48 protein-coding genes, 1 tRNA gene and 2 pseudogenes (2 of these 51 cut by a window edge) are annotated in these 57,671 nt (G+C 38.0%); 20 read left to right on the forward strand and 31 right to left on the reverse strand.

Annotated features, from left to right (window positions below):
- On the forward strand, positions 1–2,435 hold the 3' portion of the coding sequence (locus tag ABXZ36_RS00235) for a glycosyltransferase family 117 protein (protein WP_354613440.1). 901 nt of this gene lie to the left of the window's left edge; only the last 2,435 of its 3,336 coding nucleotides appear in the window; its start codon lies beyond the left edge, outside the window; its stop codon occupies positions 2,433–2,435.
- Positions 2,436–2,476: 41 nt separating this feature from the next.
- Here ABXZ36_RS00235 and ABXZ36_RS00240 read toward each other — a convergent pair whose 3' ends face one another.
- The 3 genes from ABXZ36_RS00240 to ABXZ36_RS00250 form a co-directional block, all read right to left on the reverse strand.
- On the reverse strand, positions 2,477–2,773 hold the full coding sequence (locus ABXZ36_RS00240) for a thioredoxin family protein (RefSeq protein ID WP_354613441.1): 297 nt from the start codon (positions 2,771–2,773) through the stop codon (positions 2,477–2,479).
- A gap of 90 nt (positions 2,774–2,863) precedes the next feature.
- Positions 2,864–4,093 (reverse strand): metallophosphoesterase, encoded by a 1,230-nt coding sequence (locus tag ABXZ36_RS00245; protein ID WP_354613442.1) that lies wholly within the window; start codon positions 4,091–4,093, stop codon positions 2,864–2,866.
- Between the two features lie 56 nt (positions 4,094–4,149).
- Positions 4,150–4,872 carry a copper homeostasis protein CutC gene (locus ABXZ36_RS00250; RefSeq protein WP_354613443.1) on the reverse strand — a complete coding sequence of 241 codons (723 nt, stop codon included), beginning with the start codon at positions 4,870–4,872 and terminating at the stop codon, positions 4,150–4,152.
- Between the two features lie 42 nt (positions 4,873–4,914).
- On the opposite strand from ABXZ36_RS00250, the gene ABXZ36_RS00255 reads away from it, so the two are divergent.
- From ABXZ36_RS00255 to ABXZ36_RS00270, 4 genes are all read left to right on the forward strand, one after another.
- Positions 4,915–5,910, forward strand: a complete 996-nt coding sequence (locus tag ABXZ36_RS00255; RefSeq protein ID WP_354613444.1) for an isoaspartyl peptidase/L-asparaginase family protein — start codon at positions 4,915–4,917, stop codon at positions 5,908–5,910.
- Positions 5,911–5,967: 57 nt separating this feature from the next.
- Positions 5,968–8,805: a DNA polymerase I gene (polA, locus tag ABXZ36_RS00260; RefSeq protein ID WP_354613445.1), complete on the forward strand. Its 2,838-nt coding sequence runs from the start codon at positions 5,968–5,970 to the stop codon at positions 8,803–8,805.
- Positions 8,806–9,592: 787 nt separating this feature from the next.
- On the forward strand, positions 9,593–12,724 hold the full coding sequence (locus ABXZ36_RS00265) for a SusC/RagA family TonB-linked outer membrane protein (RefSeq protein ID WP_354613446.1): 3,132 nt from the start codon (positions 9,593–9,595) through the stop codon (positions 12,722–12,724).
- Between the two features lie 30 nt (positions 12,725–12,754).
- Positions 12,755–14,404: a RagB/SusD family nutrient uptake outer membrane protein gene (locus tag ABXZ36_RS00270; RefSeq protein ID WP_354613447.1), complete on the forward strand. Its 1,650-nt coding sequence runs from the start codon at positions 12,755–12,757 to the stop codon at positions 14,402–14,404.
- Positions 14,405–14,549: 145 nt separating this feature from the next.
- Here the strand turns inward: ABXZ36_RS00270 and ABXZ36_RS00275 are convergent, their stop codons facing one another.
- Positions 14,550–15,032: a lipocalin family protein gene (locus ABXZ36_RS00275; RefSeq protein WP_354613448.1), complete on the reverse strand. Its 483-nt coding sequence runs from the start codon at positions 15,030–15,032 to the stop codon at positions 14,550–14,552.
- Positions 15,033–15,101: 69 nt separating this feature from the next.
- Positions 15,102–15,316, reverse strand: a pseudogene (locus ABXZ36_RS00280) (hypothetical protein); the annotation flags it as partial.
- A gap of 432 nt (positions 15,317–15,748) precedes the next feature.
- On the opposite strand from ABXZ36_RS00280, the gene rplM reads away from it, so the two are divergent.
- From rplM to tsf, 4 genes are all read left to right on the forward strand, one after another.
- Entirely contained in the window at positions 15,749–16,204 is a 456-nt protein-coding gene (gene rplM, locus ABXZ36_RS00285; RefSeq protein ID WP_354613450.1) for a 50S ribosomal protein L13, read from the forward strand.
- Positions 16,204–16,590: a 30S ribosomal protein S9 gene (gene rpsI, locus ABXZ36_RS00290; RefSeq protein WP_354613451.1), complete on the forward strand. Its 387-nt coding sequence runs from the start codon at positions 16,204–16,206 to the stop codon at positions 16,588–16,590. Before rplM ends, rpsI begins: the two co-directional genes overlap by 1 nt.
- Positions 16,591–16,863: 273 nt before the next feature.
- Entirely contained in the window at positions 16,864–17,862 is a 999-nt protein-coding gene (gene rpsB / locus ABXZ36_RS00295; RefSeq protein ID WP_354613452.1) for a 30S ribosomal protein S2, read from the forward strand.
- 103 nt (positions 17,863–17,965) lie between these two features.
- On the forward strand, positions 17,966–18,790 hold the full coding sequence (gene tsf / locus ABXZ36_RS00300) for a translation elongation factor Ts (RefSeq protein WP_354613453.1): 825 nt from the start codon (positions 17,966–17,968) through the stop codon (positions 18,788–18,790).
- 273 nt (positions 18,791–19,063) lie between these two features.
- Here tsf and ABXZ36_RS00305 read toward each other — a convergent pair whose 3' ends face one another.
- The gene (locus ABXZ36_RS00305) at positions 19,064–20,926 is read right to left on the reverse strand and encodes a M61 family metallopeptidase (RefSeq protein ID WP_354613454.1); all 1,863 of its coding nucleotides are present in this window, start codon (positions 20,924–20,926) and stop codon (positions 19,064–19,066) included.
- 185 nt (positions 20,927–21,111) lie between these two features.
- Here ABXZ36_RS00305 and pyrH point away from each other — a divergent pair, with 185 nt between their 5' ends.
- From pyrH to ABXZ36_RS00340, 7 genes are all read left to right on the forward strand, one after another.
- Positions 21,112–21,819, forward strand: a complete 708-nt coding sequence (pyrH, locus tag ABXZ36_RS00310) for a UMP kinase (protein ID WP_354613455.1) — start codon at positions 21,112–21,114, stop codon at positions 21,817–21,819.
- 43 nt (positions 21,820–21,862) lie between these two features.
- A complete protein-coding gene (gene frr, locus ABXZ36_RS00315) occupies positions 21,863–22,417 on the forward strand; it encodes a ribosome recycling factor (protein ID WP_354613456.1) in 555 nt (184 codons plus the stop codon).
- Positions 22,418–22,508: 91 nt separating this feature from the next.
- Positions 22,509–25,025: a DUF5686 and carboxypeptidase-like regulatory domain-containing protein gene (locus ABXZ36_RS00320; protein ID WP_354613457.1), complete on the forward strand. Its 2,517-nt coding sequence runs from the start codon at positions 22,509–22,511 to the stop codon at positions 25,023–25,025.
- Between the two features lie 47 nt (positions 25,026–25,072).
- Entirely contained in the window at positions 25,073–27,469 is a 2,397-nt protein-coding gene (locus ABXZ36_RS00325) for an efflux RND transporter permease subunit (RefSeq protein ID WP_354613458.1), read from the forward strand.
- A gap of 96 nt (positions 27,470–27,565) precedes the next feature.
- Positions 27,566–28,999 (forward strand): asparagine--tRNA ligase, encoded by a 1,434-nt coding sequence (gene asnS, locus ABXZ36_RS00330; protein ID WP_354613459.1) that lies wholly within the window; start codon positions 27,566–27,568, stop codon positions 28,997–28,999.
- Positions 29,000–29,041: 42 nt separating this feature from the next.
- On the forward strand, positions 29,042–30,499 hold the full coding sequence (rpoN, locus tag ABXZ36_RS00335; protein WP_354613460.1) for an RNA polymerase factor sigma-54: 1,458 nt from the start codon (positions 29,042–29,044) through the stop codon (positions 30,497–30,499).
- Entirely contained in the window at positions 30,499–31,104 is a 606-nt protein-coding gene (locus tag ABXZ36_RS00340) for a hypothetical protein (RefSeq protein WP_354613461.1), read from the forward strand. The genes rpoN and ABXZ36_RS00340 overlap by 1 nt, the downstream gene beginning before the upstream one ends.
- Here the strand turns inward: ABXZ36_RS00340 and ABXZ36_RS00345 are convergent.
- The 8 genes from ABXZ36_RS00345 to ABXZ36_RS00380 form a co-directional block, all read right to left on the reverse strand.
- Positions 31,099–31,791, reverse strand: coding sequence for a porin family protein (locus tag ABXZ36_RS00345; RefSeq protein ID WP_354613462.1), 693 nt, complete (start codon positions 31,789–31,791; stop codon positions 31,099–31,101). The two genes, ABXZ36_RS00340 and ABXZ36_RS00345, sit on opposite strands and share 6 nt — an antisense overlap.
- A 90-nt stretch (positions 31,792–31,881) precedes the next feature.
- The gene (locus ABXZ36_RS00350) at positions 31,882–32,364 is read right to left on the reverse strand and encodes an ExbD/TolR family protein (RefSeq protein WP_354613463.1); all 483 of its coding nucleotides are present in this window, start codon (positions 32,362–32,364) and stop codon (positions 31,882–31,884) included.
- Between the two features lie 21 nt (positions 32,365–32,385).
- The gene (locus ABXZ36_RS00355) at positions 32,386–33,012 is read right to left on the reverse strand and encodes an ExbD/TolR family protein (protein ID WP_354613464.1); all 627 of its coding nucleotides are present in this window, start codon (positions 33,010–33,012) and stop codon (positions 32,386–32,388) included.
- Positions 33,013–33,024: 12 nt separating this feature from the next.
- Positions 33,025–33,468 (reverse strand): hypothetical protein, encoded by a 444-nt coding sequence (locus ABXZ36_RS00360; protein WP_354613465.1) that lies wholly within the window; start codon positions 33,466–33,468, stop codon positions 33,025–33,027.
- A 26-nt stretch (positions 33,469–33,494) separates the two neighbouring features.
- A complete protein-coding gene (locus ABXZ36_RS00365; RefSeq protein WP_354613466.1) occupies positions 33,495–34,283 on the reverse strand; it encodes a MotA/TolQ/ExbB proton channel family protein in 789 nt (262 codons plus the stop codon).
- Positions 34,284–34,362: 79 nt separating this feature from the next.
- Positions 34,363–34,450 (reverse strand) — tRNA-Ser (locus ABXZ36_RS00370).
- A 66-nt stretch (positions 34,451–34,516) separates the two neighbouring features.
- On the reverse strand, positions 34,517–35,545 hold the full coding sequence (locus ABXZ36_RS00375) for an asparaginase (RefSeq protein WP_354613467.1): 1,029 nt from the start codon (positions 35,543–35,545) through the stop codon (positions 34,517–34,519).
- A 15-nt stretch (positions 35,546–35,560) separates the two neighbouring features.
- The gene (locus ABXZ36_RS00380; RefSeq protein ID WP_354613468.1) at positions 35,561–36,328 is read right to left on the reverse strand and encodes a TatD family hydrolase; all 768 of its coding nucleotides are present in this window, start codon (positions 36,326–36,328) and stop codon (positions 35,561–35,563) included.
- 36 nt (positions 36,329–36,364) lie between these two features.
- Between ABXZ36_RS00380 and ABXZ36_RS00385 the strand changes: the two genes are divergently transcribed.
- Positions 36,365–36,817: a retropepsin-like aspartic protease family protein gene (locus ABXZ36_RS00385; RefSeq protein ID WP_354613469.1), complete on the forward strand. Its 453-nt coding sequence runs from the start codon at positions 36,365–36,367 to the stop codon at positions 36,815–36,817.
- A gap of 32 nt (positions 36,818–36,849) precedes the next feature.
- On the opposite strand, the gene odhB is transcribed toward ABXZ36_RS00385, so the two are convergent.
- Entirely contained in the window at positions 36,850–38,079 is a 1,230-nt protein-coding gene (gene odhB / locus ABXZ36_RS00390) for a 2-oxoglutarate dehydrogenase complex dihydrolipoyllysine-residue succinyltransferase (RefSeq protein ID WP_354613470.1), read from the reverse strand.
- Between the two features lie 27 nt (positions 38,080–38,106).
- Positions 38,107–40,908, reverse strand: a complete 2,802-nt coding sequence (locus tag ABXZ36_RS00395; RefSeq protein WP_354613471.1) for a 2-oxoglutarate dehydrogenase E1 component — start codon at positions 40,906–40,908, stop codon at positions 38,107–38,109.
- A gap of 142 nt (positions 40,909–41,050) precedes the next feature.
- Between ABXZ36_RS00395 and ABXZ36_RS00400 the strand changes: the two genes are divergently transcribed.
- A complete protein-coding gene (locus tag ABXZ36_RS00400; protein WP_354613472.1) occupies positions 41,051–41,542 on the forward strand; it encodes an alpha-ketoglutarate decarboxylase in 492 nt (163 codons plus the stop codon).
- Here ABXZ36_RS00400 and ABXZ36_RS00405 read toward each other — a convergent pair.
- The 4 genes and pseudogenes from ABXZ36_RS00405 to ABXZ36_RS00420 all read right to left on the reverse strand — a co-directional run bounded on the left by ABXZ36_RS00405 (position 41,539) and on the right by ABXZ36_RS00420 (position 45,175).
- On the reverse strand, positions 41,539–41,949 hold the full coding sequence (locus tag ABXZ36_RS00405; RefSeq protein WP_354613473.1) for a hypothetical protein: 411 nt from the start codon (positions 41,947–41,949) through the stop codon (positions 41,539–41,541). The two genes, ABXZ36_RS00400 and ABXZ36_RS00405, sit on opposite strands and share 4 nt — an antisense overlap.
- Positions 41,924–42,987, reverse strand: a pseudogene (locus ABXZ36_RS00410) (metal-dependent hydrolase family protein); the annotation flags it as partial. The gene ABXZ36_RS00405 and the pseudogene ABXZ36_RS00410, both read right to left, overlap by 26 nt.
- An 8-nt stretch (positions 42,988–42,995) precedes the next feature.
- Positions 42,996–44,015, reverse strand: coding sequence for a UDP-glucose 4-epimerase GalE (galE, locus tag ABXZ36_RS00415; protein ID WP_354613474.1), 1,020 nt, complete (start codon positions 44,013–44,015; stop codon positions 42,996–42,998).
- A 5-nt stretch (positions 44,016–44,020) separates the two neighbouring features.
- Positions 44,021–45,175, reverse strand: a complete 1,155-nt coding sequence (locus ABXZ36_RS00420) for a DegT/DnrJ/EryC1/StrS family aminotransferase (RefSeq protein WP_354613475.1) — start codon at positions 45,173–45,175, stop codon at positions 44,021–44,023.
- A gap of 93 nt (positions 45,176–45,268) precedes the next feature.
- Here ABXZ36_RS00420 and ABXZ36_RS00425 point away from each other — a divergent pair, with 93 nt between their 5' ends.
- Both ABXZ36_RS00425 and ABXZ36_RS00430 read left to right on the forward strand, forming a co-directional pair.
- A complete protein-coding gene (locus tag ABXZ36_RS00425) occupies positions 45,269–46,504 on the forward strand; it encodes a 3-deoxy-D-manno-octulosonic acid transferase (protein ID WP_354613476.1) in 1,236 nt (411 codons plus the stop codon).
- 120 nt (positions 46,505–46,624) lie between these two features.
- A complete protein-coding gene (locus ABXZ36_RS00430) occupies positions 46,625–47,977 on the forward strand; it encodes a sugar porter family MFS transporter (protein ID WP_354613477.1) in 1,353 nt (450 codons plus the stop codon).
- Positions 47,978–48,428: 451 nt separating this feature from the next.
- Here ABXZ36_RS00430 and ABXZ36_RS00435 read toward each other — a convergent pair whose 3' ends face one another.
- From ABXZ36_RS00435 to ABXZ36_RS00485, 11 genes are all read right to left on the reverse strand, one after another.
- The gene (locus ABXZ36_RS00435) at positions 48,429–48,821 is read right to left on the reverse strand and encodes a response regulator (RefSeq protein ID WP_354613478.1); all 393 of its coding nucleotides are present in this window, start codon (positions 48,819–48,821) and stop codon (positions 48,429–48,431) included.
- Positions 48,811–51,066, reverse strand: coding sequence for a PAS domain-containing protein (locus ABXZ36_RS00440; protein ID WP_354613479.1), 2,256 nt, complete (start codon positions 51,064–51,066; stop codon positions 48,811–48,813). Before ABXZ36_RS00440 ends, ABXZ36_RS00435 begins: the two co-directional genes overlap by 11 nt.
- A gap of 560 nt (positions 51,067–51,626) precedes the next feature.
- Positions 51,627–52,040, reverse strand: a complete 414-nt coding sequence (locus ABXZ36_RS00445) for a DUF6691 family protein (RefSeq protein WP_354613480.1) — start codon at positions 52,038–52,040, stop codon at positions 51,627–51,629.
- A gap of 4 nt (positions 52,041–52,044) precedes the next feature.
- Positions 52,045–52,602 carry a YeeE/YedE family protein gene (locus tag ABXZ36_RS00450; protein WP_354613481.1) on the reverse strand — a complete coding sequence of 186 codons (558 nt, stop codon included), beginning with the start codon at positions 52,600–52,602 and terminating at the stop codon, positions 52,045–52,047.
- Positions 52,603–52,775: 173 nt separating this feature from the next.
- Positions 52,776–53,063, reverse strand: coding sequence for a Dps family protein (locus ABXZ36_RS00455; RefSeq protein ID WP_354613482.1), 288 nt, complete (start codon positions 53,061–53,063; stop codon positions 52,776–52,778).
- A 187-nt stretch (positions 53,064–53,250) separates the two neighbouring features.
- A complete protein-coding gene (locus tag ABXZ36_RS00460; protein ID WP_354613483.1) occupies positions 53,251–54,591 on the reverse strand; it encodes an MBL fold metallo-hydrolase in 1,341 nt (446 codons plus the stop codon).
- Between the two features lie 128 nt (positions 54,592–54,719).
- Entirely contained in the window at positions 54,720–54,926 is a 207-nt protein-coding gene (locus ABXZ36_RS00465) for a DsrE family protein (RefSeq protein WP_354614127.1), read from the reverse strand.
- A gap of 250 nt (positions 54,927–55,176) precedes the next feature.
- Positions 55,177–56,481, reverse strand: coding sequence for an NAD(P)/FAD-dependent oxidoreductase (locus ABXZ36_RS00470; protein WP_354613484.1), 1,305 nt, complete (start codon positions 56,479–56,481; stop codon positions 55,177–55,179).
- Between the two features lie 164 nt (positions 56,482–56,645).
- A complete protein-coding gene (locus tag ABXZ36_RS00475) occupies positions 56,646–56,852 on the reverse strand; it encodes a YgaP family membrane protein (protein WP_354613485.1) in 207 nt (68 codons plus the stop codon).
- Positions 56,853–57,159: 307 nt separating this feature from the next.
- Positions 57,160–57,510 (reverse strand): rhodanese-like domain-containing protein, encoded by a 351-nt coding sequence (locus ABXZ36_RS00480; protein ID WP_354613486.1) that lies wholly within the window; start codon positions 57,508–57,510, stop codon positions 57,160–57,162.
- Between the two features lie 151 nt (positions 57,511–57,661).
- Positions 57,662–57,671: the 3' portion of a sulfite exporter TauE/SafE family protein gene (locus tag ABXZ36_RS00485; protein WP_354613487.1), read on the reverse strand. 803 nt of this gene lie beyond the right edge of the window; only the last 10 of its 813 coding nucleotides appear in the window; its start codon lies off the right edge, out of view — the gene reads right to left on this strand; the stop codon is at positions 57,662–57,664.

Below are 57,671 nucleotides of genomic sequence, written 5' to 3' on the forward strand. Positions count from 1 at the left end.
TCCTAGGGTTTTCTTCATGGTTAATGCTGCCAATTAGAGCTAATGCCAACACCATCATCAATGAGAACAATCCATCGGATGCCCGTTCCTTATTGGCTTATTATAACAGGGAACAATACCCAGGGGTAGACAGCCCTATTTACGGAACATACTACTCTAATTTATTTGCGACTTCCGGCACTGAAAAGGACGATGAGCCAAAATATGAAAAAGATAAAAAACTGGGCAAATATGTCATCGTTAATCACTACAAGGAATCTATCCCAGGTCCTAATAAAGGCCACGTAGGGATACTTCCAAGAATGTGGAGCGAACAAAACGCTGAAAACTACATGAAATATTTTGGGCCGTTGGAGTTCAAGATAAAACCAGAATATAGGTCCAATGGGGAACTGCGCGAGGCCGTGAACCAATTTAGAAACGGACTTACCAAAGGAGAGATCCAAGAAGAACAATATATACGTTTTCTAAGGGAATTTAGCGAATACATAGAGGTAACACCCCCTACCATTTGGCAGAACGTTACGTATATGATCGATTTTCAGTTCGGGTATATGTATTGGCGCTATTTTATGTGGAATTTTACGGGAAAACAAGATGATATACAAGGCAGATACGACGACCATGGCAATTGGTTGAGCGGGATTAATTTTGTCGATAACCTTTTTAGAGGGAGTCAGGAAAACCTACCAAGTGATGTTCTAGACAACAAAGGAAGGAATACCTATTTCTTCTTACCACTACTCTTGGGAATCATTGGCCTTATTTTCCAAATCACAAAAAAACCAAAACAGTTTTGGGTCTTATTAGTTTTCTTCCTTTTTACGGGTCTTGCAATTCAATTTTACACCAACCCCTCTATTTTTCAACCTAGGGAAAGGGATTATTCATTAGTTGGTTCATTTTATGTATTTGCCATATGGATCGGAATTGGGGTTTATGGATTATTTGATGAATTTAAAAAACTGCTTGCTCCAAAAATATTGGCTCCGGCACTAACCCTTATCTGTCTTTTGGCGGTACCTGGGGTGATGGCCTATCAGAATTGGGATGACCACGATAGATCCAATAGATTAACTACCCAATCAACAGCAAAGGCATATCTGGAATCTACCCAAAGGGGGGCTGGCGCTATGTTATTTACCATTGGAGACAACGATACCTTCCCATTGTGGTATGTACAAGAAATAGAGGGCTATAGAACAGATGTCCGTGTTATAAATACAAGTCTTTTTGCTACAGATTGGTACATAGACCAGATGAAAAGGCAAGCCTATGAAAGTGCCCCAATACCTTCCCAACTCACCCATGACAATTATAAATATGGGTCTAGGGATGCCATCTATTACCAAGGGGTAACAGAAAGCAGGTGGGACATTAAAGACTTTATGAATTGGGTGGGAAGTGACAAGCCGCAGACCAAGTTCAAATATATTTTACAAAAGCAAGGTGCCGACCTCAGCGGGTATTCCGAAAGCAACCAAGATATTGTTTACTATCCTACAAATAAAATCAGGATACCTGTAAACAAAAAGAATGTCTTGGAAAGCGGTTTGGTAAAACCAAAAGATTCTGCCTTAATTGTTGACTATATAGACATTGACTTACCTACAGGGGCATTGCCGAAAAATAGAATCATGATGTTAGATATTATCGCCAACAATGATTGGAAACGTCCCATATACTTTTCTGGCGGTAGCTTTGACGATGGAGAGTATATCTGGATGAAAGATTACCTGCAATTAGACGGATTGGTCTACAAACTGGTGCCAATCAAAACCGATAGATTGAGTCCTTATGAAATGGGTAGGATCGATTCAGATCTTATGTATGACATTGTGAAAAAATGGGAATGGGGAAATGCAGGAAGCTCTGATATATATCACGATCCTCAAACCAGATCCCAAGGCCTTTCTTTTAGAGGTAATTTAGCCCGATTGACGGAAACGCTTATTGCCGAAAAGAAGATTGATAAGGCCAAAGAGATTATCAATATAGCCATGGATAATATGCCGTTGGACTATTTTGGATACTATGCCTTTGTAGAGCCTTTCTTAGATGGATATTATAAGGTTGGGGAAACGCAAAAGGCAAGAGACCTGTTCCAAAGGTTGAAGAATAAATACCAGGATCGATTGGAATATTATGAGAATATTCCGCTCAATCAGCAATATGAAAACATCAATGACATCATAGGCGATATGGAAGGCTATAGAAGGAATATTGATATCCTAATTGCAAATAGAGACAAGGATCTAGCTGAAAAAGAAACCCTAATCTTTAATGAATATATAGATAAGTTTAGCCACTTCTATAAGGATGATATATTAGAAGAAGACCTGCCAATGGAAGATGATCTTGAAATGATGGACACTATGGAAATTGAAGGTGGTACTATGCCAAAGGATACAGTCCCTTCGGTAATTGAAGAATAGAGCAACAAAAAAGCGGGATGATGATCATCCCGCTTTTTTGTTTAAATGTATTCGTTTAAAATCCCAATTAAGGTATTGGCATCTTGTTCGCCGCTTTGGCGCCATACCATTTCTCCTTTTTTATAAATCATAAGGGTTGGCAAGCCTTTAACCCTAAGTGCTTGTGAAAGTTCTTTGTTTTTATCAACATCGATCTTTATCACCTTGCCTTTATCGCCCAAAGCTGCTGCCACATCTCTCAATACGGGGTGCATGGCCGTGGATTGTTCATTCCACTCTGCGTAAAAATCTAACAGCACAGGTACGCTTAAATCAATTAGTTCACCAAACTTGGACATATAGAAACATTTCGGTTATCAATCAAAAGTAAGAAAAAATGTTAAAATACTCACGCTAGCAATGTATTTGTAGCGTTTCAATACAAAAAATTACAGCAAAGATTTCTTTTTTAATGTAATTACTGTTATTTCTGGCCATATGCCAACCCTTCCAGGATACCCCAAAAAGCCAAACCCGCGATTTACATTGATATACTGACCCAACTCCTCATAAACACCCGCCCAATACTTATACCTCCATTTTATAGGGCTCCATTTTATCCATCCAGGAATTTCAATTCCAAATTGCATCCCATGGGTATGTCCGCTTAAAGTAAGATGATAATGATAATCGTCATGTATTACTATATCCTCCCAGTGGGATGGGTCATGACTCATTAAAATTTTAAAGTCGTCCTTAGCTACATTTGCTTTGGCCTTATTTAAGTCCCCAGCTTTTTTAAAACCTCCCCTTCCCCAGTTTTCCACACCAATTAAAGCAATTTTTGCACCATCCTTTTCCAAATACCTACTTTCATTTAACAGCAAATCAAAACCTATACTTTTTTGAAGGATCTTTAAATCTTCAAGATTTTTCATTTTCTCCTCTGGAGTGTTCCAATCTATATAATCCCCATAGTCATGGTTCCCCAAAATGGAGAATTTTCCATCTTTAGCCTTTAGGGTAGCAAACAATTCTGACCAGGGATGCATCTCTTCGGACTTATTGTTAACCATATCCCCAGTAAACAAAAGAACATCACTTTTTTGACGATTAACAAGATCAATGGCATACTCTATTTTCTTTCGGTCATCAAAGCTGCCACTGTGTACATCAGATATCTGAGTAATTTGGTAATTGTGAAATGCCTCGGGCAAATCATCAAATTCCAAGTTATATTTAAGTACCTTAAAGTTATATTTCCCTTTGTACATACCGTACAACAAGGCACTAAAGGGAATGGCTGCAATCCCCATAGCCAAAATGCTTAAAAACCGCCTTCTTTCCGGAAACGTAAATTCCCTTGCTGTTCCAAACATTTTTTGATATCCCCCACTCAAAATTCTAAAGATATCTTCAGAAAATAGAAAAATTATAGTGATCAACTTAAAGGTCAGCATAGTCAACAAGAGTCCAAATGCATAACTTTTTGGCCTGTTCAAAACCCTGCCCGTGTCATCCCCAATGGTAAACTGATATACAAAATTCCCCAAGACCAAAAGAGACAAGAATATAAAGGTATAATATACCCAAGGATATCTGGAAACGGTTTTTAAAGCCTGAAGGGCATATAACCCCAAGGCAAGATAAATGGCAATAAATATGACCCAACGAAGCATAGTCTATTTTTTTTACAAAGATATTTTATAACGGGACCAACAGTCCTTTTTTATATTTATTTAACCAATCCCACGATTGTCCTAATGACGCTCTCATCTGTTACTGCAACAGCTTCTTCCCTAAAAAAAGTTGCAGTATTCATAGATATACGGGGGGAAGAATCCAACCTTTTATAAAATTGTATTCCCGATAAATGTACCGCTTTAAATTTCCCTTTCTTAAACTCAAGTACATTTTCTGGCCTAATGCCGCCTCCAGGCAATATAACGCAGGTAGATGCCTTGTCCTGCAATATTTCCAACAATGGCAATCCTTTGACAGCCGAGGTCTCTTGCCCAGAAGTTAGTATAGTAGAAACCCCCAATTCTTCCAGTTGCTCTAAAGCAATTAATGGTTCCAATACCCAATCAAAGGCCCTATGAAATGTAAATTCCAAACCATGGGCCAAGTCTACCAATTCTTTAGTGCGCTTTACATCTATTGTAAAATCTTTATGCAACACCCCAGAAACAATACCATCAAACCCCATGTCTTTACAAAAAAGAATGTCATTTTTCATGGTTTCGAAATCGGAATTAGAATAGGTGAAATCTCCACTTCGGGGCCTAACTAGTACATGAATAGGAATTGAAATATGTTCTTTGATACTTTTCATTAGCCCTGGAGAAGGTGTAATTCCTCCAACGCCCAGCTCCATACAAAGCTCTATCCTATCTGCCCCTCCGTTTTGTGCGTTCAGGGCAGATTCCAAAGAATTGGCACATACTTCTATGATCATATTCCTTATATTTAGGTCCTTAAAAATAAGCAACCCAAACTGATGAAACGTAGAAATTTCCTTAAAAATTCGACTATTGGTACAGCCGGATTAATTACTACCCCAATCCTTGCCTCCCTTAATGTAGATCAGCCCAATAAATTATCGACCGAACAAAGCTTTGATGGACAGTTCCCTATTGTAATCTGTACTTGGAACTTTACCAATGCCACAGCTAAAGCTTGGGAGGTCCTAAATGCAGGAGGAAATTCACTCGATGCCGTGGAGCAAGGGGTCATGGTAGAAGAGGCTGATGTGGACAACCAAACCGTGGGTAAAGGAGGCAGACCAGATAGGGACGGCTATGTTACCCTAGACGCCTGTATTATGGACAAGTATGGCAATTGTGGTGCGGTGGTTTATCTTCAAAATATCACCCATGCCGTTTCTGTGGCTCGCATCGTTATGGAAAAAACGCCACATGTAATTTTGGCGGGAAAGGGGGCAGAACAGTTTGCCTATGAAAATGGGTTTAAAAAGGAAGACCTCTTAACAGAAAAATCTAAGGCGGAATGGATGGAATGGAAAAAAACTTCCCAATACAAGCCAGTTATCAATATTGAAAACCACGATACTATTGGAATGCTCGCCATTGATCAAAATGGGGATATTTCTGGGGCCTGCACCACCAGTGGGATGGCCTATAAGTATGGCGGACGCGTAGGTGATTCACCTATCATAGGCGCGGGATTATTTGTGGATAATGAAATAGGCGGGGCCACAGCCACCGGTGTTGGAGAGGAAGTAGTACGTACCGTTGGTAGTTTTTTAATTGTGGAACTCATGAGACAGGGCAAATCACCTCAAAAGGCCTGTGAGGAAGGCGTTAAGAGGATTATGGCCAAAAATAAGGACAGGAAAGATTTTCAAATTGGCTTTATTGCCATCAATAAAAAAGGGGAAACAGGATCCTATTGTGTACATCCGGGGTTTTCTTATAGCATGTTCACAAATGAAGGGCAAGTGAACCAGCCATCAGAATCCTATATTAAGCCTTAAGTGTTTCCAAAAAAATCATAATCTTTGTAGCTTTTAAAATAAATTAGACCACCCAAAATGGCAGAACAAAAAAGACTTTTTTTACTTGATGCATATGCATTGATTTTCCGAGGATATTATGCATTGATCAAGAATCCAAGAATAAATTCCAAGGGGATGGATACCTCTGCCGTTATGGGCTTTGTAAATTCGCTTTTTGATGTGATCAAAAGAGAAAAACCAGATCATTTGGCAGTTTGTTTTGATAAGGGTGGTAGTACGGAACGCACAGAAATGTTCGCAGATTACAAGGCGAATAGGGACGAAACCCCAGACGCCATTAGACAAGCTGTTCCTTATATTCAAGATATTCTAAAAGCCATGCATATTCCCGTAGTGGAATTGTACGGATTAGAAGCGGATGATATTATAGGCACCTTGGCTAAACAGGCAGAAAAAGAAGATTACAAGGTATTCATGGTGACCCCAGATAAGGATTTTGGACAATTGGTATCAGAGAATATATTTATGTACAGGCCTGCAAGGATGGGTAATGGTATAGAAATTTGGGGGATCCCGGAGATAAAAGAGCGTTTTGGAGTGGAGCGCCCCGAACAGGTCATTGACTACTTGGGAATGATGGGCGATGCCAGTGACAACATCCCAGGACTCCCAGGCGTAGGAGACAAAACAGCTAAAAAATTCATTGCTGAATTTGGCTCTATGGAAAACCTTTTGGCCAATACGGATAAACTGAAAGGCAAGATGAAAGAGAAAATCCAAGAAAATGCCGAATTGGGTATCCTATCAAAAAAGCTGGCAACCATTTGCATCACTTGTGATGTTACTTTTGATGCCAAAGATTATGAATTGTCCATGCCCGATAGTGAAAAGGTGCAGGAGCTTTTCGAAGAATTGGAGTTCAGAAGGCTTAAAGACCAATTCCTTAAACTATTCTCTGCGGAAGAAGAAACCACAACCACCCAAGTAAGCAGCACCCCTACTGCAAAAAAACAAGTGCAAGAGGCAGGAGGCGGTCAGTTTTCTCTTTTTGGAGGGGACACAAATCAGCCTTCAGGAACACTAGAAGCAGTATCGAGCAGAAAAACCATAAAGGATGTGGCCCATGTTTACCAAAGTGTAGCACAGGGAATGGCGATGAAATTATTTGTTCAAAATTTATTGAAACAGCCTTCGGTTTGTTTTGATACGGAAACAACCTCTTTAAATCCATTGGAAGCTCAATTGGTAGGGATCGCATTTAGTTGGGAAGCAGGCAAGGGGTTTTATATTCCGTTTCCAGAAGAAATGGAGGAGGCCCAAAATATTATCGAACAATTAAGGCCCTTCTTTGAATCCGAAAAAATCGAAAAAATAGGACAGAACCTTAAATACGACATCAAGGTGCTGGATAAATACAAGATAAAAGTAAAAGGCAAGTGTTTTGATACCATGTTGGCACATTATCTGATTAATCCGGATATGAGACACAATATGGATGTATTAGCCGAGACGTATTTGAACTACACCCCGGTTTCCATTACGGAGTTAATTGGCAAAAAAGGAAAAAACCAAATGTCCATGAGGGAGGTTCCTTTGGAAAAACAAACGGAATACGCCTCCGAAGATGCGGACATTACCTTTCAATTAGCGCAGCATTTTAGACCAGAACTTGCCGAAGCCAAAACAGAAGATCTTTTCAACGACATAGAAATACCCCTTTTACATGTTCTGGCGGATATGGAATTGGAAGGTATTAAATTGGACACGGGGTTTTTACATTCCCTTTCTAAAGACTTAGATAACGATATTAAAAGCCTGGAAACTATAATTTACGAAGCTGCAGGGGAAGAATTCAATATTGGTTCTCCAAAGCAATTGGGAGAAATTCTTTTTGACAAGATGAAACTGGTAGACAAGCCCAAGAAGACAAAAACTGGGCAATATTCCACTGCGGAAGATGTGCTGTCTTATCTAGCCAAAGACCACCCTATTATCCAACAAGTTTTGGACTACAGGGGCCTTTCCAAATTAAAGAGCACGTATATTGATGCGTTACCGGAACAAGTTGAGCCTACCACAGCAAGAGTACATACAGATTACATGCAGACCGTAGCTGCAACAGGAAGATTGAGCAGTAATAACCCAAACCTACAGAATATTCCCATACGAACCGAAAGAGGAAGACAGGTGCGCAAGGCCTTTGTTCCAAGGAATGAAGATTATATTTTACTAGCAGCGGATTACTCCCAGATAGAACTAAGAATCATTGCGGCATTGAGTCAAGAGACTACTATGATAGAGGCCTTTAAAAATGGGGAGGATATCCATGCCTCAACGGCCTCAAAAGTTTTTAATGTTCCGCTAGAAGAAGTTACCAGAGAACAGCGAAGCAATGCCAAAACTGTCAACTTTGGTATTATATATGGCGTATCGGCTTTTGGACTGAGCAATCAGACCGATCTCTCTAGAGGAGAAGCCAAGGATCTGATTGATACGTATTATAAGACGTATCCCAAATTGCGCAATTATATTAGCGAACAGATAGATTTTGCTAGGGAACATGGGTATGTGCAAACAGTTTTAGGCAGGAGAAGGTATTTAAAGGATATCAACGGAGGCAATGCCATTGTTAGAGGTGCCGCGGAACGCAATGCTGTGAATGCTCCTATACAAGGAAGCGCTGCAGATATCATCAAAATAGCCATGATCAATATCTACAAGAAGTTGGAAGATGGCAATTACAAGACCAAAATGCTGTTGCAGGTACATGATGAATTGGTCTTTGATGTGTATAAGCCCGAACTGGAAGAACTAAAAACCATGATCAAAACTGAAATGGAAAACGCTTATACCCTGTCTGTACCATTGGATGTGGAAATTGGAGTAGGAGAGAATTGGCTACAAGCACATTAAATATCAATAAATACTAATATAGTAAAGCATTTTTTTAAAAAAATTAGGATAAAAATAGTACAAATTCTATAAAATAGAATAATCATTTTTTCGACTAAAAATATTGTATATTGAACTTAACATACAATATTAATTTTATAAAAACGACTTCAATAAATAATAAATTTTCTTTAGACAGACTAATTTTTAAAACTGTTTAAATCAAATTAAAAATTACTTGTTTCCTTACGCTACTTGTAGTGTTTGGAATGCATTTCGGTTTTCACAAGATACACTTAATGCAAATCCACTTTTAGTCCAAAAGCCCCTTTAATTTTTATATTTGAATTAGTAAAAAAATACCTCCTTTGTGAGGTTTTTTTTGTTTAAAGAATAGTCAGGAAACATAAAGTCATTTTTTGTGACCGTTAAGATTTTACTCTCAGTATTTTACCCAGCAACCATTAAGCTGCCCTTGCCAATAATGCCCTAATTGTCTGATATTCAATCCTCATTTACGTGCCATTTAATACTACTTGAAATTCAACTTTCCTCAACTGCTGCGGGGATCAAGCATACTAGTATCACTTTATGGACTCTAAACAAAATTCAGGAAATCAAACTCCGCTATAGCATGTTCTTACTATGAGATTTTAAGCTCATTTTGTTAAATATTTGAGAATATATTCTTAAAAAGTCTTAAAATTGTATTTTTTATTGTTAATAAAAACTAAAAAAGAGTTAAAATTTAGCTAATGGTATTAAAAAGTTAAATATTTATAGACGACTAATTCTAAAATTAAATTTAATGAAATTCAAAAACGCATGGTTACTCACCTTATTTCTGGTGTTTGTAACACAAATCGGATTTTCCCAAGAAAAAACAATTACTGGAACTGTAACTTCTGCCTCGGACGGAGCTCCGTTACCAGGAGTATCGGTAGTAATTGTAGGAACAACAAGAGGAACACAAACCGATTTCGACGGTAATTACAGCATTAATGCTAATGTGGGCCAAAAGCTAAAATTTACCTATTTAGGGCAAAAAACTGCTGAAAGAACTATTGGATCGACAAACACTATCAATCTTCAAATGGAGGAAGATGCCGAAGCGCTTGACGAGGTTATAGTAACAGCGTATGGAACATCAACGAAAGAAGCTTTTACAGGTTCTGCCAGTGTTATTGGCGCTAAAGATCTAGAAATTAGAAGCGTTACCTCCCCTATTGCAGCCATAGAAGGTAGAGCAACGGGTGTTCAGTTCACATCGGCTTCTGGGCAACCTGGTTCCTCACCAGGGATTGTAATAAGAGGTGTTGGGACACTTAATGGTAATTCTGATCCGTTATTTGTAGTTGATGGTGTTCAGTACGAAGGTGCTTTAAATACAATCAACCAAGAAGACATAGCATCGTTCACCATTCTTAAAGATGCGGCTTCAACATCCTTATATGGTTCTAGAGCTGCTAACGGAGTTGTTTTAATCACGACAAAGAGTGGTACTAGAGGAGAAATAAAAGTATCGGCCTCAACTCAATATGGCTTGGTGTCCGCTGCTATTCCATTTTATGATGAGCTTACACCTGGTCAATATTATGAAACTATGTGGGAATCCCTAAAAAATTCCAGTGCTGGTGGTGGAGACCCAGCTTATGCTTCTGCGAACATATACAATAACTTAGGATATAATCCTTTTGATGTCCCTAACGATCAAATCGTAGGCACCAATGGACAATTAAATCCTAATGCCAACGTCATCTACAACAGCTTAAATTGGTATGATGTTTTACAAAGAACCGGAGTTCGCCAAAATTATAACGTGAACGTTTCGGGTGGTGGTGAAAAGCATAAAGTATTTTTCTCTGCCTCTTATTTAGAGGAAGAGGGTTTTGTTGTTTCTTCTAAATTTGATCGTTTAACTACCCGTTTAAATGCAGACTTTGATGTAAATGATTATATAAAAATAGGAGGTAGTACCAACATTACCATTTCCGAGGCTGTAGGGCCTAGTTCTGCTGGGACAGGAAGTATCGTTAACCCTTTCGGTTTTGCCAAAAATATAGGTTCGGTGTACCCTGTTTATGTAAATGATTTACAAGGAAATATTGTTCGTGATGTTGCTGGAAATCCAGTTTTTGATAATGGTGAAGGTTTTTCAGAATTTAATATAGGCTCAAGACCTATAAGCCAAGGACGCCATGCCTTACAGGAGCTTCTTTTAAACGATGAGCGCAATAAAGACAATACCTATGGTTTTAGATTCTACACAGACTTTAAAATATTGGATGGTCTTAATCTTAGATTAAATTATGGTAGAGATATCAATGAAGGCCTTGAAAAACAGTATGAAAACAACATTATTGGAGATGCCCAACCAACTGGAAGGTATGGTGAAGTAAGATTTAGAAGAGAAGTTAAGAACTTTAATCAAATATTAACCTACACTAAAAGCTTCAACAATATTCATAATATAGACCTTACTGCTGGTCATGAAAGTTTTGAAAGAATCTTTTCCAGTGTTGATGCTTTGGCCGTTGAACAAACCGCCGAAGGTATCTACGAATTCGACAACTTTGCCCAGCCTGTTAGAATTGGGGGTTCTACCACCAACAAAACAATTGAAGGATACTTTTTAAGAGCAAATTATAATTTTGATAATAAATATTATATCAGCGGTTCGGCTAGAAGAGATGCTTCATCCGTTTTTAGTGCAGATGCCAGATGGGGTACTTTTTACTCTGTAGGAGCTTCTTGGAGAATAGACCAAGAAGATTTCATGGATAATGTCTCTTTTGTTGATCAGTTAAAGCTAAGAGGGTCTTATGGGGAAGTAGGTAATGATGATTTGGGAGATTTCTTTTTATCTCAACCTAGGTATGGTCTAACCTCTAATGCAGGTAGCCCTGCCATTATATGGAGTGAAATTGGTAACGCAGACTTACAATGGGAAACCGTAGAGAGTTTTGATGTAGCCCTAGAATTTACCTTATTCAACAATTTCTTAGACGGTACAGTAGAATACTATAAGAGAAATTCTTCTGATTTATTATATGATCTACCAATAGCCTTGAGTAATGGGTTAAATTCATTCCCTTCTAATGTCGGTGATATGTATAACTCAGGTTGGGAAGTTGGTGTAACAACGCATCTAGTCAATAGGGCTGATTTTAGATGGGATGTAACTTTCCAGGCGTCTACTTTCAAAAATGAAATCACAAGTTTACCAGATCCATTCGTCAATGGTGAAGCACGATGGGATGTAGGTAGGTCTAGGTTTGATTTCTTTTTGCTAAAAACTGCTGGAGTAGATCCTGCTAATGGAGATCAATTGTTTCAGGTGTATGAAACAGATGAAAATAACAACAGTGTTCCTGTTTTAGACGCAAATGGTAATGTAGAAACTACCAATGATTGGCAAGAAACGCAGAGAGCTTACACGGGAGATTCTTCCATACCAGATCTTTTAGGTTCAGTATCCAATACTATTAGTTATAAAGGATTTTCCTTGGATGTTTTAGTAAATTACGGTATTGGTGGTTCATTTTTAGACAATGGCTATTCTGCAATGATGCACAGTGGAAATTTTGGAAATTCCTATCACCCAGATATTCTTAAAGCATGGCGTCAGCCAGGAGACATCACAGATGTGCCTAGATTGGAAAGTGGGAATAATAATTTAGTAAGAACACAATCTGATCGGTTTTTAACAGATGCCTCCTTCTGGTCGCTAAGAAATGTTAACCTAGGGTATAGCTTCGACGGTAAGATTGCTGAAAAAATAGGTGTTGATAGATTAAGACTTTCCGTATCTGGAGAAAATCTATACCTAAAGAGCAAGAGACCAGGATTGAATCCTCAGTTTAACTTACAAGGAGCAGGGGCTGGTAATGACTTTAATCCTGCGAGAATTATTTCCTTTGGTTTAAACGTGGCCTTTTAATAAATCTATAATAAAAAAAACTTAATAATTATGTTAAGAAATATAAAATATACGTTGCTTGCAATAGCAGCTTTTACAATTACGTCGTGTGACGACGATTTTCTGGAAACAAAACCAACAGATGCCATTTCTTCTTCTGATGCCTTTGCTACTGCAGAAAACATGGCACTTATACTTAATGGGTTGCACCGTGGACTGTATTCCCAATCACAAACCATCCTTCCTGGAGGAAATACAGCTAGGGCAGGCGAACACTATTGGGTACCAATGGGAGATGCCCTTGGTGGTGGTATAATTCATTCAGCGAATGCAAATAATTTAGGTTGGAGAACTACAGCACAATGGTTGGATCATACAGATCAAACCTCGTTAACCAATGAAATATTATGGTATCACCGTTATAATATTATTGCGAGTGCCAATGCTATTATTAACAAAGCAACAGACGGCTCTATTCCAGAAGACGCTAGACTAAAAGAGATTATAGGTCAGGCTTACACCTACAGAGCCTATGCGTATCTTTCATTGGTTCAGCATTATGCCAAGGGGTACCTGATCGGTAGCCCAGCTACAGATCCTGGAGTACCTTTATTGTTCTCTTCGGATGCACCTTATACAAGTGCTCCAAGATCAACGGTTCAAGAGATTTACGACCAAATGAGATTGGATGTAGATACAGCAATTTCCTATTTTGAAGGCGCCACCTCCAGGCCAACCGGATCTGCAGCTGGTAAATCTCAATTGAACATTGATGTTGCGTATGGCCTTAAAGCACGTATTGCATTGAATAGTGGGGATTGGCGTACGGCTGCCGATGCTGCTATAGCAGCGCGTGCAAATTATCCTTTAATGGGTGAAAGCGATTGGAAATCTGGATTTAACACCACAACGCTACCAGAAGTGATCTGGGGCAGCAACGTTATAGGTACGGAAACCACGTTTTTCCGTTCCTACTTTTACCTAATGTGCAATACCTTTAACGGTAGTCAAAATAGAAACAACCCTAAAATTGGAGATAAAAGATTGGTTGATGCAATTCCTGATACCGATTACAGAAAAGATGTATTCTTAATAGATGCACCAAACACCAATACTTCAGCATCCAACGGAGAAGGTGGCTGGGCTAATAATACCAACCCTTTGTATACTACTGAAGCGGAATTTGATGCAGCAGAAGTATTTTATAGAGACCAATATGGTTGGACATCTGCTCACAACGAACATCCTTACATGCATGTTAAAATGTTACAACAAAACCCTGGAACTATAGATCCAGATGATATTATTTATATGCGTTCTTCCGAGATGTATTTAATAGAAGCGGAAGCGGAAGCCATGTTAAATAATGTCACTGGTGCACAAGATGCCTTAAGGACATTGGGCGAATCGCGTGATAGCGCTTACGATCCAACAGTTTATGCAACACAAGAAGCATTAATGGATCACATTAAGTTTCAACGAGGGGTTGAATTATGGGGAGAAGGCTTTTTATATACAGATAAAATACGCTGGGATGACGGCATCGATCATGCTGCCAATGGTGGTTCCGGAGCATCTGAGGTGCTTTATCAAGCTGGTTTTCAACAGGACAGACCTTCAATTAACAACTCTTGGATTTTTAAAATTCCACAAGCAGAAATTGATGCAAATCCTAATTTGTCACAAGCAGATCAGAATTAAAAATAGTTAAAAATCCCCTTTAATTATTTAATTTGAGTTAGTTAAAAAAACACCTCCTTTGGGGGTGTTTTTGTTTCTGATGATATAAAACAAAAAAGCCCTTTAGGAGTTCCAAAAAGGCTTTTTTGTTTTATATCATCAGAAATTATCTTTTCTTAAAGACAATTTCTGTTCCAGTTAAAGTTTCTCCTTCAATATCTTCCCCAGCAATAATCAAGGTACTGCTTTTAAGATTTACAGTTACAGTCTCCGCTAAACCTGTGGCATCGGTAATGGTTAATTGGTCTCCTTCCAAACTCCAAGTGGCTTCTTCTTCTTCAAATGCAGTAGGACATGGTATGGAGGTTGAATTTACATTGATCTCAATATCACTAACTCCGCTTCTAGTGATCAAAGTACCATCAGCATTAAATGTTAACACCAATAATTCACAATCCTGTGCAATTAAACTATCAAAAATTAGCTTTGCAAATGTAAGCTCAGCGTTATTGGAATCATCTACCTTTAATTCTGCCACATCCCAAGTACCCTCAATGGAAGTGGTTCCCATCCCATTATCTTTATCAGATGAACAGGAAATTCCCAATAAAGCAACAAATAGGAAACTTAATATACTATGTTTGATCATGTCTTTTGTTTTGATTTACGAATAAACGATTATAACCTGGTTTTATTTCACAACTAAGGATTTAACTTTCTATTTGGCAAATCTGTAGGTAGCTTTTAAAAGAAAGGTGTTGTTAATTTCTCGTTCAATATTTGTTGGTCTAAACTTCGGCCCAAAGTCTCCCTTGGATCTTTCAAACCAGCAACCCCTTGTGACCATACCAAGAAAACTTCACAGCCCGGAATATACTCCCAGCGCAAGACCAGATTGGATCTAAACTGTACAAATGAAAAATTGGGATAATCAACAGTTCCTCTTCTACATTGCATCCTTCAATATGTATAGAAATTTAAATTTGATCATACAAATACAACGTTATCCGAAATAAATTAATTCCCCTCTACTACTACTACTACTACTACTACTACTACTACTACTACTACTACAGAAAAGGACAAATAAGCGACGGATAGGCATTAATTATGATTGAATAGGTTGAACTACTAAAGGAGTGATAAAACCATTGATTTATTAGAGTATTAATTTCTATTTAGTATGTATTCAACATCAAAATAAATTTTACTTCTCATGATTCCTACTATATTTTTGAATTAAAATACACTACCTTAATCCTTTGAAAAAATAATACTAAACAACCATTTGTATTTCAAGTTAATAGTTGTACATTTGCAGCCCGTTTAACGGGATTGGAGTGTTTAATAAATAAATAAATTAGTGTGGACACATTAAGCTATAAGACAATTTCAGCCAATAAAGCTACCGTTCAGAAGGAATGGTTATTGGTTGACGCTGAAGGGGAAACATTAGGAAGATTGGCATCCAAGGTGGCAAAAATGCTACGTGGAAAGTACAAGCCTAATTTTACACCGCACGTTGATTGTGGAGATAACGTGATCGTTATCAATTCAGAAAAAATTCATCTTTCTGGAAACAAATTAGAGTCGAAGACCTATATACGTCATACAGGATATCCTGGAGGACAAAGGTCTCAGACTGCTGGTGAGTTGATGGAAAAAAATCCTGCACAAGTTATAGAAAAAGCTGTAAAAGGAATGTTGCCTAAAAATAAATTAGGTGCTGAACTTTTCAGAAATCTAAAAGTGTATGTAGGGTCTGAGCACAACCAAGAAGCGCAAAAACCAACAGCAATTAATTTAAACGAACTTAAGTAATGGAAGTAATTCACAAAATCGGTAGAAGGAAAACCGCTGTTGCTCGTGTTTATGTTTCAGAAGGAAAGGGAAATATCACCATCAACAAAAAAGACTTTAACGTATACTTTCCTACTGCTACATTACAGTACAAAGTAAAACAACCTTTTGCGTTGACAGGAAATGACGAGAACTATGACGTAAAAGTCAATGTTTACGGTGGTGGAAGTACTGGACAGGCAGAAGCAATCCGTTTAGCTTTATCTAGAGCTTTATGTGAAATAGATGCCGAGCATAGACTTGTTTTGAAGCCAGAAGGTCTTCTTACTAGAGATCCTAGAATGGTTGAACGTAAGAAATTCGGTCAGAAGAAAGCTCGTAAGAAATTCCAATTCTCGAAACGTTAATACTTTATTTTGTAAAGTATTTCAGGGGATGGGATCAAGCCTAATCATATTGATCCAAAAAATGCTAAGGGCAACTTTGGCAATTCATTAAAGTTCATTGATATATCTTAACCAGTTTAAGATAAATTTAAACCATGTTGTCGTTGTCCCAAAGGAACACGTAAGACACTTTGGAGCATAGTTTAGCATCTAAATGCTAAAGGCTATATCAAAAAAAAATGATGTACCACTTTAGTATTGCTAATTCAACAGAACGTAAACTAGTACAAAAAAATGGCAAACAATATTGAAGTAAAAGACCTTCTAGAGGCAGGTGTACATTTTGGTCACCTTACAAGAAAATGGAATCCAAACATGGCTCCCTATATCTATATGGAGCGTAACGGAATTCACGTTATCAACTTATACAAAACTGTTGCAAAACTTGAAGAGGCTAACGAAGCTCTTAAAAAAATTGCAGCATCTGGTAGAAAAATTCTTTTCGTTGCTACCAAAAAACAAGCTAAAGACATCGTAGCAGAAAAAGCTGGAAATGCAAACATGCCATACATCACAGAAAGATGGCCTGGTGGAATGTTGACCAACTTTGTGACTATCCGTAAAGCTGTTAAAAAAATGGCTACTATAGATAGGATGAAAAAAGATGGTACTTTCAACACCCTATCCAAAAAAGAGCGTTTGCAAGTTGAGCGTCTACGTGCGAAACTGGAAAAGAACTTAGGTTCTATTTCTGAAATGACCCGTCTACCTGCCGCTTTGTTCATCGTAGATACAATGCGCGAGCATATTGCTGTTAAAGAAGCGATAAAATTGAATATTCCAATTTTCGCTATGGTAGATACCAATTCCGATCCAAGACCAATCGATTATTTGATCCCATCCAACGATGATGCATCTAAATCTATCGATGCTATCTTGTCACATGTTTCCAATGCTATCATAGAAGGATTAGCAGAACGTAAATCGGAAAAAACGGAGAAAGATGAGCCTAAAGCCGCTGCTCCTAAGAAAGCTGTAAAAGCAGATGACTTGACAAAAATTGAAGGTATCGGTCCAAAAATTGCCGAAGTTTTCAATGAACAAGGTATTATGACTTTTGCTGACCTCGCTTTCAAAACTGAAGATGACTTAAAAGAAATCTTGGTTGAAGCTGGTTCCACTTTCGCTTCTAACAACCCAGCTTCATGGGCTAAGCAAGCAAAAATGGCTGCTGAAGGAAAATGGGATGAGCTTAAAGAATGGCAAGATACAGTTAAAGGCGGTGTAGAATAAACCTCCTTTTTCCCTACTATAAACTAAATATTAATTTAACATTGCCCTAAACTAAGTCGCGTACCCCGTGATTATTTTAGGGCAATATTAAAACATACACAAAATGGTAAAGATTACCGCCGCAGAAGTAAATAAATTAAGACAGACCACAGGTGCTGGAATGATGGATTGTAAAAAAGCCTTAGTGGAAGCTGAAGGTGATTTCGAAAAAGCAATTGAAATTCTACGTAAAAAAGGTCAAAAAGTTGCTGCTAACAGAGCTGATAGAGAATCTTCAGAAGGAGCAGCTATTGCAAAAGTTAATGCTGACAATACCTCTGGCGTTGTTATCTCTTTGAACTGTGAGACCGACTTTGTTGCCAAAAACGATTCTTTCGTGACTTTAGCCAACGAATTCGCTGACCTTGCTTTGAATTTTGACAAAAAAGAAGATTTTCTTGCTGCTGATTTCAAAGGTATTACTGTACAGGATAAACTTATTGAACAAACTGGAGTAATCGGAGAAAAACTAGAAATTGGTGGTTTCGAAAGACTAAGTGCTCCTTTTGTTGGATCGTATATCCACGCAGGCAACAAAATAGCTACCCTAGTAGGGCTTTCTGCCTCTGTTAATGGTGCAGATGTAGCCGCTAAGGATGTCGCTATGCAAGCTGCTGCAATGAATCCGGTTGCTTTGAACGAGGAAGGTGTAGACCAATCTATCATCGACAAAGAAATAGAGATTGCAAAAGACCTATTGCGTCAAGAAGGTAAGCCAGAAGCTATGTTGGACAATATCGCTAAAGGTAAATTGAACCGTTTCTTTAAAGATAACACCTTGGTAAACCAAGATTTCATTAAAGACAGCAAACAAAGTGTTGCACAATATGTAAAATCTGTAGATTCAAAACTTGAAATTACCGGATTTAAAAGAGTTGCTTTAGGGTAAACTCTTCCATATATAAATTAAAAAACCGCTTCCAAAAGAAGCGGTTTTTTTGTATCCCAAGGTTTAATAATTCTATTTAACCAAATTGCTTTTTAAAAAAATCTTTGCTGATATGATCAAATTTGACTAGACAGGCTTGTTTAGGATAACCTCATTAAAGAACTCCACTTTATATAGAGCAACCCTTACATCCATCAGACACCTTTAATAGCATAAAAAAAGGGGTGCCATTCTAATGAAGAGCACCCCTTTTTTATAATGTTATATTTACTGTTAACCCTTCATCCAAACGTTTCGCAAGGCAACCTGTTCTGCAGTGGCATCATCCATAGGAACAATCGTTTCTAGCTTTACCATGGGTGTACCTACCGTTCCAGTTAAAATCAATTGTTGACCTTCACGCTCAACCATCATTTGAATCTCTTTATCTGGCGACCATCCAAAACTTGCTCCAATAATAGGCCTAATAGTTTCCAAGGAAATTTCCACTCCATCAATTGCCTTTATGACATCGGCACCCTTGGCGCCCAGATCGATAAAAAAGGTGTTTAGTGCAATCCCTTCCCTAACATAAATAGCGTTGTTGTTATCTTGATCCACATCGATATAAGGAACATCGCCATTCAAAAAATAACCGCTCTCCTGCTCTACTTCTGTTATGGCTAAACCCACTTTAGACAAATAATAGCTATAATCAATTGGAGCGTTTCCAATTACATGTGTTTTAAAAAATTCGCCCACCTCTGGATAGGTCATGGTTGTAATTTCGCCAATTAGCGCTGCATCCTCAAAAGGCACTTGATCTCCGTACTTCTTAGAAAGTTCTTTTAGAAGCCACAAGACCCCCTTTTCGCCTTTGCTCAACTCCCTTAAGGTAATATCCAGAGCCATATTAATCAAGGTTCCTTTTTCATATACGTTGGCGTAGTTTTCCTTATAAGGCGCCACTAGGATATTCTTGCTCATCACCGTAAAAGACATATCATCATCATACCTTTTGGCATTGTTGATCTTGTCCATAATTCTTTTGAAGAAATCTGTTTCGGTAATAAGTCCCTGCTGAATTTGAAAAAGATTAGCAAAATACTCGGTAGTCCCCTCGTACATCCACAAATGCTCTGACATTTTAGGGTTGTTGAAATCGAAATATTGAATTTCCTTGGAATGCACACTCAAGGGGGTAACAATATGAAAAAATTCATGAGATACAACATCTACCATGGCCTGCTCCAAGCGATCTAACGGCATTTGTTCTGGCAAAACAACAACGGTGGACGTATGGTGTTCTAAAGCTCCGAAACCGGACGCATCGTCTTCCCCCGATGTAGAAAGGTATAAAAGAATATTATACTGCTTGGTACTATTAACCTCTCCCAAAAACGATTTTTGGGCATCCATCATTTTTTGCATCCTATCCTTAAGATCCGATGCCTTGTATACTTGATTAGGAGAATAAAGGACCAAATTAACGGTAATCCCGTTTATTTCAAATGATTCTGCAGAACTTTTGGCATATAAAATAGGGTTGTCTATTACCTCAAAATACCTACTTGCCTCAAAGATATCAACCCCAGCCTTAGTAACTTTCTTAGCCAAAGAGGTGGTTGCTGAAAGATCCGCAGGGGTACTTATTGTTATTTGGTAAGGCACTTCTTTTAATCCATCAAAATAGCCTATAAAGCCGTGAAGGTTGAGCATAAAGTTCTCCCCTTTGAGAATATTAGTGCCTGCAGGTGAAAAAACAGCCTCAGCTACTTCGCCCTCGGTATCGTAAGTGTCATTTACCTCATAGGTCACCCTATCCAAATTCTTTCCATTGGTTATATCCCAGGTATTATCATCGGATTTTGAGACGGATAATTCATTTCCCTTGTAATCTATTGCCCTGAAATTTTGGATATATTTTCCATAGTTATCTTCGCTATAGGTTCCAGGAACCGTTTTTGGGATAAAAAAAGAAACCTTGTCCGAGGTAAAAGCACCTGGATCTATACTAACTTTGACTCTATCATCAACAACATCTACCAAGTCTATGGTTGTTAACATAGTCATCTTAGAAGCCGGGACCAAGTTCTTAGAGGCACCGCATCCTATTAAAGATAATCCTGTTAGGAAAATCAATACTGTTTTTCTCATTTTACGAATTTTATAAGTTTAATTCAAAGATTATAATTACGACCCTTTAAATCGGCACAAGATTATAAAAAAATAGACAGACATTCATCTCTCTTGACAAATAATTAGGAGTACATTAAATGCCTACGACTTCTTCCGTAACTTATTTTGATTATTTTTGTTCCGATTTAATCAAGATTTACACCATGCAGTATAAAAGAATACTTCTAAAACTTAGCGGAGAAGCATTAATGGGAGAGAGACAATATGGAATTGACCCAAAAAAACTTTCCGAATATGCCGAAGAAATAAAAGTTATTGTAGATAAGGGAATTGAAGTTGCCATAGTTATTGGTGGTGGAAATATTTTTAGAGGGTTATCTGGGGAGAATAATGGCATAGACAGAGTACAAGGAGATCATATGGGGATGCTAGCAACAGTAATAAATGGTCTTGCACTGCAGAGTGCCTTAGAAGTAAAAGGCATGCCTACCAGATTGCAATCTGCCATAAAAATTAATGAAGTTGCAGAACCTTTTATAAGAAGGAGAGCTATTAGGCACCTGGAAAAGGGCAGGGTAGTTATTTTTGGAGGAGGCACTGGAAATCCTTATTTCACAACAGATTCGGCAGCCGTTCTTAGAGCAATTGAAATTGAAGCCGACGTAATTCTTAAAGGAACAAGGGTAGATGGGATTTACAGTTCAGATCCTGAAAAGGACAAAAATGCAACCAAATTCAATAAAATATCCTTTACAGAGGTACTCAACAAAGGGTTGAAGGTAATGGACACTACAGCGTTCACCCTAAGCCAAGAAAATGAGCTCCCAATTGTAGTATTTGATATGAACAAAAAAGGAAATCTCCTAAAAATAGTTTCGGGAGAGAATGTAGGTACTATGGTAAACATTTAATTTTTGTTACTTTTAGATAGTTTAGTTTTTAAATTTTTTATACATGAACGAAGAGATAAGTTTTATAATTGATACAGCAAAGGAATCTATGGATGCTGCCATGAAACATTTGGAAAAGGCCTTTGTAAAGATTAGGGCAGGAAAAGCCAGTCCTATCATGCTTTCCAGTGTAATGGTTGAATATTATGGTTCCCAAACCCCTTTGGGACAAATTGCAAACGTAAATACCCCAGATGCAAGGACAATATCTGTTCAGCCTTGGGAGAAAAACATGCTTCATGAAATTGAAAAAGCAATCATGAATGCTAACTTGGGATTTAATCCCATGAACAATGGAGATAATATTATCATTAATGTTCCACCCCTTACCGAGGAACGAAGAAAAGATTTAGTAAAACAAGCCAAGGCGGAAGCTGAGGATGCTAAAATTGGGATTCGCAATGCTAGACAGGAAGGCAATAAAGAAATAAGAAATGCTGATATCTCAGAAGATCTGCAAAAAAATGCTGAGGCAGATATCCAAGAGCTTACCAATACATACATCAAAAAAATTGACTCAGTATTAGCCAATAAAGAAATCGAAATAATGAAAGTCTAATTTTCTGATTAGATAATTGAACAAAGGGCCCCATTTGAGTCGCTCTTTGTTCAATTATATATTTCCTATCTATCTTAACTACACAACACTTGTGAAAAACGCCTTACTCTACTTAGTTTTATTTTTCACAACACTGTCTTGGTCCCAGACTATAACTGGCATAGTCAAGGACAGAAAAACTAATAAACCCTTGCCCTTCGCCTCTATCGAGCCAAATAAAGGTTCTGGTACTATTACAGATTTTAACGGCCAATTTAAATTGGATAACGCCAATGAAATTACTTTTATCCAGGTGGGCTATATTGGATATGCTCCATTGGAAATACCCATTACTACAGCCAAATCATATTATTCCGTTCTGCTAGATCAGTCCACTGTGGTTTTAGATGAAGTGGTCCTAAGTTCATACGTGAAATCTGCGGAGGAGATCATTAAAAAAGCCATTGACTATAAAAAAAGAAACCACCCAGAAAAAATATTGAATAGTTATTCCTTTAAGACATACAATAAGCTTTTAGTCACTGCGCCAATAGATTCAATTAATCCAGCCATTGATTCTGTTTATGTGCGCGACAATGGAAAATTGCGTTTTAAAGAATTGGATTCCACGAATTTTAATCTCAGAAAACAACTGGTCAAGTCGCACCTTTACATTAGTGAAGAGGCCTCTACCTATAAATTCACTAAGGACAAAGGGAGGCAAAAAACAATTAATGCCATTCGGATGGCTGGTTTTAAAGAACCTGTCTATGAGGTTTTGGGACTTCAATTTCAATCCTTTTCTTTTTATGACTCAGATTATATCCTTCTAGAAAATGAATATATTAATCCATTATCTGCAGGAGGCCTAAAAAAATACAACTATAAAATCCTAAAAGTATCCAATGAGAATGAGGGGGAGTCTTCTGCTTTTATGATCTACTATTCCCAAAAAGATCAAGGGCAAACGAAAGGCCTAGAAGGAGTTCTATACATAGACACAGCCACCTACGCACTACAAAAAGCAATTGCCCAGACCATAGGGGTTTTTGAGGTCAAGGCCACTCAGACTTTCACGTATTATCCAAAGGAAAATATTTGGTTCCCAAATAGTAAAGAAATAAAAATCAAAAAAGGAAATACCCCTGAAAGTCTCTCCTTTTTAGGTAATAGATTCGAAATACGAAAAGGGCAACAAGACTCTACCTTGGTGCATTCAAATCCCCAGAATGCCGAAGACTTGGCATATCTTATCTCCGGGGAACATAATTTTGATGTGTCACTAAACTCACCCTTAAAAATCAGCAGGAAAGGTCTTGCCATTAAAATTGATGATGACGCTTACCTAAGAAGCGAGCCCTTCTGGAATACTTTTAGGACAGACACCATAACTTCCCTTGGCCAAGAAACCTATGTCTATATAGATAGTTTAGTGGATCAAAAAAATGTAGAACCAAGATTGAACCGAACTCGAAAGCTATTGCAGGGATATTACCCTACCAACTATTTTGATTTTGACTTAAGGTATCTTCTTAAATACAATAACTATGAAGCCTTTAGAGTAGGTCTAGGTGCCATCACCAATACTAACTTTTCTAATAAGCTTTTTCTTAATGGGTATGTCGTATACGGCACCTTGGACCAAAAGTTCAAATATAGTTTTGGGGCAACAACACGATTGAACAAGGAATATAACACCTGGCTGGGCGTTAGTTATACAGATGACCTTGTAGAATCTGGAAGTTCCAAATATATTACAGACAAACGAACCTTCTATTTGTTCGAGCCACGCTTGTTCAATATTTCTTCTTTCTATGCCACCAGGAACACCTCTATATTCTTGGAACACGACTTCACCTCCAAGTTGAACGGAAGAATACAATTCTCTAAAAGTTTTAATGACCCCACTTATAATTACACATACACCTTAAATGGGCAGAATTATAACACCTATGACCTAACCGAGGCTACATTGAGTTTTCAATGGAACCCCTTTTCCGAATATATGCAAGCTCCACAGGAAAAGCGTACTCTAAAAGATGGATTTCCCCAGTTCACCTTACAAGTTTCTCAAAGTCTTCCCAATGTATTGGATGGTGACTTTAATTTTACAAAATTCAATTTTAAAGCTTTTTATGTAAAAAGGTTCCTAAACAAAACCAGAACGGAAATTTTGTTTAATAGTGGCTTTGCCTTCGGCGATATTCCCCTTACGCATTTATACCACGCCTCGCCTAACCAGCCTGACGGAAGTGTCATTATGGACAGATTTTCGGTGACTGGTAGGGAAAGTTTCGAAACCATGTTCTTCGACGAATTTTTCTCGGACCGCTTTGTCATGGGTCAAATTAGGCACACCCTAAGGCCTTTTAAAATAAGTAGCCGCATCAAACCCCAATTATCACTGATCACTAGAAGTGTTATTGGAGCTGTTTCCAATATAGAAAATCATGTTGGCCTAAATTTTAGCTCCTTAAATAAAGGATATTTTGAAAGCGGAGTTGAGTTGAACAGGATTTTGGCTGGTTTTGGTCTTAGCTTCTTTTACCGACACGGAGCCTATCATCTGCCTACCTTCGACGATAATATCTCATTTAAATTCACCTTTTATTTCGGTTCTGGTTTTTAGGTACGTTAGCAATGATTTTCTACCTTTAACAACTTTAAAAAATATCAATGGTAGCTAAGCTAACACAAGGGTTTTGGGCAAAAACGGCCAGGCTAATCCTCCGCAATAGAATCTTGATCTTAATACTTATTGCTGTAATTACGGTTTTCCTTGCGCTACAGTGGGAAAATATGCGATTTTCCAATTCAGAGGCAAATCTATTACCCGACGACCATCCGGTCAACATTGAATATCTATCCTTTTTAGAACAATTTGGGGAAGAAGGAAATGTGGTGGTCATTGCAGTTCGTGATAGCTCCTTGTTTACTCCTGATAAATTTAACCGTTGGAACAAACTCAGCAAACAATTAGATGCCTTTCCAGAGGTAGATTTTGTATTGTCCACAGACAATTTACAGGAATTAGAAAAAGACAACGAGAAACAAGAGTTTACCTTAAGGCCCTTTATCAAAAAAACACCCACCACCAAAAAAGAAATAGATAGCCTTACCAATCACTTGTTCAACGATTTGCCCTTCTATGATGATGTAATCTTCAACAAAGAGAGCAAAACAGTAAGGACTTTGATCTATTTGGATAAGGATATAGTAAACACTTCGGTAAGAAAGGATTTTATTCTTCAGGATTTCAATAAACTGATTGCCAATTTTGAAAATGAAACTGGCATGGATGTCCATATTTCGGGTATGCCCTACGTCAGGACCATGAATTCCCAGAATATCATTGACGAAATCGGAAAATTTATTCTAGCTGCTTTAGGAGTAACCTCATTGATCTTCTTCTTCTTCTTTAGAAGCTTTAGGGCCACTTTTATTTCTATGTTCGTGGTGATTATAGGAGTGATGTGGGCTTTTGGCATCCTTGGCCTTTTGCGATATGAAATAACCGTATTAACAGCTTTGATACCGCCCCTTATTATTGTGATCGGTATTCCCAATTGTATTTTCCTGATCAATAAGTACCAACAGGAAGTCAAAAAACACGGCAATCAGGCCCTTTCATTACAACGTGTTATATCCAAGATCGGAAACGCTACTCTGATGACAAATATCACTACAGCATCCGGTTTTGCTACCTTTATTATTACAGATAGTAAGCTTTTAAAAGAATTCGGTATTGTAGCTTCTATCAATATCATTGGGATCTTTATCCTTTCGTTATTGATCATTCCTATCGTATACAGTTTTATGCCCCTGCCCAAAACCAAGCATTTAAAGCACTTGAACACCAGATGGATAGAAACTTTCGTCAACTGGATGGAAAGAATTGTAAGGGAAAGAAGAATTACTGTATACATTACTTCAATAGTCCTTCTAGTGGTTAGTATCATTGGAATGTACCAAATAAAAATTTCTGGTAGCCCCATAGAAGACATGCCAAAAAATGCAGAGTTCTTTAAGGATATCCGATTTTTTGAGGAGGAATTCGACGGCATTATGCCAGTAGAAATTGTCGTGGATACGGAGCGTAAAAAAGGAGTACTAAAGTCTACCAACTTACGCAAAATGGATCAAATTGGGGACGTAATCCACGAAATTCCTGAATTATCTAAGCCCATTTCCGTGGTCAATATGGTCAAATATTCCAAACAGGCGTTTTACAATGGGATGCCTAAATATTATCAATTGCCCACTGCACAGGAAAGTACGTTTATTATGGATGTTGCCAGAAAATCAACTAATGATGGCAATCTTTTAAAGAGCTTTGTGGACAGCACAGGACAAACCGCTAGGATCACCACCTACATGAGGGATGTGAATACGGAGCGAATGGAGGAAATCCAAGGAAAACTTCAGGAGAACATAGACAAAATATTCCCTGCGGACAGATACAATGTGTATCTCACAGGTAAGGCCCTATTATTTTTAAAAGGAACCAAATACTTGGTAAAAAACCTAATCATGTCCCTCGCTCTTGCTATTGGTTTGATTGCACTTTTTATGGCCTATTTGTTCCGTTCCTTCAGAATGATTGTAATCTCTTTGATCCCCAACCTTTTGCCTTTAGTTATAACGGCGGGGGTGATGGGCTTTGCTGGGGTTCCTATAAAACCATCTACCATTTTGGTATTTAGTATAGCCTTTGGTATTTCGGTAGATGACACTATACACTTTCTTGCCAAATACCGGCAAGAACTAAATGCAAACCACTGGAGAATCAAAAAATCTGTTTATGCCGCCTTGAGGGAGACAGGAGTGAGTATGTTTTACACTTCAATTGTTCTTTTCTTCGGCTTTTCGGTATTTATGATTTCTAGTTTTGGGGGTACAGTAGCGTTAGGGGCTTTGGTTTCTGCTACCTTATTATTTGCAATGTTGGCCAATCTAATTTTATTGCCAAGTTTATTGCTCTCCTTGGAAAGAAGCATAGCAAATAAAACCGTTCTTAAAAAACCACAGATTGATATTCTTCCAAAAGAAGAACTCAATACTAATGAAAAATAAAATATAAACGGTAAACCGTATCATTATGAAACAGCCGATGCGGTTGCTATTTACCAAAAAACTATCTTTACAACATTAAATTAGACGTATTTTCCAATGAAACAACAAAGTATACAAGAGCTCTTGAGCGGCAAAAATTTATTACAGGAAGTTACCCTATTTGGGTGGGTTAAAACTTTTAGAAGTAACAGGTTCATTGCTTTAAATGATGGCTCAACCCTCAATAACATTCAATGTGTTGTTAACTTTGAAGATTTTGAAGATCAACTCTTAAAACAAATTTCTACTGGCGCCGCTTTAAAAATAACCGGCACACTTGTAGAAAGCCAAGGGAAAGGCCAATCTGTAGAAGTACAAGTGAAAAATGTTGTCATCTTGGGCACGGCAGACCCAGAAACCTATCCCATACAACCTAAAAAACATTCCTTGGAGTTTTTAAGGGAAAAGGCTCATCTTAGGATCAGAACCAATACGTTTAGCGCTGTGATGCGCGTGCGTTCTGCTCTTTCTTTTGCCATACACCAATATTTTAGGCAAAATGGGTTCTACAATGTGCATACGCCCATAGTAACAGGATCTGATGCAGAGGGCGCAGGCGAAATGTTCCGAGTAAGCACCTTAGATGCCAAAAATCCGCCTTTGACAGAAGATGGGGAAGTTGACTATAAGGAAGATTTTTTCGGCAAAGAAACTAATCTAACCGTTTCGGGACAATTAGAAGCTGAAGCTTATGCAATGGCTTTGGGCAAGGTGTATACCTTTGGTCCAACATTTAGGGCAGAAAATTCTAACACCTCTCGTCATTTGGCAGAATTTTGGATGATAGAGCCTGAGGTCGCCTTTAACGATCTAGATGCTAACATGGATCTATCGGAAGACTTCATTAAAAATGTGATCAAATATATATTGGAGCATTGCCAAGAAGACCTGCAGTTTTTAGAACAGCGATTGTTGGATGAAGAAAAATCTAAACCACAGGCAGAACGCAGTGAGATGGCTCTAATTGAGAAATTAAAGTTTGTTTCGGATAACAACTTCAAAAGAGTTTCTTACACAGAGGCTATAGATATCCTTAAAAATTGCAAGCCTAATAAAAAGAAGAAATTCCAGTACATCATCGAAGAATGGGGTGCTGATCTTCAAAGTGAGCACGAGCGTTATTTGGTGGAAAAACACTTTCAATGTCCAGTAATTCTATTTGATTATCCTGCTAAAATCAAAGCCTTCTATATGCGTTTAAACGAAGATGGCAAGACCGTTAGGGCTATGGATATACTATTTCCTGGTATTGGTGAAATCGTAGGTGGGTCTCAAAGAGAAGAACGCTTAGATGTCCTAAAACAAAAAATAAGTGAGTTGGGCATAGATGAAAAGGAACTTTGGTGGTATCTTGATCTCAGAAAGTTTGGATCAGCCGTTCACAGTGGTTTTGGCCTTGGTTTTGAACGTTTGGTTCTTTTTGCTACTGGGATGGGTAATATTAGGGATGTAATCCCGTTTCCTCGAACACCACAGAATGCGGAATTTTAATTTTGAATTCTGTAATTTTACAAGAAAGCCTGTAACCCAAATATGCTAAAGCAACACTTACAGTTTAAGTTATCGCAAAAATTATCTCCACAGCAAATTCAGCTGATGAAGTTGATTCAATTGCCTACTCTTGCCTTTGAACAACGTTTAAAACAGGAGTTAGAAGAAAATCCGGCATTAGAGACAGGAAAGGAAGAAATTGAAAATCAGGAAGACGAATTTGATGATATCTATGATGACGAAAGCGATAGTGAAAACATAGCGGCTGACGATATTAATATAGATGAATACCTAAGTGATGACGAGGTTCCCGATTATAGGACGCAGGCCAACAACTATAGCTCAGATGATGAGGAACGAACCATTCCCTATGCATCTGGTATTTCCTTTACACAATACCTAATCAATCAATTAAACACTGTTTACCTCAGTGACGAAGAGTGGTCCATTGCAGAGTTTTTGGTGGGTAGTGTAGATGAAAGTGGATATATCCGCAGGGCTATTTCCGATATAACGGATGATCTTGCTTTTACACAAAACATATATACGGAGGAAAAACAAGTAGAAAAAATTTTGAGGCTTGTCCAAGAATTAGACCCTCCTGGAGTGGGGGCTACGAGTTTGGAAGAATGCTTGATTATTCAACTAAAAAGAAAAGAACCAACTCCAAGCACAGAGCTAGCAATTGCTATTTTGGAAAAATCTTTTGAGCAGTTTACTAAAAAGCATTATGCCAAACTCATTCAAAAGCACAATGTCTCCGAAGAAACCTTAAAAGAAGCCATTACAGAAATTGAACGTTTGAATCCAAAACCCGGGGGTTCGTATTCTGGTAATACTAGGACAATAGAACACATTGTTCCAGATTTCTCGATAAGAATTACCGATGGCGAATTAGAACTTACTTTAAATGGAAGAAACGCCCCTGAACTGCACGTGTCTCGTGAATACAATAACATGCTGGAAGGCTATAAAAATGCCAAGGACAAATCCAAGTCGCAAAAGGACACAGTGATGTTTATTAAACAAAAGTTAGATGCAGCCAAGTGGTTTATTGATGCAATAAAACAAAGACAGCAAACCCTTTACGTCACCATGAATTCCATCATGAATTATCAAGAGGAGTTTTTCCTTTCTGGTGATGAACGTAAGTTAAGACCTATGATCCTGAAGGATATTGCCGATGAGATAGGAATGGACGTTTCCACTGTTTCAAGGGTTGCAAATAGCAAATATGTAGATACGCCATACGGTACTAGATTGATTAAGGATTACTTTTCCGAATCCATGAAGAATGAACAAGGGGAAGATGTGTCTACCAAAGAAATCAAAAAAATATTGGAAACTGTTATTGGAGAGGAACTAAAAAGAAAACCTTTGACCGATGATAAATTGGCCGCTCTTCTAAAGGAAAAAGGGTATCCCATAGCAAGAAGAACAGTAGCAAAATACAGGGAACAATTGGATATTCCTGTAGCGAGGATGAGAAAGGAAATATAATGAGGGCCTTTTATCAACTCATCTCGTATTTATTTCATCCTCTATTTATTCCAATAGGCGGTACTTTAATTTACTTTATCATTACACCCAAGTACACTCCCATTGAAATGCAGAGCGGAAATATCCTTCCTATTTTTATTTTAACGGTAATCATACCTATTATCTGTTATTTCATTTTGCGTAACTTGGGAATGGTGTCTTCTATTTTTATGCCTTCAGTACAAGAACGCAAATACACGCTATATATCAGTATTTCTTTATTTTTGATGATCGTTTATAAAGTGATCCCCAATAATTACTCCACCGAGTTATTTTATTACTTTTTTGGACTAATAACAGCATCCCTATCCTGTCTCCTATTATTATTTTTCAAATTTACGAGTAGTATACACCTTATGGGAATGGGTAGCTTATTGATGTACCTAATAAGCCTTAGCATACATTTTGAAATAAACGTGGTGATAGCTATAAGTGTAATGACATTGGCCACTGGCTTGGTGGCTTCCTCAAGACTGTACCTAAGAGCACATAGCAAAACAGAATTACTTATAGGATTTATAATTGGAATGGTATCCCAATTAATGACCCTAAAATTTTGGTTATAAAATATAAAAAATAATTCCTATCCGAAGTGGTTTCACCTGGATAAGCTCCGAAGTATCCAACGAAGCGCCATCTTCGAGTAGCTTACTCAGCGCATAGTAAATATGAATATTCCATGTATTATAGCCTACGTTCAACATAAGGCCATATTGAAGTTTTTTAATATCAGGATTGGTAAATCCAGTTTTCCCATTATCATCAACAAACTTAGACCTCCCTTCAAAAATATATCCTAGTTTTCCGCCAGCATATACCCTCCAAAATTTATAATCAATAGCATTTGAATTTCTCCATCGAATTTCCAGTGGGAGTTCAATGACATGAGTCTCTAACTTACTTCGCCTAAAGTTATCATTTGAAGTTAGTCCAGAATACCCAATTTCTCCATTGACCTGCTCTGCAAAAAGATTGGTGTAATACGAATTAAGAGCATATCCCATTCCAATTCCAAGTCCAAAGTTGCGATCAGCATTCAACGGAATATCCTTTACAATACCTCCCATTAACCCGTAAGAAAGATTTCGTTGAGTTATGTCCGTTGGTTTATTGAGTAAAAGGTTGTATGTAACGCCCAGATAAAATTGATCCTCCAAATAGGTGTCGTCCTCTAAGGAACCAACAGACACCTCTTGAGACCAACATTGTACAGTGATTGCTCCAATAAGAAATAACGCTATATACTTCATCATGTAAACCTGGTTAAAGCAATATAAGATATAAAAAAAACGCTCCAAAGTAAATTTGGAGCGCTTTGATCTATAAACTAATAATTTTTAAGCTTATTGTAAATTCCTGAAAGCATCACCTTCAAATGTGGTATAATTTACTTTCAATGCATTCACTTTTCTCAATTCTAATTTGATATCAGATATAATACCCATATTGGCATCCTTGTCCACTTTAAGTGCTGTGGTAAGTACATTTTGTAACTCTTGGGGCTTTTTGGCCCTTTCAGCTAAAATATAATCCCCGACTTCTGAAGCACTAGAAAATTTATCGTTCAATTGAATCTTTGATTCTTTACCATAAACCTTTTCGTACTCTCGTGTTGGCTTCCCAACGTAGATATAGATCACCCTGTCCTTCTTTTCCAATTTCTTGATCTCAGAAGCATTAGGCAAGGTATTCTCTACTTTCAAGGTACTATCTTTCATTACGGTCACAGTCATAAAGAAGAACAACAACATGAAAACAATATCCGGAAGTGAAGCTGTATTTACTGCTGGTAAAGCAGCATCCTTTTTCTTATTGAATTTTGACATTTTATATTGTTTTAGTTCTCTTTAATTAGTGGTGGCAGTTTCTGCCTCAGATAATTTCTGTGGAAATAAATCTTGGATTTTCTGCACCCTTTCCTTTAGCTCAGCACGAACTGATGAAGGCGTCTCAGGATTCAAATACAAGGCTTCCATTTCTGTGAAATTCCTTTTATACAACCTCTGCGCTTCTCTATTACGCAAATCATTATATGCTCCTACCAACTCGTTCTGTACAGTAATGTACGTCCCATATTTGGTTTCCCTATCATTCTTTAGAGATATAATAGCCTTCGTAGGATTATCCGAAGAAGATCCATCCCTTTTACCATTGCAGTAGTTGCAGTATTCCGGTGTACCAGAAGCTGCGCCTCCGTTATCCAAAAAAGCCATTGCTTTTGCTCTAAGATCCTTGATGTTGGTCAATTCACTTTCAACCAATAATTGTCCATTTCTGTTGATATTGACCGTAAAGATATTCCTTTCTTTAATGATCGGTGGTTCTTCGGTAGGCGGCTCAATTGGTGGCAACATACGATCCAAACCTGCATCAGTCTCAATAGTGGTGGTCACTAGGAAAAAGATAAGTAACAAGAACGCAATGTCTGCCATAGAACCGGCATTAACCTCTGGTGGTGCTCCTCTTCTTGGCATAACTATATATTTTTATTTACTAAACGTTTTTTTGATTCCTGGAACAATCATCAAAAGTACTGCTACTGCTGTTAAGATGAAAAATACATTCAATCCCATCCCAATTGTTTTAACCGTACCTTCTGTTGTTGGAATGCCTTTGTTAGCCATTTCTGTTAGATTTACATCAGTACCTGTTGCCAAACCGTAGGAAATAGCAACTACTAAAAGCAAACCACCAACGGCGTACAAGGCTTTCTTAATGTTTTCAGGAGTAGTCAATAAGTTTTTAAGTGCAAAAACAAGACTGAAAACTATTGCTATTCCTAAAAGAATGTACGTGATTATGAACATTAAATTCATAGGCGTACTATTTACAGCCTCTGAGGCCGGCATATCTGCACTAGGCAACTGGAACCATAGAAGGGCACCAATTAAGCTTAGGGCAACCAATATATATTTTAATATTTTGTGCATAACGCTTTCTGTATTAGGGGTGCGACTTATTTTTTGTGATCTACCAACATATCAATCAAAGCGATTGATGAGTCTTCCATGTCATTTACTATACCATCGATCTTTGCAATGATGTAATTGTAGAAGATTTGAAGGATGATCGCAGTGATCAAACCAAATACCGTTGTTAATAACGCCACTTGAATATCACCAGCAATAAGAGATGCACTAAGGTTACCTACCGCAGCAATTTTTTGGAAGGCCTGGATCATACCAATTACCGTTCCCATGAAACCTAGCATAGGCGCAACAGCGATAAATAAAGACAACCAAGAAACATTCTTCTCTAATTGACCCATTTGAACACCACCGTAAGCAACAACTGCTTTTTCGGCAGATTCAACACTGTCATTAGCCCTATCTAATCCTTGATAGAATATAGAAGCTACTGGTCCTTTTGTGTTTCTGCAAACTTCTTTTGCAGCTTCAACACCACCAGAAGCCAAAGCATCTTCTACGCTTTGTTTTAGTTTTGTCGTGTTTGTGCTAGCAAGGTTTAAGAAAATAATTCTTTCAATAGCAACTGCCAAACCTAATATCAAACATAAAAGAACGATACCCATAAATCCGGCACCACCTTGAATAAACTGTTCTTTTAATACTTGAGTAAAGCCTTTTTCTACTTCTGCAGGAGCTTCATCTTGTAACATTACTGCTGTTGTAGCAATTGACGAAAGGTTCGAAACCAATGCGGTTGCTCCAACTTTTGCATTTACGGTATTTGTGCTTAGTACAAACAACCCAGCTAGTGCCAGGATAGTGAATAATCTTTTCATTTCTTTGAAACTTAAAATTAGTTAGTTAATAGGGTTAAAGATAAAAAAAATTTGTTATTAAAAAATTAAAACTTAAAAGCAGAGAGGAAGGGATTCGAACCCTCGATACCCTTTTGAGGTATACACACTTTCCAGGCGTGCGCCTTCGACCACTCGGCCACCTCTCTATTCCTTTGTTTTAGGGCTGCCAAATAACAAAAAATTTATTAGTAAATGAAATTAAATCAGTTAATTTATTTCATTTCACCTCTCAGCGAAGTTTCAAATATGGTTTTAAACAACTTAGCTGAAACATTGCTCCCCAATAGATACATAAGCTTGGTAATGGCAGCTTCCGTTGTAATATCCTTACCATTAATTAGTTGCAGTTTCTGTAATTGCTCACTTGTTTCATACTGCCCCATAATAACACTTCCTCCTGAACATTGGGTAACGTTTACAATGTGCAATCCCTTACCTATCGCATCCTTTAAATCTGAAAGCAACCAAGGGTCCGTTGGGGCGTTTCCTGCACCATATGTTTCCAAAACCAGTGCTTTTAATCCAGGAATTTTTAAGATACTTTGCAAAACGGACCTATTCAACCCAGGAAAAAGTTTTAAAATGGCCACATTAGTATCCATTTCTTTATGTACAATAAGTTTTTTATTTTTATTCCCAACCCATAATTGATCATAGTTAACTTTCAAATGCACTCCAGATTCGACCAATTCAGGATAATTGAAAGAACCAAACGCTTTAAAATGCTCTGCATTAAACTTGGTGGTCCTATTAGCACGGTAGAGTTTGTTTTCAAAATAAAGGCAAACCTCCTTGACGACTGGGCCATTACCATTTTGTAAGGCTGCAATTTGAATAGACGTTATCAAATTCTCCTTGGCATCTGTCCGCATATCGCCAATAGGCAATTGGGATCCTGTAAAAATTACCGGTTTTGCCAAATGCTCCAACATATAGCTCAAAGCCGAAGAGGTATAGCTCATGGTATCACTTCCATGCAAAACAACGAACCCGTCATATTTAGCATAATGTTCCTCTATAATAGTTGCAATAGACACCCAATGTGAAATATTCATATTGGATGAATCTATTGGTTGATCAAAGGAGACATTATCAATCCTACAGTCCAACTGGCTTAATTCCGGGATATTCTTTTCTAATTTTTTAAAATTGAATGCTTTGAGAGCCCCAGTGCTATAGTCCTTGACCATTCCTATAGTACCTCCAGTATAGATCAACATGATCTTTGTTTTATCTTCCATATCTCTTTCCCCTTATTAAATACCAAAAATAACTTTGGAATTTGCCGTTGTAATCTCCGCAATTTCTTCTTTACTTTTATTATAGATATCTGCAAGCTTATCCAATACGTTGATCACGTAAGCACTCTCATTTCTTTTACCACGATAAGGCACAGGAGCCAAATAAGGCGAATCTGTCTCTAAAACTATATGCTCAGGATCTATCTGGTCCAAAAAGGCATCTATTTTTCCATTTTTGAAGGTTATGACACCCCCTATTCCCAATTTCATATTATAGCCAATAGCCCTTTGAGCCTGGTGATAATCACCCGTAAAACAGTGAAAGATACCGTAAAGGTCATTACCTTTCTCCTCTTCTAACACCTCAAATATCTCATTAAAGGCCTCCCTACAGTGAATTACTATTGGCAATTTATGTTTTTTGGCTAACTGAATCTGAAATTTAAAGGCCTCTTGCTGTTCTTTCAAAAAGGTCTTATCCCAATATAGGTCTATTCCGATTTCCCCTACGGCATAAAACTTATGCTTGGACAACATTTCCTCCACATGTTGCACTTCTTCTTTGTAGTTTTCCTTTACATGTGTTGGATGCAAACCCATCATCAAATAGATGTAGTCCGGATATGACTTTTCTAAAGCTAACATGGACGCAGTGTAGGCAGAATCAATGGCTGGTACAAAAAATCTTTTTATTCCTTTCTCTATAGCATTTTGAATGACCTGGTCCCTGTCCTCATCAAAAGCTTCACTATATAAATGGGTATGTGTATCAGTAATTATCATGGCACAAAAATAGCCTTATCTTTGTCAAAAAAGTGAATGAAAAGCCTCAAAAAGTTTTTAAAAACAAAAAACTTCACATGCATACCCCTTGTGATGACTGCAACAAGCCATTTTGAGATTACCGCTAAAATTAACGGAATCACAGGGCGGTTTATCTTGGACACTGGCGCTTCCAACACCTGTATTGGACTTGACAAAATTCAATATTTTAAGCTAGTTTCCAAGGATTCTAAAATTAAGGCTGCGGGGGCTGGCGCCACTAATATGGAGACCCAAATTTCAACTAAAAACATTATTGAGATTGGACAATGGTCAAAAAATAAAGTAAAATTGGTCCTTTTTGATCTAGTCCATGTTAATGAAGCTCTAATTTCCCACAATGCATTACCAGTAGATGGAGTAGTAGGTGCAGATATCCTAAAAAAAGGAAAAGCCATTATAGATTACGATAAGAAGTGCGTTTACTTAAAACAAAAAAACCCGAAGTAAACTTCGGGTTTTTTATATATTGATTTTGAAGTTTATAGCTCCAAGGCCTTGTTGACATTATCCTCCATTAATAATTCTATAGGACTCTCCAAAGCTTCTTTTACCGCTACTAAGAATCCAACAGACTCCTTACCGTCAATTATTCTGTGGTCATAGGATAGGGCAACGTACATAATTGGGGCAATAACCACCTTGCCGTCTTTAGCAATAGGTCTATCCACTATATTGTGCATTCCTAAGATGGCACTTTGTGGTGGGTTGATAATCGGAGTGGACAACATAGAACCAAAAACTCCACCGTTGGTAATAGTAAATGTTCCACCTGTCATCTCATCTACAGTAATCTCACCCTCACGAGCTCTTATAGCTAATCTTTTTACCTCATTCTCCACCCCTCTGAAGGATAGGTTTTCTGCATTTCTAATTACCGGAACCATTAGTCCTTTAGGTCCAGAAACCGCTATACTGATATCACAAAAGTCATAAGAGATCATTTCTTTACCATCTATCATGGAATTCACTGCAGGATACATTTGCAATGCCCTTATCACAGCTTTAGTGAAGAAGGACATAAAACCAAGTCCTACTCCGTGCTTATCCTTAAACTGATCTTTATATTGGTTACGAAGCTCAAAAATAGGCGACATGTCCACTTCGTTAAAAGTAGTCAACATAGCCGTTTCATTTTTCACCATCACCAAACGTTCCGCTACCTTACGGCGTAACATGGATAGTTTTGTTCTAGTCTCTCCTCTCTGACCGCCTTTAGGAGTGCCCATAGATGGAACAGCATTGACCGCATCATCCTTAGTGATTCTTCCATCCCTCCCAGTGCCTTTAACGGCCGAGGCATCCATATTCTTTTCGTCCAATATCTTCTTTGCTGCCGGGGAAGCTGTCCCAGTGGCGTATGTCTCTTTTGCTTTTGCAGGTTCTGCAGTTTTTTCAGCTTTTTTAGGCGCTTCCTTCACCTCTTTCTTTTCTTCCTTTTCCTTAGTTTCTTTTTCTCCACTGGCCGGTTTTTCAGCACTAGTGTCAATCAAGCAAATCACTTCTCCTACGGCAACCGCATCACCGACCTCAGCCTTTAAAGTGATAATTCCGCTTTCTTCTGCAGGCAGTTCCAATGTGGCCTTATCGGAATCGACCTCAGCAATAGCCTGGTCTTTTTCCACATAATCGCCATCCTTTACCAACCATTCTGCTATTTCTACCTCGGTAATAGATTCCCCAGGTGAGGGAACTTTCATTTCTAAAATCATTATTTTATAATTTTAATAGATGCGTTATTATTTTATATTTTCTCTAACCATGTTGTCCTTTGTCTTATCAAAAACATAGGCAATCACCTCTTGGTGACGACGCTTAGAGCGTACAGCACTTCCGGCTGCAGGCGAAGCATAGAATCTTCTAGACGCTACCCTGAACTTACTCACATCACTGAAATGCATCAACAAATGACTCCAAGCACCCATGTTACGTGGCTCTTCTTGTGCCCACACAATGTCATCTGCTTTTTTATATTTTACAATGATATCCTTCATCTGTGTTGCAGGTAATGGGAATAGTTGTTCTACTCTTACAAGAGCCACATCGTCCCTATTGTTTTCCTCTTTTACTGCTAAAAGATCATAATAGAACTTTCCAGTACAGAAAACCAAACTTTTTACCTTTTTAATATCCGCACTTGTATCGTCTATGACTTCTTGAAATTTACCATTTGCCATCTCATCTACAGTAGATACCGCTTTTGGGTGCCGCAACAAACTTTTAGGGGTAAACACGATTAGTGGTTTTCTGAAATTAGATTTCATCTGTCTACGCAACAAATGGAACATATTCGCAGGCGTTGTACAATCTGCAATGTACATATTATCCTTGGCGCATAATTGGAGATAGCGCTCCATCCTTGCCGATGAATGCTCGGCCCCTTGACCTTCATACCCGTGAGGCAACAACATCACCAAACCGTTCTGAAGTTTCCATTTATCCTCTGCTGCGGAGATATATTGATCAATCATAATTTGGGCCCCATTACTGAAATCTCCAAATTGTGCCTCCCAGATCGTCAACGTATTTGGACTTGCCATGGCATAACCATAATCAAAGCCCACAACGCCATATTCTGATAATGAGGAGTTGTAGATTTGAAATCTTCCTTGATCTTCTGAGAGCATATTCAATTGCATGATCTCCTCTTCACTTTCCTCCACCTTAACAACAGCATGACGGTGTGAAAAGGTTCCACGCTCTACATCCTGTCCAGACATACGAACCCCATAACCCTCCTGTAATAACGTACCATAGGCCAAAAGCTCTCCCATTGCCCAATCTAAAGTATCCGTTTCAAAGAACATTTTCTTTCTGTCCCCAATTAACTTCTCCACTTTGCGCATGAACTTTTTGCCCTTGGGTAATTCTGTTATTATCTTGGCAATCTCGGTCAACTTCTTTTTATCAAAGGTGGTGTCCACAGGCTTCATCATCTCGTCTTCCTGTACCGCCTCAAAACCACTCCACTCATCCGCCATAAATGGTGTAATGACTGTTTTATCTAATTTTCTAGAATCTTCCAAATCCTCTTCCAAAGCAGCCTTGTATTCCTCTTCTAGTTTAGGAACATAACTATCATCTATAATTCCCTCCGCAATTAATTTTGCAGCATAAAGATCTCTTGCATTCTGATGGTTTGCTATAGCCTTGTATAACTTGGGCTGGGTAAATCTTGGTTCATCACCTTCATTATGCCCATACTTTCTATATCCCAATAAATCTAAGAAGACATCCCTTTTATAGGTCATCCTATATTCCAAAGCAAACATGGAAGCATGTACCACAGCCTCTGGATCATCTGCATTAACGTGCAAAACCGGACTCAAGGTCACCTTTGCCACATCGGTACAGTAGGTAGAGGTCCTAGCGTCCAAATAGTTGGTTGTAAACCCTATTTGGTTGTTCACGACAATATGAATGGTTCCATTTGTTTTGTACCCATCCAAATCTGCCATTTGTACCAATTCGTATACTAATCCCTGAGCAGCTATGGCAGCATCCCCATGCACTATGATTGGAAGCACCTTAGAAAAATCATCAGGGTAGTACTCATCCTGCTTGGCCCGTGATATCCCTTCAACAACTGCACCTACCGTTTCCAAATGAGACGGGTTAGGTGCTATGTTCATTTTTATCTTATTCCCATTGTCGGACATCCTATCAGAAGTCCATCCCAAATGGTACTTTACATCTCCATCAAAAATATCCTGCTCATAATCCTTGCCATCAAACTCCCCAAAAATATCCTTTGGTGATTTTCCAAAAATATTGGTGAGCACGCTTAAACGACCTCTGTGAGCCATTCCCATAACGAATTGCTCCACCCCCATTTCTGCAGCTCGTTCCACGATAGCGTCCAAAGCTGGAATCAACGTCTCGTTCCCTTCTAAAGAAAATCTTTTCTGACCTACATATTTAGTATGCAAGAAGCTTTCAAAAGAAACTGCTTGATTTAATTTTCCTAGAATATGCTTTTTGCGTTCGTTACTATAATCTGGGTGGTTATCGTTTATATTCAATCTATTTTGAATCCACTCAATACGCCCAGGGTCTCTTATATACATATACTCCACCCCTATGGCATCACAATAAATACCTTGTAAGTGTTTAACAATCTCCCTAAGGGTACTAGTGCCAATTCCAAGGATCTGTCCCGCTGTAAAAACGGTATCCAAATCGGCTGGTTCTAGACCAAAGTTTTCAATATCTAAGGTTGGGGAATACTTCCGTCTTTCCCTTACAGGATTGGTCTTTGTAAACAAATGTCCCCTGCTTCGGTAGCCGTCTATAAGTTTTACTACATGAAATTCCTTCTGAAGCGTTTCAGGGATTACCGCATTTTGCCCATTGGGCAAGGCTGTGCCAGCGGAGGATGTGGGAACATCCATTTCATCCATCAAACTCTCCTGACCAAAGTCAAAACCTTGGAAAAACGCGCGCCAACTAGGCTCAACGCTATCAGGATTCGTTAAATACTTGTCATATAGTTCTGCGAAAAAGGAAGTATGCGCAGCATTTAAAAAAGAATATTTATCCATGAAAGGTTATCTCTGTCTTTTGAACAAAATTTAATCAAAAATACAACAATTAACATTTCTAAGCTTACCTTAGGGTGGAATATTGTAAAAATTAACGATTATTATGAAAAGGCAGTATTACGTCTTAAAAAGATGTTTTTTGATGTTTATTTTTATCCTTAGCAGTATTATCGCCATGGGTCAGGGTTATAGAACTTCAGGTGGTTTTTGGAACAATGTATATTATGGAGGAGGGGTAGGACTCGGTTTTGGTAGAGAATCTTTTAACGCCTCCCTTTCCCCCAGTGCCATTTATCAGGCTAATGAGCAGATGGCTGTGGGCTTAGGACTTAATTTTAATTACTCCAAGTTCCAAGAATCTAAACTATTGGCATATGGCGGCAGTCTTCTTACACTTTACAATCCAATACAACTTATACAGCTATCGGCTGAATTGGAACACTTACGGGTAAATAGAGATTTTGAATTTGATGGTGCTACTATATCCGAAAATTACTGGTCACCCGCCCTCTTTGTAGGCATTGGCTACAGTAACCGCAACGTGACTTTTGGCATCAGATATGACCTACTTTACGATGAGGAAAAGAGTATTTATGGGGACCCATTTATGCCTTTTATTAGGTTCTATTTCTAATTATATTTCGCCTTGAACCAGACTTTTTGCCATTCCCTTTTTAAAATAAGGAAAGTAACCTCATCGGCAACTTCAACAACATCTATTGCTTCAATAGCCTTAACCGTATTTTCAGGTACATCTATAATATAAAGTAAATTGAGGTAGTCCGCGAATTTCTCCATAATAAGTACATAGACTTTTTCATGGATGACCTTTTTTAGATCTTCAGGCATAATGCCTTCTGAAAGCTCTATAAAAATATTGGCCAAGCCGAAGTCCTTGATCAATTGGGCGACTAAATTACCATAGAGGTTTTCTGCCTCCGCCGTCTCCAGCAATTTTGTGCTATTGGGAAAATTTACTACCATAAAGTATCTACGAGTATTCCCAAGTTTTGGTTTACTCGTTTTTATAAATGGATCCATTTTTTATTACAAAGGTGACTTTTTCCAAGGTTGCTACATTATCTACCGGATTCTCTTCTACAGCAGCGATATCCGCCAAATATCCCGATTTTAATTGACCCAGACTGTCTCCCATACCCAACAGATCCGCATTAGTTAAAGTTGCTGATGCTAATGCTTCCATTACAGACATTCCACCTTCTACCATATAACCAAATTCTTTAGCATTCAATCCATGGGTAAAAACCCCTGCATCTGTACCAAAAGCTATCGGAACTCCTTTTTTGTAGGCTCTTTTGAACATATCTGCTACCAAAGGCCCTACTTCTTTCCCTTTTGAGCCACCACTTCAGGAAAATATCCTGGTATCGCAGCTTTTTCCACTACCTGTTTTCCGGCGATGATGGTTGGCACCAAATAACTGTTGTACTTGACCATCATATCCATGGTAGCGTCACTCATTAATGTCCCGTGTTTTATGGTTTTTATTCCTCCTAAAATAGCTCTTTGCATACCCTCATCACCATGTGCATGGGCGGCGGTAAGCATGCCATAATCTTTAGCTGTATCCGTAATAGCCTTTATTTCTTCAACAGTAAACTGTGGATTACTTCCAGTGGCGGTGATCTTAATCACGTCGGCACCATCCTTATAACGCTGTCTTACGGCTTTCTTCCCATCTTCAGGAGAATTTACTACTCCTTCTTTTGGTCCCGGATCACCCATCAGGACTTGTTTCATTCCATTGGTAGGATCTGCATGCCCACCTGTGGTAGCTATGGAATTCCCAGCGGTAAATATACGAGGACCATCTACTAAACCTTTGTTGATGGCATTTCGCAACGCTATATTTACGCCTGTGCCACCTAAATCCCTAACTGTAGTGAAACCTACCATTAGGGTGTTTTCAGCATAGACTGTTGATTCAAAGGCGATATCGGCCTCATTTTGCACGTACCTATTAATATAAGTTTTGGGATTCGACTCACTTTCTATGTGCACATGCATATCGATCATGCCAGGTAGGACCGTTTTGTTTTTTAGATCGATGTTTTTATCATATACATCTATCTATTTCTTACTTTTAATTCCCAATCCCAGGCAGATTTCATAGCTTCGTCTAAAGTAGATTCCGCTTTCCACCCAAGGATGTTATTTGCTTTGGTGGTATCTGCATAGGCCGAGGTAATATCCCCTGCTCTGCGGTCCACAATTTTATAGTTCAGCTTTTTTCCAGACACCTTTTCAAAGCTTTTAATCACTTCCAAAACCGTACTTCCTGTTCCCGTACCTACATTAAAGACCTCGTAATTTTCTTTATTTTTTCCTTCCAGAAGTCGTTCTAATGCCACCACATGCGCCTTGGCGAGATCCACCACATGGATATAATCCCTAATACAGGTGCCGTCAGAGGTTGGGTAATCATCTCCAAAAACTGAAAGTTGTTCCCGTAACCCTACCCCTGTCTGGGTGATAAAAGGCACCAAATTTTGTGGCACTCCAATGGGCAATTCTCCGATGGCAGCAGAAGGGTGGGCACCCATAGGATTAAAATAACGTAGTGCTATGGCATTTAAACCTTTCGTCACTTTACAAGTGTCCCTAATGATCTCCTCCCCTATCTGTTTGGTGTTCCCATAAGGGGATTCAGCCGGTTTCACGGGGGCATCTTCCGTAATCGGCATCGTGTCTGCCTGCCCGTAAACCGTGCAGGAAGAGCTAAAAATAAACCCTGCTTTTTCTTTTTGGGAAAGCTCTTGAAGAACATAAACCAACGTATTAATATTATTCTCGTAATAGAGCAAAGGTTTTTGCACACTTTCACCCACCGCTTTTGAAGCTGCAAAATGGATCACCCCTTCTATATTTTGGTGTCTTTTAAAAAAATCGGTTACTTTCCCTTTCTCTCTAAGATCCAACTTTTCAAAGCTCGGTGCCTTTCCGGTAATTGAGGTAATACGACCCAACACATCCTCGGACGAATTGGAAAGGTCGTCAATAATGACGACCTCAAAACCCTTATTTTGTAATTGTACTACAGTATGCGAACCTATAAATCCAAGTCCGCCCGTTACGAGTATCTTCATTTTAATTATTCATTAATGAATTTAATAATTGTTTGTGTGATAAAATTAATCTGCTCATCCTCTAGTTCCGTATGCATAGGAAGGGAAATGACTTCCTTCACTAATTGATTGGTCACCGGAAAATCGGCCTCCTTATAACGCTCATCCAAATACGCCTTTTGACGGTGCAATGGAATAGGATAATACACCCCACATGGGATTCCCTTCTCACTTAAATACTGTACCAACGCATCTCTTTGTCCATTCATTATACGCAATGTATATTGATGGAAGACGTTACAATCACAGGTATCACAAATGCCTTCACATCCATTAACTGTTTTAGGAACTCTAATATTTTTCTGTCCTTGAAAAGCTTTTGAATATTTCCTAGCGGCATTACGCCTCTTATCATTATAAGTATCTAAATTAGGTAATTTCGCCCTAAGCACGGCTGCCTGTATGGAATCCAATCTGGAATTGACACCCACCACATCATGGTGGTAGCGCTCATACATGCCATGGTTCACAATACCCCTTAGGGTATGTGCCAGTTCATCATCATTAGTGAAAATAGCTCCTCCATCCCCGTAACATCCTAAATTCTTAGAAGGAAAGAACGAAGTTGCTGCAACATGTCCTATGGCACCCGCCTTTACTTTCTTACCGTCCGCAGAAGTATGTGTAGCTCCAATAGCTTGGGCATTATCTTCAATAACAAATAAATTATGCCTTTTGGCTATCGCCATGATCACATCCATGTTGGCAGATTGACCAAAAAGATGCACTGGAACAATAGCTTTTGTTTTTGAGGTGATCGCCTTCTCCACCGCCACCGGATCTATATTAAATGTATCTGGATCCACATCCACCAAAACAGGGGTAAGCTTCAAAAGGGATATAACTTCTACCGTGGCAGCAAAAGTAAAATCAGCAGTGATAACCTCGTCCCCTTGTTCTAAGCCCAAGCCCATCATTGCAATCTGCAAGGCGTCCGTACCATTGGCGCAAGGAATAACATGCTTTACCCCCAAATAGGTTTCAAGTTCTTTTTGAAAGGCATGAACCTCTGGTCCGTTTATAAAGGCTGTGGTTTCTAGAATTTGGGATATGGATGAATTTATCTCTTCTTTAATCGACTGGTATTGCCCGTTAAGGTCTACCATTTGTATTTTCTTCATCTTCAATTTTTATATAACAATAATACAAAAATAAGGAACTGAAGCCAAGGTATTCTTATAAAGAAGCGTAATTTAGCACCAAACGATTACCGAGTGTTATTTCTATATAATTTAGCCGTACTAGTAGCCTCCTTTGTCCTAAAATTGATTGCCAATTTTAGTCCTAAAATAAAATTATTTGTCAATGGCAGAGAAAATGTTTTTTCTCAATTACAATTAGAAATAGCCGGCGAAGACAAGGTCATCTGGATACACACGGCCTCCTTGGGCGAGTACGAACAAGGGCTGCCCATCATAGAAAAATTAAAAATTGCATATCCCAACTTTAAAATACTATTGACATTTTTCTCCCCTTCGGGTTATGAGGTCAAAAAAAACACATCGGTTGCTGATCTGGTATGCTACTTGCCCTTAGATACAAAAGAAAATGCTCAGAAATTTATAGCATTGGCCAAGCCAAAGCTTGCCATTTTTGTGAAGTATGAAATCTGGCCCAACTATTTACAGGAACTCCACAAACAGCAAGTCCCTACCCTTTTAATTTCTGCCATTTTCACAAAAAGAAAGATTTTCTTTAAGATCTATGGGGATTTTATGAGAAAAAGTCTTCACACCTTTTCCCATATTTTTGTACAGGACAAGAACTCTCAGGAGCTTCTCCGATCGATACATATAAATAATAGCACCATCGCAGGTGATACCAGATTGGATAGGGTTTCAGAAATCCTAGAGAGGGATAATTCCTTAGATTTTATGAAGACTTTTAAACAAGGAAATCTCTGCTTGGTGGCTGGCAGCACTTGGCCAGAGGACGAAGGCATATTATTGGATTATATTAATTCCCCTGACCAACAACTAAAATTCGTGATTGCTCCCCATAATATCAAAAAAAGCCATATCCAAAAGCTTAAAGAGGCCATCACCAAGAAAACCATTTTATTCTCAGAATTGGATAATAAGGGGACCAACAATGCCGAAGTTTTTATCATTGATACGGTTGGACTCCTCACAAAAATATATAGTTATGCCGATATCGCCTATGTAGGTGGTGGGTTTGCTACTGGCCTACATAATACCCTGGAACCTGCTGTATTTGGAATCCCCGTCCTTATTGGGCCCCAATATAAAGGCTTTAAAGAAGCGGAGGATCTAGTTGAACTAAAGGGTGTGCTCCCTGTAGCTACCAAGTTGGAATTTCAAAAAACATTGGCTGAATTGGCACAAAAGGAAGGTTTTAGAAAAGAAACTGGAACAATCAACGCAAGCTACATCACCCAAAACAAGGGGGCCAGCCTTAAAATACTCTCTTATATTGAAACCTTGCTATAATACATTCTATTGTCTGTTTACACAGTTTCATTTGCTCGATTGTACAACAATCCCATTTCTGACCTTTTATTAATATCTGGATTTTTTTTTAGTAAGTTTACATACTTTGACCAACCCATCATGAACAATCGCATTTTAAAAATTTCCCTCACTGCGGCTTTAGCAGGATTTTTATTTGGATTTGACACCGTTGTAATCAGCGGTGCTAATTTACCCATAAAAGAACTTTGGAACACCTCTCCTTGGTTCCATGGAACTTTTATAATGTCCATGGCCCTTTGGGGGACTGTCCTAGGCTCCCTTTTTGGCGGAATTCCATGCGACCGACTAGGAAGAAAGAAAACCTTGTTTTGGATTGGGGTATTATATTCTATATCCGCCATAGGATCGGCAATCGCTGCTGACCCTTATATCTTTTCCCTATTTAGATTTATTGGAGGATTGGGCGTGGGCGCATCCTCTGTAGCGGTGCCAATTTATATTTCGGAAATCTCCACTCCACAGAACCGTGGGAAATTAGGTGCCTTGTACCAGTTTAACATTGTATTTGGTATTTTCATTGCCTTTATTTCAAATTATCTTCTAAAAGGATTTGATGGCGCCAATGATTGGCGTTGGATGTTGGGGGTTGAAGCCATCCCTGCTATGATCTATTCGGTCATGGTCTTGCAAGTACCCAATAGCCCAAGATGGCTTGTGCTTAACAAAAAAGACGATGCTGGGGCTCTCAAAATGCTTACTTACATCTCTGATAGGGCTCAGGCTTTGGTAAAGTTGGAGGAAATTAAGAATTCAGTTGGAGTCAAAATTTCCAAGGCAGGGCTCTTTGAAGGAAGATATAAAAAACCTTTGATGTTAGCCTTTCTGATTGCTTTTTTCAACCAATTGTCGGGCATCAATTTTGTGTTGTACTACGCCCCAGAAATTTTGGAAAGAGCAGGATTAGGAGGAAAGGAATCCCTTTTCAATTCCATATCTATAGGCATTATCAATCTCATCTTTACCCTCATTGGCATCCAATTAATCGATAGACTTGGAAGAAAACAATTAATGAAAATAGGCTCCTTGGGTTATATTGCCAGTTTGTCTATGGTGGGTTGGTGTTTTTATACTGGAGCAAGCTCTACCCTTCTCCTAATTTTTATTTGTGCCTTTATAGCTTCACATGCTATAGGACAAGGCGCCGTAATCTGGGTATTTATTTCCGAGATATTCCCCAACAAGGTAAGGGCCTATGGTCAATCCTGGGGTACAGGGGTACATTGGGTATTTGCGGCTGTTATTACATTGATCACCCCTATATTTTTGGATAGCACCGATGGCGTTTTCAAAGATAATCCTTGGCCTATTTTTATCTTCTTCGCCTTCATGATGGTACTACAATTATTTTTTGTAATTTTTATGATGCCAGAAACAAAAGGGATATCCTTGGAGGATTTAGAGAAGCAATTTACTAAAGACCAATCAGCTTAATACGTATAGGAGCCAACTCCCTTAAAACCAAAGGGTATTGTGCTTTTATGATTAAATCCCCGTATTTGGTCGAAATTTTTAACGTATCCGCTTAAAATTTGCAATTTATTATGTAATTTAGAACAAAGGTTCATCAAATGGAAATGGAAAACGAATTGACCATAGGCATAAAAATCCTGAACGGATTCCTCAGGATTATGGTAGCAGTATTGATAGTAATATTAATATCTGTTATTTTTTGCCTGATATTGGCTGCTTTTGGTTTCTTTTAAATCACTAGCCTTATTCCCTGAGCTTTTACATTAATGTACTTAACCGAACTTACTTTTCATTATGTACCCCTATCCATTATAGTAGGGGACTTTCTGTTTAGCTAATGTTTTTCTTATCAAAAGTATTTTCAATAGAAATAACTTCTCTAGTACACATTTTATTTAAATGTGTTCTAGGCTTAGTGTACTAAATATTCAAGAAGAATTGGAATTGAACTAATCTTTTCAGGGGTTAAAGGTTTTTGCTCAAAACTGATAATGTTGTCATACATCTTTGCCTTTTTCATATCCAAGATGTCCACAGAAGAAGTCAATATAATTACAGACATACCACTGTTTAGTCCACGCTGGTAAACTGCATCCAGAAATTCCCAACCATCCATCACAGGCATATTAATGTCTAGCAGGACTAAATAAGGAGATTTATCCTTTCCGATACATTCGAAATATTCAAGGGCGTCGGAACCATTTTCGAATTGCATTAAGGGTTGATTAGAATATTTTTTTAAAATACGAAGATGCACGTATTGTATAATTGGGTCATCATCAACAAGAATAATCCTATTCGTCATTAAGCAGTTGTTTGATTTTTAACTCATTAGTAATTTCCGCAATATCTCTAGTAATCCGATCTATTTCATTGGAGGAATTTCGAATCTCCTCTAATAAGAATTTGTTGTCCCCTTGGTTTTTCTCCTCCGGATCTAATAATAAATTAGTGAGACCCATCATCCTAACCAAAGGTGCCCTAAGCACGTGGCTCTGCATCCAAGCAATCTTATTAAATTTGGTGTTTTGAGATTCAATGGTTTTAATTTGTTTTGTCAGTTCCGAAATATCGAAGGTCACTACTTGTCTACAAATTCGCTCCTTAAAGTGTATTGGGTTGCTATGGATACGCACATCAAATTCTTCCCCATTTTTTTTACGATGTTTAAAAGATCCACTAAAAATTCTATCCACGTCGGAACGAACATCGTTGATTTCCTTCATCAATGGCACAATTCCATCCACTGGCCTAATATCAGAAAGGGTCAGTTTCATAAACTCCTTCCTACTATAACCGTAACACTCAATGGCCGCAGAATTCACATCCATGAACCGCAGTGTCTCTAAGTCGTATACCCATGAAGGTTGGGGCGACAAGTGGAAAAGATCATTGTATCTTTTTTCTGAATCCTGAAGCTTATCCAAATAGCGATTGGCTTCTGAAACATCTCTCATGGAGCCTACAACACGAAAAGGATCACCATTTTCATTTCTTAAGATACTCGCCTTTTCGTGAATATCTATATAACTACCATCGCCTTTTAAAAAGCGGTATTTCATTTCAAAATAATTCTGATCGGGAGTTTTTAACAAATCCTTCAATTCATTCAGCACCCTATAAACATCGTCGGGATGAATATGGTTGATTCTAGTCTGCAACGTTACTTTTTTCTCAGGTAAAGCATGTCCAAAATGCTTCACATATCCTGAACCCCAATACACGTCTTCATTGATGATATCCCAATCGTATATTACCTCTTTGGTAAGATCTGCAATTCGCTGGAATCGTTCATTGGCAATTTTTGCATTTAGTAGGTAATTGTTTTTTTCTGTTATATCACAAAGGGCGCCAACCATTCGTACAGGCTCTCCACTAGAATTCCTGATTATGAAAGCCTTATCGTTTACAATAAGATACTCTCCATTGGCCTTTTTAAAACGATATTCCTCTTCCCAGTTCTCATTATCATCTTCCAGAGACTTTTCAAAGCTGGCTTCTACCCGAGACCTATCTTCTGGATGTATATTTTCTATCCATAATGTCAACCCAGTAATTGCATATTCTTCTGGCCTGTGTCCGTAGTTTTCGAAAAATTTATCATTCCATTGTAATGTTTCATTCACCAGATCTAAATCCCAAATAGCATCGGTAGTGGCTCTAGAAAGATAGGTTAACCGCTGTAAAGCTTCTTCCAAATGCAAATAGTCCAATTGCTGTTGAGTGATATCCTCTATGGTACCTACCATTTCCAACGGAATGCCATCCTTAGCATGCTTTAGAGTATTACCACATTCTAAAAGCCATTTCCAAGAGCTATTCTTATGCCTTATTCTATAACTTATCTCATAAGGACCAGTGTTGCCTTTTATATAATCATTCCATTTACCCTTTAAGACTTCCAAATCCTCTGGGTGTATCATTGACTCCCATTTTTCTAGACTAATCGGACATAATTCTGCCTTGTTATACCCTAATAATTTAGCCCATTTGGCATCAACATATAAAATATCTTTCTTTAAATTGCAGGTCCAAATGCTCAATTTTGAATTTTCTATTATATTTCTATTGACCTCTTTCTGTAGCTTAAGCTCTTTCATTACCAACTTAGATTCCGTCCGGATTTGTACCTCCTCTAATTCTTTGGATATTAGGGAAGCAACAGTAAGTAACGCATTTTCTTGTTCTGTATTTAATTGGAAGGAGGTATCAAAGATCAAACTTAACACCCCATATGACCTTCCTGCATCAGCTATTAATGGACATCCAATATAGCCCATAATTGTATACTCCCCTTGGGCCAGCTGTTTCGCCTCTAATCCTTTTTCGTTTTGTACATCGGGTATTATGCAAATATTTTTTGAAAGATTTAAGGTAAAGTCAAAGAAAGGAGTTAGTAACGTTTTATATTCCTGTGCAAGACGAATACCAAAATGATCATAAACTTCCTCATTTATCCCTGTACGAAAGATATAAACAGAACTTGCCGATCCTATGAATTTAGCCAAATTCAATAAAGGAATTATATTATTTAGTTGTTTACCTTTCACCTATAGTTCTGATTTTTTATGGATTAAAAAAATAGTATTATCCATTATGATCTATCATTTTGTCTTTTGGTTTTATACATGCTCTAGTTATTACGCCCCCGGCAATTTACCTTAATCTCAAGGCCTAACAGATGAATAATATCCATACAAACAGACAATAATTGAGAAGTAAGAAAAATATTATGAAATATGCAAAAAATGTAAGGCAAAATTAACATTTATTTAGGAATCAAAATCTAAATAAACAAGGATTAAGGGAATTAAAAAAAGCCTTCCGTTTCCGAAAAGCTTTCTTATTGTTGCAGTTGTGGTTGCCATAAATTCGCAACTAAGACCTCCAATGTTGGAAACTTTCGTAGTATTAATTTTCTATCTATTAATTCCCAAAACTATGAACCACTTGGATTTTTTAAATAGTTGTTGAATTGATTTTAAAAAGCGAGTTAAGGCATATCACAAATTTTCACCTTGAAAACGGGAATTTTGGTGTTTTAAATACAAAAAAATAGGCTCTAAAATTTATAAAAAAATTGGAAATAGAAATTCTTATATCAAGACCATTAATGGGGTAATCTATCTTTCAATAGACCATATAGAAAGGTTCCAAAAATTGAAGCTACTATTACTACTAAAATAGGAATATATCCGGCTCCAACTAAGGTAAACATAGGGCCAGGACATGCGCCTGTCAAAGCCCATCCGAAACCAAATATGACTCCACCATACATGTAACGACTAAAGCTTTTGGCCTTGGGAGCAAATTTGATATGCTCTCCATAGAACGATTTAATAGAAAGCCGTTTTATGAGCTGTACGACAACAATTCCAATAAGTAATGCAGATCCTATAATCCCGTACATATGAAAGGAGTCAAATTTGAACATTTCATAAATTCGAAACCATGATGCGGCCTCGGACTTAAACATGGTAATGCCAAAAAGTATGCCTATAAAAAGATATGATACTGTTCTCATGTAATTAAAAAATTAGGGGAAAAATAAAATGAATCATTGCCAGACCACCAATAAAGAAACCAATAACGGCTATAAGTGATGGCATTTGTAAATCACTAAGACCGGATATAGCATGTCCTGAAGTACAACCTCCAGCGTACCTAGCTCCAAAGCCAACCAATAACCCTCCAATGGCCAAAATAGCCAAACTTTTGATATCTGTTAAAGCACTTAAATCAAAGAGTTCCGTTGGAAGATAGGTTTTACCTGCACTATTAAATCCTAGGGACTGCAAATCTGCTATAGTATTAGGATTGATGGCAACAGCTGTTTCCGAGGAAAGAACGTGGGAACCAATAAAGCCTCCGATAACCGCGCCGAAAACAACAATTAGGTTCCATCTTTGGGCTTTCCAATCAAACTTGAAAAAATCTGCTTTATTTCCCGCACCGCAGATGGTACACATTGTTCGTAAATTTGAGGACATTCCAAAATTCTTATCTACCATAAGTAGCAAAAACATAATAAAGGCAATCATTGGTCCTGAAACATACCATGGCCAAGGTTCTAATATCCAATTCATTGGTTTAATTTAAGTTGCAAAGAAACATTGTTTAAATGAAGACCTCGGTAACTTTGGTTACACAGTAAAGGTCCTCTTTGAACAAAAGACCTCTTAATACGCAAATACAAAATCAAAAACTTACCCGATAACACGTTACATGCAAAACTGGACAAGTTTTGTACTTTATGTTTTTAAATATAATCTTGGTAAGCGGAGAGCATCCAAACCAGTTTTTCTTGTTGCACAATATAATCACTCATTAAAGACACTGTTCCTTCATCATCCGTTTCAGATGCAATTTTAAGAACTGCTCTTTCCTTTTTCAATAAAATTGCAAGGCTATCCAGAATATGGTCAACTGCGGTGTCCCTATCCATTATATTTTCCACCGTCTTAATCTCTGAATTATCCAAATACTTGGAATAGGTATGGATAGGTGATGTGCTTAAAGTAAGTACTCGCTCAGCTATTTCATCCACCTTCAATAAAGCTCTTCGAATTTTAGGTACAACTCAAAGAACTTCCTCCCTTTTATATTCCAATGAAATCCTCTAAGGTTCATATAATACAATTGGTAATTAAATAATAGATCATTTAGATCATTAGCCATTTTAGCCGTATTTTCTTCGTTTAATCCAATATCCGATAGACTAGTATTTTTTTTGTTTATTTAAATTCATTTACTTTTTCGCTAAGATCGTACACCTTAGCGGCTTTAATTTCCTTTGCTATGATACTGGATCCAGCTGCACTTCTATACCCCCCGGCGCAATGAACCACTATGGGCCTATCTGTTGGGATATTCCCAATAGATTCTCTCAGTTCATTGAGGGGCACGTTGATGGCGTGGTCGAAAAACTTGCCCTCTTGGACTTCACTTTTATTTCTGATATCCACAATAGTATACTTATCCTCGTTATTTTGAAAAGCTTGAAAATCAAAATTGTCCGACTGTTCCAATTGTTCGTTTGACAAAGTCACCACTGCTTTGATTTGCAATTCATAGCCTATTTTGGCAATTCTCTCCAGCACCTCCTGTCTACTATCCATGGTATCCACTATAAGATAATAGGGTTCATTAGGTTGTATGATAGCGCCCAGCCAAGTTTCAATTTTATCATCTTCATTCCTAGACATAATGTTTATTGAATTTGGCAGATGGTTTTTCTTAAAGTCATCTTGGTCCCGTGTATCAATCACAATTATATTTTTATCCAAGGAAGATACCCCGAGCCTAAAAGGTATTTGTGAAATACTGCGCTCAAAATTTTCTGCTCCTCCCTTGTTTATGTCCACGTCAAAACCAAAATAGCAAGGGATAAAAGGTTGATCCGCCAAAATATGATTAACAAATTCGTCTTGAGTTTGGGTTTTAAACGCCCAATTCCCCATCCGTTCATTCCCGAGGGTACTAGAAGAATCCGTACTCATGTTTTTACCACAAAGAGAACCAGCTCCATGGGCAGGATATACAATGGTTTCATCTGGAAGTGAATTGAATTTGTTTTGTATAGTATCGTACATAGCCTTGGCCAGTTCTTCCCGTTTGGCGACCATATTGCCCGCCTTTTCTCTCAAATCAGGCCTTCCCACATCTCCTATGAATAAAGTATCCCCCGTGAACATGACATGCTCATTGGCTTCATCCTTAGCTACAATAGTAATGCCATCAGGGGAATGGCCAGAGGTGTTAATTGCGGAAAAAATCACTTTTCCCATCTTAAGTTTATCACCATCATCAAAGGTTGTATGAGGATATTCTGCCCCAACCAATTTACTTACATACAAGATTGCGCCTGTCTCTTGATGAATTTGTAGATGACTGCTCACAAAATCAGCATGGGGATGTGTTTCGAAAACAGCAATAATTTCAGCATCGTTCTCCTCTGCAAATTTGTAGTATGATTTAGGATCTCTTGATGGGTCTACTAATGCTATTTTTTTATCACTCAATATTGCATAAGAATAATGAGCTAATGGTTTATCTTGAAATTGTTTGATTTCCATAATGATTGTTTACTATGAGCTATAAAACTACTGTTTTATGCTCTAGAGGTTGGTAACAGTAGTTACACATGGCCAAGGTTTAACAAAGTATTAACTGGCTAAAACGACCTTCCAATAATCATTCATAATCAAGGTATTAATGCATACCCTCCAAGTTGGTAATTTGCCTGGACACTAATTGCTGACAGGGCCGATTGGACATATTCTTTCATATCATTATCTTGAATATCCCTGGTACTTATAGCATGGGAACAAACATACAGTTCAACCCCATGCCGTTTTAATATTTCCAATAGTTGCAAATTAGGATTTGATTTACCGTGTTTTTTTGATATTTATCTTCTTTCAGGACTAGGAATGTTGCCTCTCCATGCATTGCAGCAACTATGTTGATTTGCTCAAATTCAAAGTGTTTTAAGGGTTGGAAAATCTTGGAAACCATCTATATTGGACCCTATACTTAACAAATACACAATACCTGATTAAACATTGATTTATAACTTCTAATAATTCAGAATTAGGCAAAAAAAAAGATGAAACTTAGTACGTTTCATCTTTTTGCAATGGATGGGAGAAAATTATTTATTAAACGTTCTTGCCTTTCATCATTTTATTCCAATAGAGATACGGTAACCCGTATTTCTTTAGCATCCATAACCTCCAATGTTCTTTGGAACTATCAAAAACAAGCATTTGCTTTAGTTTTGGATCAGGGGTAAAGTTATTTTTATAATCAAATTCTGCCAATACCATTTTTCCATAGTCAGTTACTAGCGGACAGGAGGAATAGCCATTATAGGCTTTTGTTCCGATCTTGTTTTGCTTTATCAACAGATCTATATTGTCCACAACAATAGGCGCTTGTTTTCTTACAGCCGCCCCTGTTTTTGCAGTTGGTAAGGAGGAAACATCTCCCAAACTAAAAATATTTAGATATTTAGTATGCTGCATGGTTTGACTGTTCACGTCAACCCATCCTGCCTCGTTTACCAAGGAAGATTCCTTTACAAACTTTGGTGCTACTGATGGCGGTGCTGTATGCAGCATATCATAATGAATACCATATCTGTTTCCTTCAATAGTCACTTCTACGTCTTTGTAATTATATTGAAAAGACTCATCTAATTGTTTATCATCATCCCCAGACCTTACCACACTACTGCCAGGCGCAATATCATTACCTAGTTCATACCAGGCAATCTGCTTTTTGCCATCTACCGCCACAAGTTTGTGATAAAACCTAAGATTGATATCCTTTCTATCTACAACCTTCATTAAGGTATCAGCAATCCTTTTAATCCCAAATATTACTGTCCCTGAGGTTGCAAATACGACATCAATATCTTTTCGAACCCCAGTTTTTCTAAAATAGCTTTCTGCCAAATACATGATTTTCTGAGGTGCACCTCCACATTTTATAGGAGTGGTAGGTTGTGTGAACAAAGCCGTCCCTCCCTTAAAATTTTTAATAACATCCCATGCATGTTTTGAATCGGTATACGTACTACAGACCACCCCTTTATCTATGGCATCCCCCAATCCGGGCACCAAACTAAAATCATAAGTTAATCCGGGAGCTACCACCAAAAAGTCATATGAGATATTCCCTTTGTTTTCCGTATGGACCAAGTTATTTTCCGGATCAAAACCAGTGGCCTTGTCCTTTATCCAGGTAGCAGCTTTAGGTATGATAGATACCATGGGCCTGGCTGTTTTGTCGTAGTCGTAAGTGCCGGCAGCCACCAAGGTCCAAGCCGGTTGATAGTAATGAGTATCCGATGGCTCAATGATAGCAACGTCCTTAGCATTTTTCTGTCTCAAAAGTTGTGAAGCCACCATAATGCCAGCCGTACCTCCTCCAATAATTAGTATTTGATAATGTGATTTCATTTGAGATTGATTATAGTAATTATAACTCCTTAAAGATAGATCCAAGATTTAATGAGCACAGTAACAATGGTTACATAGAGCAAAAAAATACGTGGTAATTTTAAGCCATAATAAAAGGGTCTGTCATTCTGGATGACAGACCCCTCTTCTAAATTATTCAATTGCTACTTTTTTATTTTGCAGGTATTAAGACCCACAATACTATATAGCGGACAAAAGCTTACAAAGCTGGTCAGCACAAATATTCCTGCCAACGCGAGAAGTACATAAGCCAATGTACCGTCTATGATTTTCTGCCAATATAATACACCGATCACAATAGCAATAATAAATCTAATCATGCGGTCTGTACCGCCCATGTTTTGCTTCATATTTCTATAATTTAGTTGAATACATATTTTATTACTAACACAACGGCAGTGATCATGCCTAAACAAATAAGGCAAACCAAAAATAACTTTGTCCAATTGCTTAGTTTCATAATCAAATATAAATTGGTTGTTCAACATAAACTGTGACAATTGTCATCATTGGCAAGGCCAGTTAAAATTAATGTTCCACAACCACCCCCTACTAAAAATAATTAGGCCACCAATATATTGGAAAAATAGGCACTATGGCTTTACGCACACTTGACTTGGACAGTATATTCGATTTTTCGAGGCTTGTAGTCTACTCCTATTGCCTTTCCCATTCCATAAAACCTCCCTTTAAATCATAGGTTTTTTTGAAACCCATGCCAACAAGACGTGTAGCCGCCTTTTGACTGCGGTTGCCTGACCGACAATAAACATAGACAGGTTCTTCTTTGTTTAATTTTTCGAATGTTTTCCGAAATGCCTCCCCATTAAAAAAATCAATATTCATGGCATTCTTAATATGACCACCCTTATATTCTTGGGAGGTACGCACATCGATCAATTGCATTTTATTGTTTTTTATGGCATCCCGAAACTCTTGTAGGTTTAGAATTTTTACCAAATCTGTTTTATTGGACTTGGGTTTGAATAATGTGGATAAAAAAGACATAATTATTAAGTTTTTATTAAAAGTACCCAAGAAAAAACACGACAGCAGTAACTTTGGTTACACACAATAGTAATCGACCAAAAAAAATGACCTGTTTTTTACTGGTCTTTAAATGGATATACATGTTTGACACTTACTTTCCTCAGAACAATTATCGTTGT

This window comes from Sediminicola arcticus (assembly GCF_040566695.1).
GTDB classification, from domain to species: Bacteria; Bacteroidota; Bacteroidia; order Flavobacteriales; family Flavobacteriaceae; genus Sediminicola; species Sediminicola arcticus.

Bases quoted from the DNA above. Each gene is read 5' to 3' on its own strand.
- ABXZ36_RS00240 (WP_354613441.1), bottom strand. From the start codon at position 2,773: ATGTCCAAGTTTGGTGAACTAATTGATTTAAGCGTACCTGTGCTGTTA.
- ABXZ36_RS00245 (WP_354613442.1), bottom strand. From the start codon at position 4,093: ATGCTTCGTTGGGTCATATTTATTGCCATTTATCTTGCCTTGGGGTTA.
- ABXZ36_RS00250 (WP_354613443.1), bottom strand. From the start codon at position 4,872: ATGATCATAGAAGTATGTGCCAATTCTTTGGAATCTGCCCTGAACGCA.
- ABXZ36_RS00255 (WP_354613444.1), top strand. From the start codon at position 4,915: ATGAAACGTAGAAATTTCCTTAAAAATTCGACTATTGGTACAGCCGGA.
- polA (WP_354613445.1), top strand. From the start codon at position 5,968: ATGGCAGAACAAAAAAGACTTTTTTTACTTGATGCATATGCATTGATT.
- ABXZ36_RS00265 (WP_354613446.1), top strand. From the start codon at position 9,593: ATGAAATTCAAAAACGCATGGTTACTCACCTTATTTCTGGTGTTTGTA.
- ABXZ36_RS00270 (WP_354613447.1), top strand. From the start codon at position 12,755: ATGTTAAGAAATATAAAATATACGTTGCTTGCAATAGCAGCTTTTACA.
- ABXZ36_RS00275 (WP_354613448.1), bottom strand. From the start codon at position 15,032: ATGATCAAACATAGTATATTAAGTTTCCTATTTGTTGCTTTATTGGGA.
- rpsI (WP_354613451.1), top strand. From the start codon at position 16,204: ATGGAAGTAATTCACAAAATCGGTAGAAGGAAAACCGCTGTTGCTCGT.
- rpsB (WP_354613452.1), top strand. From the start codon at position 16,864: ATGGCAAACAATATTGAAGTAAAAGACCTTCTAGAGGCAGGTGTACAT.
- tsf (WP_354613453.1), top strand. From the start codon at position 17,966: ATGGTAAAGATTACCGCCGCAGAAGTAAATAAATTAAGACAGACCACA.
- ABXZ36_RS00305 (WP_354613454.1), bottom strand. From the start codon at position 20,926: ATGAGAAAAACAGTATTGATTTTCCTAACAGGATTATCTTTAATAGGA.
- pyrH (WP_354613455.1), top strand. From the start codon at position 21,112: ATGCAGTATAAAAGAATACTTCTAAAACTTAGCGGAGAAGCATTAATG.
- frr (WP_354613456.1), top strand. From the start codon at position 21,863: ATGAACGAAGAGATAAGTTTTATAATTGATACAGCAAAGGAATCTATG.
- ABXZ36_RS00325 (WP_354613458.1), top strand. From the start codon at position 25,073: ATGGTAGCTAAGCTAACACAAGGGTTTTGGGCAAAAACGGCCAGGCTA.
- asnS (WP_354613459.1), top strand. From the start codon at position 27,566: ATGAAACAACAAAGTATACAAGAGCTCTTGAGCGGCAAAAATTTATTA.
- rpoN (WP_354613460.1), top strand. From the start codon at position 29,042: ATGCTAAAGCAACACTTACAGTTTAAGTTATCGCAAAAATTATCTCCA.
- ABXZ36_RS00340 (WP_354613461.1), top strand. From the start codon at position 30,499: ATGAGGGCCTTTTATCAACTCATCTCGTATTTATTTCATCCTCTATTT.
- ABXZ36_RS00345 (WP_354613462.1), bottom strand. From the start codon at position 31,791: ATGATGAAGTATATAGCGTTATTTCTTATTGGAGCAATCACTGTACAA.
- ABXZ36_RS00350 (WP_354613463.1), bottom strand. From the start codon at position 32,364: ATGTCAAAATTCAATAAGAAAAAGGATGCTGCTTTACCAGCAGTAAAT.
- ABXZ36_RS00355 (WP_354613464.1), bottom strand. From the start codon at position 33,012: ATGCCAAGAAGAGGAGCACCACCAGAGGTTAATGCCGGTTCTATGGCA.
- ABXZ36_RS00360 (WP_354613465.1), bottom strand. From the start codon at position 33,468: ATGCACAAAATATTAAAATATATATTGGTTGCCCTAAGCTTAATTGGT.
- ABXZ36_RS00365 (WP_354613466.1), bottom strand. From the start codon at position 34,283: ATGAAAAGATTATTCACTATCCTGGCACTAGCTGGGTTGTTTGTACTA.
- ABXZ36_RS00375 (WP_354613467.1), bottom strand. From the start codon at position 35,545: ATGGAAGATAAAACAAAGATCATGTTGATCTATACTGGAGGTACTATA.
- ABXZ36_RS00380 (WP_354613468.1), bottom strand. From the start codon at position 36,328: ATGATAATTACTGATACACATACCCATTTATATAGTGAAGCTTTTGAT.
- ABXZ36_RS00385 (WP_354613469.1), top strand. From the start codon at position 36,365: ATGAAAAGCCTCAAAAAGTTTTTAAAAACAAAAAACTTCACATGCATA.
- odhB (WP_354613470.1), bottom strand. From the start codon at position 38,079: ATGATTTTAGAAATGAAAGTTCCCTCACCTGGGGAATCTATTACCGAG.
- ABXZ36_RS00395 (WP_354613471.1), bottom strand. From the start codon at position 40,908: ATGGATAAATATTCTTTTTTAAATGCTGCGCATACTTCCTTTTTCGCA.
- ABXZ36_RS00400 (WP_354613472.1), top strand. From the start codon at position 41,051: ATGTTTATTTTTATCCTTAGCAGTATTATCGCCATGGGTCAGGGTTAT.
- ABXZ36_RS00405 (WP_354613473.1), bottom strand. From the start codon at position 41,949: ATGGATCCATTTATAAAAACGAGTAAACCAAAACTTGGGAATACTCGT.
- galE (WP_354613474.1), bottom strand. From the start codon at position 44,015: ATGAAGATACTCGTAACGGGCGGACTTGGATTTATAGGTTCGCATACT.
- ABXZ36_RS00420 (WP_354613475.1), bottom strand. From the start codon at position 45,175: ATGAAGAAAATACAAATGGTAGACCTTAACGGGCAATACCAGTCGATT.
- ABXZ36_RS00430 (WP_354613477.1), top strand. From the start codon at position 46,625: ATGAACAATCGCATTTTAAAAATTTCCCTCACTGCGGCTTTAGCAGGA.
- ABXZ36_RS00435 (WP_354613478.1), bottom strand. From the start codon at position 48,821: ATGACGAATAGGATTATTCTTGTTGATGATGACCCAATTATACAATAC.
- ABXZ36_RS00445 (WP_354613480.1), bottom strand. From the start codon at position 52,040: ATGAGAACAGTATCATATCTTTTTATAGGCATACTTTTTGGCATTACC.
- ABXZ36_RS00450 (WP_354613481.1), bottom strand. From the start codon at position 52,602: ATGAATTGGATATTAGAACCTTGGCCATGGTATGTTTCAGGACCAATG.
- ABXZ36_RS00460 (WP_354613483.1), bottom strand. From the start codon at position 54,591: ATGGAAATCAAACAATTTCAAGATAAACCATTAGCTCATTATTCTTAT.
- ABXZ36_RS00470 (WP_354613484.1), bottom strand. From the start codon at position 56,481: ATGAAATCACATTATCAAATACTAATTATTGGAGGAGGTACGGCTGGC.
- ABXZ36_RS00475 (WP_354613485.1), bottom strand. From the start codon at position 56,852: ATGAAGCAAAACATGGGCGGTACAGACCGCATGATTAGATTTATTATT.
- ABXZ36_RS00480 (WP_354613486.1), bottom strand. From the start codon at position 57,510: ATGTCTTTTTTATCCACATTATTCAAACCCAAGTCCAATAAAACAGAT.